A 57671-nucleotide genomic window follows, 5' to 3' on the forward strand; every position below is an offset into this window, starting at 1 on the left:
CCGTCGTCGGGAGGCGGCAGGGACCCGGAGGGCTTCGACGTCCCCGCGGACCTGCGCCGGGTCCGGGACTACTCCCGTGACGGGGTGCGCCGGTCGCTGGAGGAGAGCCTGGGGCGGCTCGGTCTCGACCGGGTCGACATCGTGCTGATCCACGACCCGGACGACCACTGGGAGCAGGCCGTCTCCGAGGCGTACCCGGCCCTGGCCGAGCTGCGCGACCAGGGCGTCGTCGGGGCGATCGGGGCCGGCATGAACCAGTGGGAGATGCTCGCCCGGTTCGTCCGGGAGACGGACATGGACGTGGTGATGCTGGCGGGACGCCACACGCTGCTCGACCGGTCGGGCACGCGCGGGCTGCTCCCGCTCTGCGCGGAGCGCGGGGTCCGCGTGCTCGCGGCGGGGGTGTTCAACAGCGGCCTGCTGGCCACCCACGACGCCTCCGGCACCTACGACTACGCCCCCGCCCCCGGGCCGCTGCTGGCGCGCGCCCGCCGGATCGCCCGGGTCTGCGAACGCCACGGCGTCACCCTGCCCCAGGCGGCGCTGGCCTTCCCGCTCCGCCATCCGGCGGTCGCCTCCGTGGTCGCCGGGGCCCGCTCGGCCGCCGAGGTCGCCCGCAACGCCGCCCTGGCCGCCGCACCCGTCCCCGAGGACCTCTGGACCGACCTCGCCGCCGAGGGCCTCGTCGGCTGAGATGGAAGGCCGGGGCCGCCCCTCTCCTCGGGCCGGGTGAGGCGAGGTCCGGGAGGCGCCGCCGCTCGGTCGGGGCGGATGGGGCGAGGCCCGGAAGCGTCGCCCGCTCGGCCGAGGTCAGGTGAGGGCGTCGCGGAGCCACTCCTCGACGCCGGCGATGTGCACGGTGGCCCAGGCGCGGGCGACCTCCGGCTGGCGGGAGGCGATGGCCTCGCAGATCGCGGCGTGCTGCTCGCGGGTCCTGGCCAGGGCCCCCTCCTGGGTGAGCCCCCGCCAGACGCGGGCCCGGGTGGTCGGGCCGGACAGGCTCTCGATCAGGGAGCAGAGCACCGCGTTCCCCGAGCCCGCCGCGATGCGCCGGTGGAACTCCAGGTCGTTGGCGACGAGCTGCTCGACGCTCGGGTCCCCGGGCAGCGAGGCGAGGATCCCGCGCAGCTCGGCCACCCCGGCGTCGTCCATCCGGGCCGCGGCCATGGCGGTCGCCGCCGGTTCCAGGATCCGCCGGACCTGGAAGAACTGCAGCACGGTGTCGTCCTGGTGGAAGTCCACCACGAAGGACATGGCGTCCAGCAGCAGCCCCGGCTCCAGGCTGGTCACGTAGGTGCCGTCGCCCTGGCGCACGTCCAGCACGTTGATCAGGGCCAGCGCGCGGACCGCCTCGCGCAGGGAGTTGCGGGACAGGCCGAGCCGTTCGGCGAGATCGGCCTCCTTCGGCAGGCGGCTGCCCGGGGTGAGCTCGCCCGAGAGGATCATCTGCTTGATCTTGTCGATCGCGGCGTCGGTGACCGCCACGCTTCACCGTCCCAGACTCGCCCCTGCATCGGATGCCCAGGAGTTTAGGGGCCCGAGCGCGAGGGCGTCCGGAGGCGGCCGCGGTGACCGGGACCCGCCCGTGCGTCGTCCGGAACGCCGTCCGGGTCGCTCTCCGGAGCGTTCCGCGACCCGTTCCGGTCTCAGGCGGAGGGGGCGGCCGGGAAATCGGCGAACAGGCGGACGGCGGCGATCTCGATGCGCCACTGGATCTGGTCGTACGTCCGCCGCCCGCGCAGCATCTCCAGCAGCTCGTGGACCCAGACGCTCGCCAGTGATCCCGCCAGGGCGACCTGCTCCTCGGTCGCGCCGTCCGCGCCGGCTCCCTCTCCCGCCACGCGGACGAGCAGGCCCGCCATGCGCTCCCCGAACGGGGTCTCCACCTCGGTCATGATCAGCGAGCGGATGAGCGCGTCGGCGAGCTCGGGCTCGCGCATGAGGCCGCGGGTGGCCCGCATCAGCACGTCGACCGCACGGCCCGCCGGGGCCGAGGCGCTGGGCGGCCGGCGCTCGATGCTGCTCTCGAGCAGGTCGATCTCCTCGCCCACGACGGCGACGACCAGGTCCATCTTCGAGGGGAAGTAGCGGTAGAGCGTGCCCAGCGCGACACCCGCGCGCTCGGCGACGGTGCGCATCTGCATGGCCTCGACGCCGCCGCGCGAGGCGAGGGCCGCGGCGGCCTGGATGATGCGCTTGCGCCGCTGGTGCTGGCTCCTCGTGCGGACGCCGGTGGACGAGGGTTCGCCGTGCACGCCTGCCCCCTTGCTCGTGACGGATCCGGCGGTGCTCGGGGCGGACGTGCCGGTGAGACGCGGGGTGACCGGCGCCTCGATGGTCGTATGCGGAGTACGCATGAGAACACGTTATCTGATTCCCGTCTCTTCCGATGAGTTACCCGCCAGTCACAAACTCCCTGGCTCATCCATGAGATATGTCTCACGGCGGCATTCTGTGTGATGGTGAAAGTGAGCACTATGGACAGTTATTGGAATCTGTTCTAATTTCTGGTCGAGCGATTCGGGCACCACCGCCGGGAGGCGCCAGTGGACTTCACCCTTGACGAGGCACAGGAAGAGCTGCGCGGGCTGGCGGCGGGGCTGCTCGGGCGGGAGGCGGCCCCGGCCCGGCTCGAGGCGCACGAACGGAGCGGCGAGCCGTACGACGCGGGTCTGTGGCGGGCCCTCGCCCGGGCCGGGCTGCTCGGCGCGGTCCTCCCCGAGGAGGCGGGCGGCGCCGGGCTCGGGCCGGTGGAGCTGGCCGTGATCCTGCGCGAGGTCGGCGCCCACGTCGCCCCCGTCCCCGTCCAGCAGAGCCTGGTCGCCGCGATGACCGTCGCCGGGTACGGCTCGGCCGCGCAGCGCCGGGCGCTGGCCCCGCTGGCCGAGGGCGAACTGGTGCTGAGCGCGGCGCCGCGCGGCGCCGGCGCCGTCACGGCCCGGCGGACCCCGGGAGGCGGCTGGGTGCTCGACGGCCGCACCGGCGCCGTGCCCTACGCCGCCCAGGCGGACCGGGTGCTGGTCCCGGCCGCGGTGGGCGACGGCGGGACCGGGTTGTTCCTGGTCGGGCCCGGGGCGGCGGAGCTGCGGGCCGTACCCCTGCCGTCCGGGGAACCGGGGGCCGTGCTGGTGCTGGACGGCGCCCCCGCCGAGCCGGTCGGCCCGGACGGGGACGGGGAGGCGCCGCGGGGCCTGCGGCGCCTGGCCACCGCGGGGGCCGTGGCCACCGCCTCCGGCGTGCTGGCCGGGGCCCTGGCGCTGACCACCGGCTACATCGGGACGCGCAGGCAGTTCGGCCGGGCGCTGGCCGAGTTCCAGGCGGTGACCGTGCAGATCGCCGACGTCTACATCGCGGGCAGGGCCCTGGACGTGGCCCTCTGGTCGGGGGTCTGGCGGCTGGCGGAGGGGCCGCCCGAGGAGGCCGAGGCCGACCTGGCGGTGGGCGCGTTCACCGCGGCCGACGCCGGGTTGAAGGCCCTCTACACCTGCCAGCACCTGCACGGCGGGATCGGACTGGACGTGACCTACCCGCTGCACCGCTACTTCGCCTGGGCCAGGCACCAGGCCCACCTGCTGGGCGGGGCGGAGGCCCGGCTCGACGAGATCGGAGCGCTCGCCGGATGATGATCGACCTGACCGCGGAGCAGAAGCGGCTCCGCGACGAGCTGCGCGAGTACTTCCAGGGCTGCCTGACCGCCGAGGAGCGAGCGGAGATCGCCGCCGACCCGTTCGGCGAGGCCTACATGGAGCACTGCCGGCGCCTCGGCCGCGACGGCAGGCTCGGCCTGGGCTGGCCGAAGGAGTACGGCGGCGGCGGGTACGGCCCGCTGGAGCAGCAGATCTTCGCCAACGAGATCGCGCGCGCCGAGGTGCCCTACCCGCTCATCACCGTGCAGACCGTCGGCCCGACCCTCATGCAGCACGGCACGCGCGCGCAGAAGGACCTCTTCCTCCCGCGCATCCTGGCCGGGGAGTGCCACTTCGCGATCGGCTACAGCGAGCCCGAGGCGGGCACCGACCTGGCGTCCCTGCGCACCACGGCGGTCCTCGACGGCGACCACTACGTGGTCGACGGGCAGAAGACGTTCACCTCCGGCGCCCACCGCGCGCACCACATCTGGCTGGCCGCCCGGACCGACCCGGCGGCGAAGCGGCACCGCGGCATCACGATGATGGTCGTCGACTGCGCCGACCCCGGCTTCTCCTGGACGCCGATCGTCACCATGGACGGGCGGCACCACACCAACGCCACCTACTACTCGGGGGTGCGCGTGCCGGTGGACATGGTGGTGGGGGAGGTGAACCGGGGCTGGGACCTGATCGTCGACCAGCTCAACCACGAGCGGGTCACGCTCGGCCCGGCCGGCAACCTCGGCCGCCTCCACGACCGGTTCCTGGACTGGGCGCGGGGCGCGGGACTGGACGGCGAGCCCGCGGTGCGCCGCGCGCTCGGCCGCCTCCACGTGCTCTTCCGCACCAACGAGCTGCTCAACTGGCAGGTCGCGGCGGGCATGGACCGCGGCTGGCTGGGCGCCCCGGACGCCTCCGCCACCAAGGTCTACGCCTCGGAGGCGATGCAGGAGGCCGGCCGGCTCCTCGGCGACGTCCTGGCCCGCTTCGGGGACCTGTCGGACCCGGAGACGGCGGAGTTCGCCGAGCGGCTCGACCGCCTGGCCAAGGGCGCGCTCGTGCTGACCTTCGGCGGCGGGGTGAACGAGGTGCAGCGCGAGCTGATCGCCATGCTCGGGCTGGGCCTGCCGAGACCGCCCCGGTGAGCGGGCCGCGCCGGTAGGCCGGCGTGCGGTACATCCTCTTCGAAAAAGCGGACATATAGAATAAACGGCTATTTATGTCCACTGTGGAGAAGAGGACGAGACCATGGCGACAGGCGCGCCCTCAACCTCATCCGAACGGCAGGCGCCCGAGCCGGGCAGGCGACGGCGCAGGGGCGGCTGGACGCTGAGCGGACTGCTCGCGATCGGCTACGTGCTCGCGTTCAGCGCACTCGCGGTCATCGGGATCAGCTCCTACGTCCGCATCGGCACGCTGTCGGCGGAGCGGATGTCGGTCGAGCGCACGCACCAGACCCTCGACCGGATCGCGGATCTCCGCAACCTGATCAAGGACGCGGAGAGGAGCCAGCGCGGTTACGTCATCACCGGGCAGGACCGCTACCTCCTTCCCTACCGGCAGGCGCTCCCCGGCATCGAGGAGGACCTGGCGGCCCTGCGCCGGATGACCGTGAACAACCCCCGCCAGCAGGAGGCGCTCACCAGGCTCCAGCCGCCGGTGCGGGAGAAGCTCGGGGTGCTCGACGAGACGATCCGCCTCCGCCGCGAGGAGAGTTTCGAGGCCGCCCGCGACGTCATCCTGACCGACCGCGGCGTGTGGAGCATGATCGAGATCGAGACGTTGCTGAACCAGATGAGGGCCGAGGAGGAACGCCTGCTGGAGCAGCGGCGGCGCGACAGCGCCGAGAGCGCCGCCGACACCCGGAACGTCATCCTGTGGGGCTCGCTGCTCGCGGCCCTGCTGGTCGCCGTCGCCGCGCGGTGGACGACGCGCAAGGTGACCGGCTCCGTCGACGAGGTGGCGGCCGCGGCCGGACGGGTCGCGGCCGGTGACGTGACCCGGCCCGCCCAGGTGACCGAGCCGGTGGAGCTGGCGCAGATGGCCGCGGCCGTCAACGGCTCGGTGCAGGTCATCACCCGGGCGCGGGACGAGGCGCTCGCCGCGGCGGCGGCCAAGGCCTCGTTCCTGGCCACCATGAGCCACGAGATCCGCACCCCCATGAACGCCGTCATCGGGATGACGGACCTGCTGCTGGAGACCGACCTCGACACCGACCAGCGGGAGCTCGCCGACACCGTGCGCAACAGCGGTGAGGCCCTGCTCTCCGTGATCAACGACATCCTGGACTACTCCAAGATCGAGGCCGGTCAGCTCGACCTCGACGACGAGCCGTTCGACGTGCGGGAGTGCGTGGAGGGGACGCTCTCCCTGATGGCGCTCGCCGCCGAGAGCAAGGGCCTCGAACTGGTCGGGGACGTCGCCCCGGACTGCCCGAGGGTGCTGCGCGGCGACGTGACGCGGCTCCGGCAGGTGATCGTCAACCTGCTCAGCAACGCCGTGAAGTTCACCGACCGGGGGGAGATCGTCGTCACCGCGGACGGGCAGCGGCTCTCGGAGCGGGACGACGGCCCGATCCGGCTCCGGATCGCGGTCAGGGACACCGGGATCGGCATCCCGGCCGAACGCATGGACCGGCTGTTCCGCTCGTTCAGCCAGGTGGACTCCTCGACCACCCGGGTCTACGGGGGCACGGGACTCGGCCTGGCGATCAGCCGGCGGCTCGCCCGGGCCATGGGCGGGGACCTGGGCGTCGAGAGCGAGGTCGGCGTCGGCTCCACCTTCACGCTGACCGCGGTGCTGGCGGGCTGCCCCGAGTGCCCGGCGTCCACGCCCACGCCCGCCGCCGTGGCGCTCACCGGCAAGTCCGCGCTCGTCGTGGACGACAACGCGACGAACCGGCGCGTCCTGCGGCTGCAGCTCGCGGGCTGGGGCATGGAGTGCACCGACGTCGGCACACCGGGCGAGGCGGTGGACCTGGTGACCGGCGGCCACTCCTACGACGTCGCCGTCCTGGACATGCACATGCCGGAGATGAGCGGGGAGCAGCTGGCCGGTGTCCTGCGCGATCTCCCCATCGGGCGGGACCTGCCGCTGGTGCTGCTGACGAGCGTGCACTGGCGGGCCAGGCTCGAACAGAAGGAGCTGTTCGACGCGGTGCTCACCAAGCCCGCCCGCAGCGCCGTACTGCGGGAGAAGATGGCGGGCGCGATAGCCCGCAGGGGGGCCGCGGCCTCCGAGGCGGAGACCGCCGGTGAGCGCAGGGAGGGGACCGAGCCGGGAGGGGCCGCCGGGAAGGGCGTCCTCAACGTGCTCCTCGCCGAGGACAACCCGGTCAACCAGAAGGTCGCCCAGCTCATGCTGGCCAGGCTCGGCCACCGGGTCGACACGGTCGACGACGGCGCGCAGGCGGTGGAGGCGGTACGGCACGCCTCCTACGACGTGATCCTCATGGACATGCACATGCCGAACATGGACGGGCTGGAGGCGACCAGGCGGATCCGCGCCGAGCAGCCGGAGCCCCGGCCGTACATCGTGGCGCTGACGGCCAGCGTGCTCGGCGAGGACCAGGAGGCCTGCCGGAACGCGGGCATGGACGACTACCTGGCCAAACCGGTGCGCGCGCACGAACTGGGCGAGATCCTCGAACCGCTGCGGCCCGCGCAGGCCGGCCCCGACGCGGGGAAGCCCGCCCCGGCCGCGCCTGCCGCTACGGCGGGGCCCGGTACGGCGGGGCCGGGTACGGCGCCGCCTACCGGTGTGGCGCCGCCCGTCCCGGCGCCGGGCACGTTCGGTGGAGGCCCGGCCTCCCCGGAGGATCCCGGCAGGCCCCCGGAGGAGTCCGAGCCGCCTCCGGAGGAGTCCGGCAGGCCTGCGCAGGAGTCCGGCCTGCCCCCGGAGGAGTCGGAGCGGGCGTCGCGCGAGACCTCCATCAGGGAGCGCCTCGACGAGCTGGCCGGACCGGACGCGGGGGAGGACGACTGGGAGATGGTCGACTATCTGGCGACCTCCTTCGTCGCCAAGGCTCCGGGCGCCCTGGAAGAGCTGGAGGAGGCCGTCGCCCGGGGCCACGCCGGGGACGTGGAGAAGCGGGCGCACAGCCTGAAGGGCTCCGCCGTCAACATGGGCGCGACCGCGCTGGCGGAGTTGTGCGCCCGGCTGGAGGCGCAGGGCCGGTCGGGGGGGCTCTCGGCCACCGTGGAGACGCTGCGGCCGCTGCGGGAGGAGCTCGACCTCGTCTGCCGCACGCTCAGGACCCTGCGCCCCGCCGTCGGCGGGGAACAGGAGCCCGCGGCGCACGGCGAGGGACCGCGCCGTGCGGGGTGACGGGACCGGCCGCGACTGGCGGGGTGACGGGACCGGTCACGCCGTGCGGGGTGACGGGACGGGCCGCGGCTGACGGGACGGCGGCGGCCGGTCGCGCCGCAGGGCGACGGGACCGGCCGCGCCCCTACGGCGTGACGATGGTCGGGACGGTGAAGAAGACGAGCATCGCGATCGCGACGCAGATGAGGAAGCCGACCACTTCCCAGACCCAGTCGTGGTGACGCTCGCCGTGCCCGGTCTGCCTGCGCCTGCGGCGGCTCCCGGCCGGCGCGGCCACGGAGCGGGCCCGCCGGCCGGGCTCGCGGGCCTCCGGGGCGTCGGGGGGCCCGGTCCGGTCGTCCGGCCCAGCGGGAGGGGCGGCGGGAGCGGTGAAGGCAGGGGCGGTGAACACGGGGTCGGCGGGACCGCCGTCCGCGCCGTGGCCGGCGCGGGGCGTCCCCAGGGGAGGGGCGAGGCCGCCCAGCTGGTCCGCGGGCAGGGGCCAGCCGGGCAGGGGGCGAGCCGCCTCCCCCCGCACGGCGCGGTCCGGGGGCCTGACCGGAGTCCCGGTGGAAGCCGGGGCGGGGGCCTCGGAGGAGGCCGTCGCCGGGATCTCCGGCGGGGTTCTGAGCGGGGCCGAGGCGACCAGCTTGTCGGTGTAGGCCAGGGCCGCCCGGACCTCCGGGCTGAGGGGGCGGAACAGGTCCTGCCCCGGGGCGGGGCCGTCCGCCGCCGGGGGCGGGTCGAGCACGTCGCCGGGGACCGGGGCGGGCAGCGGCGGCGTCGCCTGCCGCGGCCTCGGGCGTCGCGGCCGGGGACGGGGCGTACGGAGGGGCGGGTCGGAGGCGAGGGGCGGGTCGGAGATGGCGGCCGTGCCGGGGACGAAGGCCGTATCGGAGACGGGGGCCGTGCCGGGGGCGCCGCCGGAGGCCGTGTCGTGGGCCGTGTCGAGGGCTGTCAGGACCGGGCCGCGCAGCCTGGGCATCGGCTCGGTGGTCGCCTCGTGGGCGGAGACGGCCTCCGGGTCCGGCGGGAGGAACAGGCGGGTGCTGGTCAGCGCGTGCGGCTCGGTGAGCGGCAGCGGCCAGGCGGGAGTGGTCGGCCAGAGCCTCTTGACCGGCAGGGGGGAGGCCGGGGCGGCGGGAGCCGTACCCGGTGCGGTGCCGGAGGTCGTGTCGGGCGCGGCGGCCAGCACGGCGGCGCGCAGCCCGGAGGGAGGGGAGGCCCACGGGGCGCGGGCGAGCACGTCGCGGATCTGGGCGGTCCCGAGGAGGGCGAAGACGCCGGCCAGGTGGGCCGGCGGCCGGGCCGAGGGCAGGGCCAGCGCCAGGGACTGGGCGAAGCGGCGGCAGGCGCTCACGGTCAGCTCGTCGGCGGTGTCCGCCGCCACGTCGAGCACCCAGGAGAGCTCCGCGGTGTCCATCCCGCACACGCCGGACAGGTACAGCACCTCGCGCTGGTGCGGCCGGAGGTCCCGCAGGACCCGCCGGACGAAGACGGCCACCGGGTCGGCGCCGGCGGAGGGCGGCGCGTGCACGACGTCGCGCCGCTGGATCTCGCCGCGGGCCATGGCGTACAGCCCGGCGCGCGGGGGCCGCCGCTCGGCGGGCACACCGGACAGGACGGACAGGACGGCGGCGGAGGCGGCGTCGGGATCGCCGAGCTGGTCGTGGCAGTAGGCGAACAGACCGGAGGCGTGGAGATCGTAGAGCTCGCCGATCGAGTCGCTGAGCGATCGCCGGCCGAGGAGCGGTTGGGTCACGGCGGGACCGGTTCCTGAAGGGTGCGGGCGGGGGTGTGGTGGGGGCGGGGCCTGTGGCATGTGTGACGTGGGTGGTCTGAGTGCCCACGATATGGGCAATGATGCCAAGTCATCGAGGTTCTTCGCACTATTGGATACCTATTTGATGTCGAAGACCTGCGGGTCCGCCGAAAGAGCGGGAGGTAGCGGGACAGACCGGAAGGAGGCACCATAGGCTGTTCCGCGAGGGATCATGGGGGCGGTTGCGGCAGGGGGGCCGTGCCCCTGCCGGAGACCAGGGGTTGGACATGATCACATTTGACGGTGTCACCAAGCGGTACGCCGGAGGGACCGTCGCGGTGGACGACCTCAGCCTGGAGGCCCCCACGGGGGAGATCACCGTTTTCGTGGGCCCGTCCGGGTGCGGGAAGACCACGTCGCTCCGCATGATCAACAGGATGGTCGACCCGACCGGCGGGCGGGTCCTGCTCGACGGCGCGGACGTGACGACCATCGACCCGCCGACCCTGCGGCGCGGCATCGGCTACGTCATCCAGCAGGCCGGGCTCTTCCCGCACCGGAAGGTGGTCGACAACGTGGCCACGGTGCCCCGCCTGCTCGGCTGGGACCGGCGCCGGGCCCGGTCGCGGGCCATGGAGCTGCTGGAGCGGGTCGGGCTGGAGGCCGCGCTGGCCGACCGCTACCCGTTCCAGCTCTCCGGCGGCCAGCAGCAGCGCGTCGGGGTGGCCAGGGCGCTGGCGGCGGACCCGCCGGTGCTGCTGATGGACGAGCCGTTCAGCGCCGTGGACCCGGTCGTGCGCACGAGCCTGCAGGACGAGCTGCTGCGCCTGCAGGCCGAGCTGCGCAAGACGATCGTGTTCGTGACCCACGACATCGACGAGGCGATCAAGCTCGGCGACCGGGTGGCCGTGCTCCGCGTCGGCGGGCGGCTGGCCCAGCTCGACGCCCCGGCGCGGCTGCTGGCCGAGCCCGCCGACGACTTCGTCCGCGAGTTCCTCGGCCGCGACCGGGGCATCCGCCGGCTCTCGTTCGTCCCGAGCGGGGACCTGCCGCTCCGCACCGACCTGACCGTCCCGGTCTCGTCCGCCGCGGCCTCTGCGCGTGCCGCGGCCGAGCCCTGGCTGGCCGTGGTGGACGACGGGGGCAGGCCGCTGGGCTGGATCTCCCCGCGGGGCCTGCCGGACTCCGGCGCCCCGGCCGACGTGCGGCCGGAGCCGTACGGGACGTTCGTCCGGGGCCGCGACCCGCTGCGCTCCGTGCTGGACGCGGCGCTGCTGTCCCCCTCGGGTCACGCGATCGCGGTGGACGAGTCCGGCCGGGTCGAAGGGGTGGTGACCCGCGAGGCGCTGGACGCGGCGCTGGCGCGGGCGGCGGGGGACGCCCGTGGGTGAGGAACCGCTGGTCCGCTGGGACTGGATCGGGCGCAACCTGCCCGTGCTCCGGGAGCTGCTGGTGGACAACGCCGTCATGGCGCTGGTCCCGGTGCTCGCCGGGTTGCTCCTGGCGCTCCCGCTCGGGCTGGCGGGCACGCGCTGGCGCCGGCTCTACCAGCCCACGGTCGGCGTGATGAACGTGGTCTACTCGCTGCCCTCGCTGGCGGTCTTCATCGTGCTGATCCCGATCACGGGTCTGGCCACCCGGCTGACCGTCATGGTCCCGCTCACCTTCTACGCGATGGCGGTGCTGGTCCCGGCCGTGGTGGACGGGCTGGCCGCGGTCCCCGACCACGTCCGCCAGTCGGCGGTGGCGATGGGCTTCACCCCGCTGCGGCGGCTGCTCACGGTGGAGCTGCCGATCGCGGTGCCGGTCGTGCTCGCCGGGCTGCGGGTGGCGACGGTCTCCAGCGTCAGCCTGGTGAGCGTGGGCGCGCTGGTCGGCAGGGGCGGGCTCGGCTACCTGTTCATCGACGGCTGGCAGCGGCAGTTCCCCACCCCGATCATCGTGGGCATCGTGCTGGTCGTGCTCCTGGCCGGGACCGCCGACCTGCTGCTGGTCGGCGCGCAGCGCCTGCTGACGCCGTGGGCCGGGTCCCGGACGAGGGGGCGGGCGTGAACTGGCTGATCGACTTCCTCGGGAACCCCGCCAACTGGACCGGCGCGGACGGCATCCCGGCCCGGTTGCTGGAGCACCTGGAGTTCGCCGGGCTCTCGCTGCTGCTGGCCACGGCCGTCGCGGTGCCGCTGGGGCTGTGGATCGGCCACACCGGCCGGGGCGCGCTGCTGGTGGTGCTGAGCGCCAACGCGGCCCGGGCCCTGCCGACGCTGGGCCTGCTCGTGCTGATCGTGCTCCTGATGGGGGTCGGCACGATCGTCCCGGTGCTGATCCCGCTGGTGGCGCTGGCCGTCCCGCCCATCCTGGTCAACGCCTACGAGGGCGTGCGGGGGGTGGACCCCGAGCTGCGCGACGCCGCCTACGGCATGGGCCTGCGCGGCCGCCAGGTGCTGGCCGGGGTGCTGGTGCCGGTGGCGCTCCCGCTGATCCTGCTCGGCCTGCGCACGGCCGCCATCCAGGTGGTGGCGACCGCGACGGTCGCCGCCTACGTGGGCCTGGGCGGTCTCGGCCGCTACGTCATCGACGGCCTGGCGACCCAGGACTACCCGCGCGCCGTCGGCGGGGCCGTCCTCGTGGCGGGCCTCGCGCTGGCGGTCCAGGGGCTGTTCGCGATCCTGTCCCGGGTCTCGGTGTCACCGGGGGTGAGCCGCCGGCCGGGCATCCGATAATCTCCTTTTTTCCTCCCGCTTCAGAAGGGAATTTCGATGAAGCGCCTGATCCGTACCGCGGTCGTCGTCCTGTCCGCGGCGTTCACGCTCAGCGCGTGCGGGGGCGGCGACCCGCTCACCAGCGCGTCGCCCGGTCCGGCGGACCCCGGGTCCGCCTCCGCCCCCGCCCCCGCCCCGGGAGGGAAGGTCGTCGTCGGCTCGGCCAACTTCCCGGAGAACGTCCTGCTGGCCGAGATCTACGCCCAGGCCCTGGAGGCCAAGGGCGTGCAGGTCGAGAAGAAGCTCAACATCGGCAGCCGCGAGGTCCTCTACGACCAGGTCAAGGGCGGCGGCCTGACCGTCCTGCCGGAGTACGTCGGCTCGCTGCTGGCCTACGTCGACAAGACCAGCACCGCCAGGACCAAGGACGACGTCGTCGCCGCGCTCAAGGAGAAGCTCCCCGCCGAGCTGGAGATCCTCTCACCGGCCGCGGCCGAGGACAACAACTCGCTGACCGTCACCAGGGCCACCGCGGAGAAGGAGGGCCTGGCCACGATCGAGGACCTGGCGAAGGTCGCCAAGGGTTACGCGGTGGGCGGCCCGCCGGAGTTCCAGTCGCGCCAGGAGCAGAACTTCAAGGACGTCTACGGCCTGGAGTTCAAGGAGTGGAAGAAGACCGGCGCCGCCACCGCCGACGCCATCAAGGACGGCACCGTCCAGGTCGGCAACGTCTTCACCACCGACCCCAAGATCGTCCTCAACGACCTGGTCTCGCTCAAGGACACCAAGAGCGCCTTCGCCGCCGAGAACATCACGCCGCTGGTCAACAAGGCGGGCGTGGACGACACGGTGCGCACGGCGCTGGACGCGGTCTCCGCCAAGCTCGACACCGCCGGCCTGGTCGCGCTGATGAAGCGCGTCGCGGTCGACAAGGACGACGCCGCCGTCGTGGCCAAGGACTGGCTGATGCAGAACGGCCTGGTCTGACCCTTAGGGTGGTCGGCGTGAGGTGGTGGTGATGGGCGAGTTCACCGAGGCGATGGCGCAGGTCGCCGGGGCGGTGTCCGTGGTGACCGTCCGGGACGGGCGCGACGACGTGGGCACGACCGTGACCACCCTCACCTCGATCTCGCTCGACCCGCCGCTGGTCATGGTCAGCCTGGCGAGTGCCGGCTACCTCAACGAGCTGCTGCTCCGCCGCGACCGCTGGGCCGCCAGCGTGCTCTCGGCGGAGCAGAAGGCCGTCGCCAGCAGGTTCGCCGCCGCCGGCCGCCCCGGCGCCCGGCTCCTGCTCGCGGGCACCCCGCACCACCGGGGCCCGCTGAGCGAGGCGCTCGTCGTGGAGAAGGGCGTGACCGCCCTGGAGGCCGAGACGACCCAGGTCGTCCCCGCCGGCGACCACACCCTCTACATCGCCCGGGTCCTGGGCGTCGACTACGTCGACCCGGCCGCCGCCCCGCTCGTACGGCTCCGCGGCCGCTACCGCGCCCTGGGCTGAAATCCGCCCGCCCGGATGACGCCGGTTCCCCGAGACGGATCTCAGGCCTGGTTCTGCACGGCGTAGGTGGTCTGGACGAAGCCGGCGCCGGGGACCGTGGTCGACCGGTGGACGAGCGCGATGTCTCCGTCGAGGGCGCCGAAGAGGCGCAGGCCGCTGCCGAGCAGCACGGGGGCCGTGGTGATGGTCAGCTCGTGCACCAGTCCGGCGCGCAGGAACGACTGCACGACCTGGCCCCCGTCGGCGTAGACGCTCTTGGTGCCGCGCTCGGCGAGGGCCCGCGTCAACCGGCCGAGGTCGCGGTGGACGGTGATACGGGGATCGGCGCCGTCGTCCAGGCGGGTGCTCAGGACCGCCACGTGCCTGCCGTCGTACGGCCACTGCTCGGCGCCGAAGGTGAGGGCCTTCTCGTAGGTGGCGCGGCCCATCACGACGGTGTCGATCCCGGCGATGAACTCCTGGTAGCCCATGTCGCCGGCCTGCTCCCCCCGGCTGGTGAGCCAGTCGATGTCGCCGTCGGGGCGGGCGATGAACCCGTCCAGGCTGGTGGCGATGAACACCGACACGGTGAACGGCTGCTGGGACGTCATGTCGTAGGTCTCCTCGGGGTCGTCAGGGCTGGTGGGGCTGGAGCAGGTGGTCGATTCGGGCCGTCAGGGCCGGTGGGGCCGGTGGGGCTGGAGCAGGTGGTCGATGTCGGCGCGCAGGGCGTCGGCGAGGTCCTCCCCGCCGGTCACGGCCCACAGGATGAGCGCGCCGTTGTAGGCGACCTGGACCGCGCGGGCCAGCCGTACGGGGTCGGTGTCCTCGGCCAGCAGGCGGGCGGCCACGGCGTCGGCGAGCAGGCCGGTGATCTCCTCCCGTACCCGGCGGGCCTGGTCGGCGGCGTGCTCGCGGAACTCCGGATCGGTCAGGTCGAGCTGCAGGAAGGCCAGGCCGTTGGCCACCTCCTCGGGGGTGCGCAGGCCCGAGGCCAGCTCGGTCAGGGCGCCGTGCAGGGCTTCCAGGGGGGAGTCGTGCCGTTGACGTGCCCGCCGGAAGACCTCCCCGGCGCCGGCGGCGGCCCATGCGGCGAAGGCCAGCAGCAGGCCGCGCTTGGACCCGAACCGCTGCACGAGCGCGGCGGGGGACAGCCCCGCCTCGGCGGCGACGGCGGCCAGCGTCAGGCCTGCCGGCCCGTGGGCGGTGATCGCCCGTCCGGCCGCTCGCATGATCGACTCGTCGCTGGTCGTGCGGGGTCGCGCCATGTCCGTCCTCCCTTCTCCGGCCCCGTCCGTCGGCGGACGCGCGGCCGGTGATCTCCGCTCGGGAAGGCTACCGCTCCGCGCCCGATTTGTAAATGAACGTTCATTTACAAATGAGGGCGCCGCACCGCGTCGAGGCCGTACGGCTCCGGCGCCACGCGAGGAAGGTGATCGGCGCCTGCTGCGGGTGCCACGGACGGTCGCGGGATCCGGCCGCGGACACGGGGACGCCCCGCCGTACGGCTCGCGCCGGGACGGGGCGTCGACGGAGAGGATCCGGAGCCCGGGACGGGCTCCTAGCGGATCGTCCAGGAGCCGGGGAGCGTGAGCGGGCCGTACGACGGCAGGCCGAGCTCGGAGGCGACGGCCGCCAGCGGGCCCCAGGCCTCCAGCCGGACCCGGGCGAGCGCGGCGGCCCTGTCCTCGCTGGACTCCGGCGGGCGCAGGCGCTCCAGCGGGTTCAGCCGGGGATAGGGGCGCACCGGGGCGTCGGCCGCGAGCCCGGCCTTCTTCCGGGCCAGGGCCAGGGCGTCCTCCAGCCCGCCGAGCTCGTCCACCAGCCCGCTCGCGTGGGCGTCGGCGCCGGTCCAGACGCGCCCCCTGGCCAGCTCGTGGGCGCGCTCGCGGGTCAGGCCGCGGCCCTCGGCCACCTTGCCCACGAAGTCGTCGTAGATCCGGTCCAGCCAGGCGTTGACCCGGTCCCACTGGGCGTCGGAGAAGCCGTGCGAGGGGGAGAACATCGCCGCGTTGGCGCCCTCGCGCACGGTCTCGGAGGTCACGCCGATCTTCCCGAGCAGCTCGCCGATGACGGGCTTGCCGCCGAACACGCCGATGGAGCCGGTGAGCGTGCCGGGCTGGGCCATGATCACGTCGGCGGCCATGGCGACGAAGTAGCCGCCGGAGGCCGCGACGTCCCCCATCGAGACGATGACGGGCTTGCCCGCCTTCCGGGTGAGCACGACCTCGCGCCAGACGGCGTCGGAGGCGACGTAGGAGCCGCCGGGGCTGTCCACCCGGAACACGACCGCCCGCACGTGGTCGTCGCGGCGGGCCGCGCGCAGGGCGGCGCAGACCGTGTCGGAGCCCATCGCGCCGCCGCCCACGGGACCGCGCCCGCTCCGGCCGAGCTTGATCGGCCCGCTGCCCTGCACCAGCGCCACGGTCTGCTCACCGGGGCGCGGCAGCTTCCTGGCGAGCGCGCCCTTGTGGTAACGGGAGACGTACAGGAGCAGGGCGTCCGCGCCCGCCTCCCGTCTGATCTCGTCGTAGACCTCGTCGCGGTAGGCGAGCCCGTCCACCAGGCCGGCCTCGACCGCCTCGGCGCCGATGAACGGCCCGGCGTCGACGAGCTCGCGGACCTTGGCCGGATCGAGCCGGCGCCCCTCGGCGATGCCCGCGACGACCTGCTCGGTGACCGACTCGGCGATCCGGGCGACCGACTCGCGGTGCGGCTCGGTCATGCCCTCCCGGGTGAACATGTCGGCCGCGGTCTTGTACTCGTGGCGCTGGCCGAGCTGGTATTCGACGCCGAGCTTCTCCAGTGCGCCGCGCACGAAGCGCTGCTCCAGCGCGATGCCGGTCAGCCCGACGTCGCCCGAGGGCTGCAGGTAGACCCGGTCGAAGGCGCTGGCCAGGTAGTAGGGGACGGTGCCCGCGCCGAACTCGCCGAACGACTCGGCGAACACCACCGCCCGCTTGCCCGCCGCCCGGAACCGGAGCACCGCCTGGCGCAGCTCCTGCACCATGGCCAGGCCCAGGTGGTGCGTGCCGATCTTGACGACCAGCCCCTTGACCCGGTCGTCCGTCCTGGCCCGTTTCAGCCCGGACAGCACGTCGGCCAGGCGCGCCCTGCGCATGGACAGGACCGCGCTCAGCGGGTCGGCCGGGGGCCGGTCGATGAGGCCCTCGCTGAGGTCGAGCTCCAGGATCAGCGGAGCGGTCCGCCGCTGCCGGATCTTGTCGACGGTGTCGATGATCGCCTTCGTCGCGTCCATGAACTCACCCTAAGCGACGCTTTCGCGGCTCATGCGGTACGGCGTGCGTTCGCATACTTTCGTAGGGCGGAGGCGGATCCGCCCGGAGACGCCCCCGCCAGGCGGCGCTTCTCGGCCGTCGCGAGCACGCCCTTGACCGTGCCCGTCCCGCCGGCCCTGGCGCCGAGGTCGACCGCGCCGTGCGCCCAGTTCAGCCAGGCGGCCAGCAGCTCGCTGTCCAGCACGGCGCGCTTCGTCCGCTTGGCGGGCTTGAGCACCCGGTAGGCGGTGCCCAGCGTGGAGGCGCGGGCCGCCTCGGAGAAGACCGCGCTGGCCTTGCCCACCAGGCGCAGGTAGCAGCCGAGCGTCCCGTCCGGCAGGTCCCCCCTGCCCCGGGTGAGCTCGGCGGCCCACTGCGCGGCGGTCAGGGTCCGCTTCGCCGTGCCCCGCGTGCACACCGCCCGTGCGGCGGCGGGCGCGGGGGCCGGCGTGGCGGTCACGGTCACGGTGACGGTCACGGTGGGCAGCGGGACCGGCGCCGGATCGGCGGGGGAGGGGCCCTCCGGGCCGGGGACCGGCTGCGGGCCCGCGCTCGGGTCGGGGACCGGCTCCTCGGCCGGATCGTCCGGAGCGGCGCCCTCCTCCGGGCCCGGAGGAGTGATCCCGGGTGCGGGGGTCCCGCCGTCGACCGCGACGGCCAGGTCGATCCGGGGCGTGCTCACCCCGGCGTAGGAGACCGGGCGGCCCGCGGCCCTGAGCCTGCCCAGAAGGGCGTCGGGGGCGTCGTCGGCGTCCTTCTGGGCCAGCAGCGCGAACGCGCCGGCCACATGCGGGGTCGCCATGGAGGTCCCGCTGTAGACCTGGGAGCCGCCGCCGGGCACCGCGGAGTCGATCTCGACGCCGGGGGCGAACAGGTCGAGCACGGCGCCGTGGTTGGACCAGTACGGGACGTGGTCGTCGTCGGCGGTCGCGCCCACGGTCACCGCGCCGGAGAAGCACCCGGGCGCCCCGGCCCCGGCGAAGCCCTCGTTCCCGGCCGCCGCGACGACCGCCACGCCCTTGGCCCGCAGGGTCTCCACCCGCTCCCGCATGGCCTGCAGCTCCGGTACGGCGTCGCACGCCCCGTCGAACATCCCGCCGCCCAGGCTGAGGTTGACCGCGACGAGGCCGGGGACGGTGTCCTTCAGCGCGGCGACGTGGTCGAGGGCGAGCAGGAGCGAGGACTCGTAGGCGGTCAGGCAGGCGGTCTCGCCCTCCCAGCAGTCGGTGGTCCGGCTGAAGACCTGGACGGCGACGAGGTCGGCGGCGGGGGCGACCGCGTGGGCGATGCCCGCGACGTGGGTGCCGTGGTCGCACAGGTTGGCGCCCTCGTGCACGCACGCGGCCGTCTCGGCGTCGGCGGAGGCGTCCTCGGCCTGCCCGTTGGGGCACAGGGACCGCGCGCCGCCGTCCGTGGCGGAGAAGCACGCCTGCCGTACGACCCTGCCGCCCAGGGCGGGGTGGTCGGCGTCGACGCCGGTGTCGACGATCGCGATGGTCTGGCCCTGGCCGGTCACCCCGGCGGCGTGCGCCCTGTCGGCCCCGATCACCTGCAGTCCCGAGGCCAGGGAGACGGGGGAGTAGGTGCGGTCCCGCCGTACCGAGACCACCCGGGGGTCGGCGGCCAGCGCGGCCAGGGAGTCACCGGTGGCCTCGACCACGATGAACGAGGTGTCCGGCGGCCGGAGCAGGACCTCCGACTCCGGCAGCGCCTCGGCCGCGCCCGCCACCGGGGCGGCCTCGGCGGGGGCGGTCACCTCGACGATGACGCGGGTCCCGTCCTCGTCGGCGGCGAGGCCGTCCTCCAGCTTCGGCGCCTCCGGCACCGGGGTCCCGTCCGGGGCGGGCGTCCCGTCCTGGGCCGGGGGAGCGTCGGCGGGGGCGCCCGGAGGCGGGGCCGGTGTCCCATCGGTCGCCGACGGCTCACCGGCGGCCGGGGTCTCGCCGGTCGCCGGGGGCGGTACGGCGGGGCTCCCGGTGGCCGCCGGGGCCGGTACGGCGGGGGCCTCGGCGACCGCGGGCACGGCAGGGGTGATGGTGAGCACGATCGCCAGGGCCACGGCAGCTCGAAGTCGCACACGTCCTCCGGGGGATGAAGCGGGCGATTCGGAGTCTAGGCAGCGGTTCGCGCCCGGAGAATACCCTTGTCCCGGATTCGTGGATCTTCGCAGCGGTTCTTCAGGCCCTCCGGCCGCCGGCCCCTGGTCGAGGGCCCTCCGGCCGCGGGTCCCGGAAGTCCCGTCCGGGACCCCCGGTCGCGTGTCCCGGCCGGGACTCCAGGGACCCCGGTCGCGGATCCCGGACGGGCTCTCCGGGGCCGGACGCGGCTCGACCCCCCGCGGCGTTGCGCACGCGGAGGGTCGAGTGCCCGAAATATTACTTCAGTCCGTTGGCGATCGCGGTGATGAGCTCGCCGTTGGCCGTGTCGCCGCTGGTCTCCCAGAAGAAGGCGCCGCCCAGGCCCTGGTTCTTGGCGTAGGTCATCTTGCCCGCGATGGTGCTCGGGGTGTCGTAGCTCCACCACTCGCCGTTGCAGAAGCCGTAGGCGGTGCCGCCGACGGTGCCGGTGGCCGGGCACTTGGTCTTGAGGACCTTGTAGTCCTCGATGCCCGCCTCGTAGGTGCCCTGCGCCGCGCCGGTGGCGGTGCCGCCCGGAGCCGCCTGGGTCACGCCGCTCCAGCCGCGGCCGTAGAAGCCGATGCCCAGCAGGAGCTTGCTCGCCGGGACGCCCTTGGCCTTGAACTTCTTGATCGCGGAGTCGGAGTCGAACCCGGCCTGCGGGATGCCCGCGTAGGAGGTCAGCGGCGAGTGCGGGGCCGTCGGGCCCTTGGGCGCGAACGCGCCGAAGTAGTCGTAGGTCATCGGCATGAGCCAGTTGAGGTCGCCGATGGCGCCGGCGTAGTCGGCGGCGTCGATCTTGCCGCCGTTGGAGCCGTCGGCGGTGGTCGCCGCGGTGATCAGGGCGCTGGAACCGAACTCGGCGCGCAGGGCCCGGACCACCTTCTTGAAGGCGTCCGGCCCGCTGGTGTCACAGGACAGGCCGCAGGCGTTGGGGTACTCCCAGTCGACGTCGATGCCGTCGAACACGTCGGCCCAGCGCGGGTCCTCGACCAGGTCGTGGCAGGACTTGGCGAACGCGGCCGGGTTGGCCGCGGCCTGGGTGAAGCCGCCGGACCAGGTCCAGCCGCCGAAGGACCAGATCACCTTGATGTGCGGGTAGGCCTTCTTGAGCTTGCGGAGCTGGTTGAAGTTGCCGCGCAGCGGCTGGTCCCAGGTGTCGGCGACGCCGTCGACGCTCTGGTCGGCGGTGTAGGCCCTGTCGTAGTCGGCGTAGGAGTCGCCGATCGTGCACTTTCCGCCGGTGGTGTTGCCGAAGGCGTACAGGATGTGGGTCAGCTTCGCCGCCGAGCCGCTGGTGACCAGGTTCTTCACGTGGTAGTTGCGCCCGTAGACGCCCCAGTTGGTGAAGTAGCCGACGATCTTCTTGCCCGACGGGTCGGGGTCGACGGTCGGGGTGACCGTCGGGGTCACCGTCGGCGTCGCGGTGGGCGTGGCCGTGGGGGTGACGGTCGGCGTGACCGTCGGGGTGGCGGTCGGAGTGGGTTCGGTGGTGCCGCCGCCGCAGGAGGCGCCGTTGAGCTTGCAGTTCGACAGGGCCTTCACCCCGCCGGGCGCGCCGACGAAGCCGAAGCTCAGCGAGGCCCCCGCCGGCAGGGACCTGTTCCACGACTTGCCGGTGAAGGCGTAGTGGCTGCCGCTCTTGCTCATCTCCGCGTCCCAGGCCGAGGAGATCGAGGTGCCGGAGGGGAGGTCGAACTCGACCTTCCAGTCGTTGAGGGCGGTGCTGCCCGCCTTGACGGTGACCTTGCCCTCGAAGCCGGTGCCCCAGTCGGAGGTGGTCACATAGGTGGCGGTGGCCGAGGCGGCGGCGCTCGCCGTGCTCATGGTTCCGATTCCCATGGGGACCAGCAGCGCTGCTGCCGTAACCAGAGAGCCGATGGTGATTCTTCGCAAGGATCGCTCCAGGTCAGAGAGTGCTTAGCCCCCGTACTCATAGGAAAGTTTCCTATTGATTCTGGAGCGTAAGTCCATGCTCCCGCGATGGTCAACGTTTCGGCGGCCTCATAAGTCGGACATAAGTCAGATTTAAGGTGCGGTGGGTGGCGCGATTGCCGAATCGGGTGGCGTCCCTCCGGGCGAGCGCGAGATCATCTTCGGCGATGGACCTGATCATGCCTCGACTGCGGCTGTGCGAGTCCAGGTTCGCCCGGCACGGTCGACGGCCGTCGGCTTTGTCCGGCGGTCACCTCGGCCATCCAATCCCCGAAATCGGAATATCGTGACGAGTCGCAACAAATTAGATCAATGGTCATATTTAGAGCAGAGGGGTCTTGCGGAGAGGTTCGAGTGCTCGTGGGTCGAGGCACCCGACTACCGCGCGGTGGTCACCGCGCTGCGAGTGGAGGAGACACTCGCCTGTGACCTGAACCAAGCGCGGCGATGGCATCTCCCCTATGCGGAAGAGAACGTCGTGTGGGTGGCCGAGCAGAGCCCCGGCTGGGTCAAGACGTTCACCGTATCCGGGACGTTCCCATGGCGGGCCCTCGAATCGCTCCCGCAGCCGGGCAGCCGGGCCTACCATCTGTCCTGCGACGAGGTGCTCAGCGAAGTCAGCGAACCGATCTATTTCAACGGGGACGAGTGGGAGGACACCATCCCCGACGATCACTGCGACCGCCCCAGACAGGAGGGCGCGGGTCTCGTCGGATCCTCCGGCCTCGCCCAGGAGATGAACTTCTACCTCGCCGCGATGGCGTACACGACCGGCAGGTTCGTCGACGACACCTGGTTCACCACGCCGGGGCTGCTCTGCCGCATCCCGGAGGGGGCCTGGCCCCGTGGCTGACCAGTGGGAGCTCCTGCGCGGCGCGGGACTGAGCCGCGGATTCACCGGCACCTGGGTGGGGTCGGGCGACGCCGAGGCCGTGGCCGCCCTGCTCGGCGCGGATCCCGCCTCCCGCCAGGACTGCGACCTGGCCACCGCCATGGCCTGCTACCGGCCGATGGCCTTCACCGAACGCATCTGGACCGGCCCGCACGCCGACGGCTGGACCCACGCCCTCACGATCAGCGGCCCGCCCCCGGTGACCACGGGCCTGACGGAAGCGGGCCTGCGCTTCCTGCAGATCCGCACCATGGACTCCTACGTCTACGACCTCCTCTACGGCGACGGCGTCACGACCGCCTGGTTGACCCAGCGGTGGTACGGCGAGGTCGTCGTCGAGCCCGGCTCCATGGTCGAGCCCTACCTCCGGGAGATCGACCGGCCCATGATGCCGGAGGCCGTGCACTCCGGATCCGGAACCACCGAACCCGAGGACCACAACCTGGTCTGTCTGGAGATCTATCTCCTCCTCACCGCGCGCATGAGCGGCCGGTTCGTCGACCGCGCATGGCTGGGGGAGAAAAGAGCCCTCTACACCGTCCCGGTGCCACCGCCGACGTGACGGAACACGTCGCTCTCGGTGACATCGGCGAGAGTCGGCGCCTCCACCGGCTCCGGTGGAGGCGGATGGAGTCTCCGCGGGGAGCGCGGTCAGGCGATCTCTCCGCTGGGAGCCACCTCGACGCCCTCCCCGGCCGTCTCGCCGGCCTCCTGCGGGGCGTCGTGCCGGAGCCAGAGGGCGCCGAGCGGCGGGACGCGCAGGCGGACGGAGTACGGCAGGCCGTGCCGGGGCTCGGCGACGGCCTCCACCGCGCCGAGGTTGCCGATGCCGCTGCCCGCGTAGGCGTAGGCGTCGGTGTTGACGGCCTCCGTCCAGGCGCCGCCGTACGGCAGGCCGAGGTGGTAGTCCTCGTGCGGCCCGCCGGAGAAGTTGGCCACGCAGGCCACGGCAGAGCCGTCGGGGGCCTGCCGGAGGAAGGAGAACACGTTGCCCGGCGCGTCGTCGGCGTCGATCCAGCGGAACCCCTCGGGCGAGGTGTCCAGGCGCCACATGGCCGGGGTCTCCCGGTAGACCCGGTTGAGGTCGCGCACCAGTTGCTGGACGCCCTTGTGCCCGTCGAACTGCAGCATCCACCAGTCGAGCCCGCGCTCCTCCGACCACTCGGCCCCCTGGCCGAACTCGCCGCCCATGAACAGCAGCTGCTTTCCGGGGTGGGCCCACATGAACGCCAGCAGCGCGCGCAGGTTGGCGAAGCGCTGCCACTCGTCACCGGGCATCTTGCCCAGCAGCGAGCCCTTGCCGTGCACCACCTCGTCGTGCGAGAGCGGCAGCACGAAGTTCTCCGAGTAGGCGTACATCAGGGAGAACGTCATCTGGTGGTGGTGGTACTGCCGGAAGACCGGCTCGTGCTTCAGGTAGGCCAGCGTGTCGTGCATCCAGCCCATGTTCCACTTGAACCCGAAGCCCAGACCGCCGAGGTAGGCGGGGCGGGAGACGCCCGGCCAGGCGGTCGACTCCTCGGCGATCGTGACGATCCCCGGGGCCTCGCGGTAGCAGACCGCGTTCATCTCCTTGAGGAACTCCACCGCGTCCAGGTTCTCGCGCCCGCCGTACTGGTTGGGGGTCCACTCGCCCTCGCGCCGCGAGTAGTCGAGGTAGAGCATCGAGGCGACCGCATCCACCCGCAGGCCGTCGATGTGGAACTCCTTCAGCCAGTACAGCGCGTTGGCGACCAGGAAGTTGCGCACCTCCTTGCGGCCGAAGTCGAAGATGTAGGTCCCCCACTCGGGGTGCTCGCCGCGCGCCGGATCGGAGTGCTCGTACAGGGGCGTGCCGTCGAAGCGGGCCAGCGCCCAGGCGTCCTTGGGGAAGTGCGCCGGCACCCAGTCGAGGATGACCCCGATCCCGGCCTGGTGCAGCCGGTCGACCAGGTGCCGGAACTCGTCGGGCGAGCCGAACCGGGAGGTCGGCGCGTAGTAGGAGGTCACCTGGTAGCCCCAGGAGCCGCCGAACGGGTGCTCGGCCACCGGCAGGAGCTCCACGTGCGTGAACCCCATGTCCCGGACGTAGTCGACCAGCTCGTCGGCGAGCTGCAGGTAGGACAGGCCGGGCCGCCACGAGGCCAGGTGCACCTCGTAGACGCTCATCGGCTCCTCCAGCGCCCGGCGGTCCGGGCGCGCCCGCATCCACTCGTCGTCCTGCCAGCCGTACTCCGACCGGTCGACCACCGACGCGGTCGCGGGCGGCACCTCGGTACGGCGAGCCATCGGGTCGGCCTTCTCCCGCCAGACGCTGTCGGCGCCCAGGACCGCGAACTTGTAGCGCGCGCCCTCGCCGACCCCGGGGACGAACAGCTCCCACACCCCGGAGCCGCCCAGGGAGCGCATGGGGTGGCCGGAGCCGTTCCAGTGGTTGAAGTCGCCGATCACCCGGACTCCGCGCGCGTTCGGCGCCCAGACGGCGAAGGCCGTGCCGTCCACGTCCTGGTGCCGCATGAGCCGCGCGCCGAGCACCTCCCAGAGCCGCTCGTGCCGCCCCTCGCCGATCAGGTGCAGGTCCACCTCGCCCAGCGTGGGCCAGAACCGGTAGGGGTCGGCCGCCTCGTACGGCTCGGCCCCCGCGTAGGACACCCGGAGCCGGTAGTCGGGGACCTTGTCCAGCCCCGGGACGGTCACCTCGAACACTCCGAAGTCGAGGTGCTCCATGTCGTGGACGTCGCCGTCGACGAGCACCTGGACCTTCTCCGCCAACGGCCGCAGCGCCCTGATCGTGACGCCGCCCGGCCCCGGATGCGCGCCGAGGATCGAGTGCGGGTCGTGGTGCGCTCCGCCTGCCAGCCGGTTCAGGTCCAGGTCCGCGTTCATGGATCAACTCCCGTTGGTCGATATTCCCTAACCCTGCCCGCCTGTCGGCGTTCAACCCACTATGTGGGCGGCATGCCAGGAAAGATCTTCTCGCGGCCGCCGCCTCCCCGGGAGAGGGGGCGGCGGCGGCCGCACCCGGCGGGTACGGCCGGGTGCGGTTCGGTGCGGACCGGTGCGGCTCAGTGCGGACGGCCGCGGCTCAGCGCGGACCGGTGCGGCTCAGTGCGGATTCTTCGCGGTCACGTCGCGCGGGGTGATCCGGAAGCCCTGCCAGTGGGTGGGCATGGGGTCGGCGTCCTCGTCCCGGGCGACGTGGTGGAAGCCCACGTTGACCCAGACGACGGGGTCGGTGAGCCGTTCCTCGTCGTCGACGTAGCGGTCGACGCTCTTGCCGCAGCCGGGCGTGGGGTTGGTGCTCGCCAGGCGCTCGCACGCCCGGTAGTCGGTCACGTAGAGGTCGGCGCGGGTGAAGGCCTCGTCGGCGGGTCCCCGGTACTCCGCGCTGGCGAGGTTGTTGATCTCCCAGGAGACCGGGTGCCGGTCGGCGTTGCGCACGCCGGAGTCGACCACCCGCCACCACCGCATCCGGCCGTTGACGGCCTTGGTCTCCTCGTCGAAGACGGTCCTGGAGAGCTTCCGCTTCGACGTGCCGGACCCGGTGAAGTCGTACTGCTCGACGACGTCGCCGCGCGAGCCCTCGATGTCGAAGTCGAGCCGCCAGAAGACGTTGTGGTTGTGGCTCTCCTCGAACTTCGTCGAGCCCACCCCGACCGGCCAGCCGTGCTCGGGCGTGGTGGTGAAGCCGGAGAGCGAGCCGGTCGCCCCGATGCGCGGGGTGATCGCCCCGTCGTCGCCGAAGGCCCATTCGACCAGGTAGGTGTACCAGCCCAGCTGGAAGGCGGAGAACACCACCAGGTCGGTCCCCTGCACGGACTTGGTCACCCCCTCGCCGTCCGACTTCAGGTAGCCGTGGCCGCGCGCCCGGGTGGTGACGCAGACGAACTGGTTGCGGCGCTCGCCGCCGGGGCAGTCGGCGGACTTCAGCGCGATGGCGTCGTCGCCGATGGTCCCGATGTCGTGGAAGCGCGGCTCGCCGCTGTCGTAGGGGACGTGGATCTGCGCCAGCGCGGTGCTGCGCAGCACGCCGATCGTCTCGCCGCCCTTGGGGGTGTAGGTGACGTCGGTGAGGGTCAGGCCCTCGATGGTGCGCATCTCCCAGCAGAGCCGCCAGCGCGCGCCGTTCGGCAGCGTCTTGTCGATCCGGTACGGCGAGCTGCACGACGGCTGGGAGCCCGGCGCGGCCTGCGCGGCCTGCGCGGCCTGCGCGGTCCGGGCGGCGCTCGCGGTCCCGGCGGTCCCCGCGCTCGCGGCGGCTCCGGTGAGCCCGGTGAGGAGCATGGCGCAGGAGAGGGTCAGGCGGAGGAACACGGTCACCACTCCAGGGTGAGGATCTTCTTGGCGGACAGGTCGACGACGATCCGGCTGGTGTCCAGCCAGCTGCCGTCGGGCAGCCGGACGAACAGCCGGACGCACCGGTGGACCTCGCAGGCCCCGGCGACCTTGTCCCCGGGGCGCGGGGTGAAGGTCAGCGCCCGCAGTCCCAGGTCGGCGGCGGAGACCAGCGGCCTGCCGCCCGCCTTGAGGTGCGCCGCGCGCACCCGCTCGCCGTACTTCGGGTCGGCCAGCAGCAGCTCGGCCGCCGCGGTCTCCTCGCCCCGGGACGGCGGCGGCTGCACGCCGCGGCCGGTCCGCTCCTCCACGACCTCGCCCTTGGCCAGGTCCACGGTCCGCACGACGAGCCGGTCGGTGCGGTAGTCGTAGATGTAGGCGTCGGCCCGGCGCCGGTCCCCGGCCGCCTTGTCGTCGTCGCGCTCGACGTAGAGCAGCTCGGCCCGCCCGGTCGTCATGTGGCTGCGCCAGGTCGCCGAGGCGATCTGGCCCGCCCGGGTGATCTCGTCACCGGTCAGCGGGTCTCCGGGCGAGGGCGGGCGGGCGACGGACTGGGCCGCCTGCGATCCCTGCTCCCCCGGCACCAGGGACAGCACCCCCACGACGGCCGTCGCCCCGGCGACGGCGAACGCCATCATGATCCGTGCCCGTCTCATCTAATACCTACTCTCCGCGGGTTTTCGTATGCGCAGAGTAGTGAATCCGGGGCGGCCGGTCAGCGGGAATGGGGAACCGTTGGCTCAGGAGCCGAACGCGGCCAGGGGCACCGGCAGCCAGGAGGGGCGGTTGCGCGCCTCGTAGACGACCTCGTAGACGGCCTTGGACAGCTCCAGTGCGCGCAGCAGGACGGCGTCCTCCCCCAGCAGGCGCCCGCCGCCCGCCGAGTAGCCGGCCAGGAACGACGAGCGGTTGAGCTCGGCCCACTCGGCGGCCTGCGGGAGCAGGTCGGCGGCCTCCGGGTGGTCGGCCAGCAGGTGCCGCGCGGCGTAGTCGAAGGAGCGGAGCATCCCGGCCACGTCGCGCAGCGGGGAGGACAGCGCCCGGCGCTCGGCCAGCGGCTGGCCGGGCTCACCCTCGAAGTCGAGGACGATCCAGTCCGTCGGGGTGCGCATCACCTGGCCCAGGTGGTAGTCGCCGTGCACCCGCTGGACGGGGACGGCGTGCGCCACGTCCATGACCCGCTGGTAGGCCTCCTCGGCGACCGGGGCGTACTCGGCCAGCCGGGGCACCTCCGCGACGGCGCGGAGCAGGCGGCGGTGCTGGTCCTCCATCAGGTGCTTGATCTCGGCCGCCTCCATCACGCCGGTCGGGAAGGCGGCGGCCAGCTCCTGGTGGACCTCGGCGGTGGCGGTGCCGAGCCGGAAGGACTCGGCGCTGAAGTCGCCGCCCGCGTCCGAGGCCGACTGCTCCGGGGAGCCGTACAGGTCGCGGACGCTCGCCAGCGCCAGCGCCCAGCCGTCGTTGGCGTTGGGCAGGAACTCCTGGGTCATCGCGAGCGTGGTCGGCTCGCCGTCGAGGTCGGTCTCGATCCAGCCGTACGGCTGCGCGATGTGGGCCGCCTTGCGCAGGGCGAGCGCGTTGACGATCTCCAGCTCCGGGTTGACGCCCGGGATCAGCCGGCGGAACAGCTTGCAGATGTAGGCGTCGCCGTACACCAGGGAGGTGTTGGACTGCTCGGCGCCGAGCACCAGGCTGCGCTGCGAGGTGTCGAGCTCGGTGCCCTCCAGGTGGCGGAAGCGCAGCGGGCCGAGGTCGCGCCCGGCGGCCATGGCCTCCAGCAGGGTGCCGGTGAGGTCGGCGTCGTGGGCCGCGTCGTAGAGGCCCCGGCCGTCGTCGTGGCCGATCAGCACGTGGGCGAGCCGGTCGGGGACGTCGTCGCGGGCGCCCAGCAGGAGCTGGTAGCGGTCGTGCTCGTCCCCCTGGCGCACGGAGACGATCAGGTGACGGAGTCCCGGGACGAGTTCGAGGTCGGAGTCGACCGTCAGCTCGTCGATGGGGCGCCCCTTACCGGCGAACCATCGCTGATGCGCTATCCAACCGGCAAGGAGCTCCGTCAACACGGTCTACGCCTCCTGGGTCGCGGGTGGCAGGGTGAACCAGTAGAAACCATGCCCAGGAAGCGTCAGAAGATACGGAAGTTCGCCAATTGGTGGGAACGGGACGCCGCCCATGGTCTCCACCGGGACCGAGCCCTCGAACCGGCGCAGGTCCAGCTCGACCGGCTGCGGGAACCTGGAGAGGTTGTTGACGCAGAGCATCCGGTCGTCGCCCAGCTCGCGCACGTAGGCCAGGACGCTGGGGTTGGAGGCGTTCAGCTCGGTGAACGCGCCCAGGCCGAAGACCGGGTGGCGCTTGCGGATCTCGATCATGCGCTTGGTCCAGTGCAGCAGCGAGCCGCTGCTCTTCTGCTGGGCCTCGACGTTGATCGCCTGGTAGCCGTAGATCGGGTCCATGATCACCGGCAGGTAGAGCCGGCCCGGGTCGCAGTCGGAGAACCCGGCGTTGCGGTCGGGGCTCCACTGCATCGGGGTCCGGACGCCGTCGCGGTCGCCCAGCCAGATGTTGTCGCCCATGCCGATCTCGTCGCCGTAGTAGAGCACGGGGGAGCCGGGCAGCGAGAGCAGCAGCGCGGTGAACAGCTCGATCTGGTTGCGGTCGTTCTCCAGCAGCGGCGCCAGCCGCCGCCGGATGCCGACGTTGGCGCGCATGCGCGGGTCCTTGGCGTACTCCGAGTACATGTAGTCGCGCTCGTCGTCGGTCACCATCTCGAGCGTGAGCTCGTCGTGGTTGCGCAGGAAGATGCCCCACTGGCAGTTCTCGGGGATCTTCGGCGTCTGGGCCAGGATCTCCGAGATCGGGTAGCGGGACTCCCGGCGCACGGCCATGAAGATGCGCGGCATCAGCGGGAAGTGGAAGGCCATGTGGCACTCGTCGCCGCCGGTGGCCGGGTCGCCGAAGTACTCGACCACGTCGGCCGGCCACTGGTTGGCCTCGGCCAGCAGCACCCGGTCGGGGAAGAGCCGGTCCACCTCCGCCCGGACCCGCTTGAGGTACTCGTGGGTCCGGGGGAGGTTCTCGCAGTTGGTGCCGTCGGCCTCGAACAGGTAGGGAATGGCGTCCATCCGGAACCCGTCGATGCCCAGGTCCAGCCAGAAGCGCAGCACCTCCAGCATCGCGTCCTGCACGTCCGGGTTCTCGTAGTTGAGGTCCGGCTGGTGGGAGAAGAAGCGGTGCCAGTAGTACTGCTGCCGCACCGGGTCGTAGGTCCAGTTGGACGACTCGGTGTCGACGAAGATGATCCGGGCGTCCTTGTAGAGCTCGTCGGTGTCGGACCAGACGTAGAAGTCGCCGAACGGGCCCTCGGGGTCGTGCCGGGAGGCCTGGAACCAGGGGTGGGCGTCGCTGGTGTGGTTCATCACCAGGTCGGCGATGACGCGCATGCCGCGCTTGTGCGCCTCGTCCACCAGCTTCACGAAGTCCCCGAGGTCGCCGAAGTCGGGGAGGATCTTCATGAAGTCGGCGATGTCGTAGCCGCCGTCGCGGAGCGGCGACTCGTACAGGGGCAGCAGCCACAGGCAGTCGACGCCCAGCCACTGGAGGTAGTCCAGCTTCTGGATGAGGCCGCGGATGTCCCCGGTGCCGTCCCCGTTGGAGTCGGCGAATCCCCGGATCAGGACCTCGTAGAAGACCGCGCGCTTGAACCAGTAGGGATCGCGCGGCTCCTCCTCGTCGAAGGTGTTCGGAATGGGTTCGGACAAATGGCTCATGGCTCCCCGCTGTTCTGCCGGATCGCGCACCCGGCCGGCTTACCTTGGGTTCGCCGCCGTGCGCAGGGTGAAGACGTGCGCTGGTTGGATGTGGGGATCAAGGCGCACGTAGTTCGACTGCCGCCAGCGGTACGACTCGCCGGACAGCTCGTCGTCGACGACGAACTCGTCCTGCCAGTCGAGACCGAGGGCGGGCATGTCCAGGGACACCGTCGCCTCATGGGTGTGATGGGGATCCAGGTTGACGACGGCCAGGACGACGTCACCCGCGCCGTGCCGTCGTGTGGCCGTGTCGCGGGCCCCCGGGAGCCGCTTGGACAAGCAGATCAGGTCCGGGTGGTCGACGCTGTGGAACCGTAGATTACGCAATTCCTGAAGGGCCGGGTGCGCTCTTCGCAACAAATTCAGACGCGTGATGAAAGGCGCCAGACTCCGCCCCTCTTGCTCTGCTTTGGCCCAGTCGCGAGGTCTGTACTGGTATTTCTCGCTATCCAGGTATTCTTCGCTGCCCGGTCGGACCGGGACGTTCTCTCCCAGCTCGTACCCGGAGTACACCCCCCAGGTCGGCGCGCCCAGGGCCGCGATGACGGCCCTGATCTTGAACGCGGGGATCCCGCCGTGCTGGAGGTACTCGTGGAGGATGTCCGGGGTGTTGACGAAGAGGTTCGGCCGCATGAAATGCGACGTCTCGTAGGCCAGTTCGTTCAGATAGTCCTCGATCTCCTGGCGGGAATTGCGCCAGGTGAAGTAGGTGTACGACTGGTGGTAGCCGACCTTGGCCAGAGCCCGCATCATCGGCGGGCGGGTGAACGCCTCGGCCAGGAACAGCACGTCGGGATCGGTGGTGTGGATGTCGGCCAGCAGCCGCTCCCAGAAGGCGACCGGCTTGGTGTGCGGGTTGTCCACCCGGAAGATCCGCACGCCGTGGTCCATCCAGAGCCGGACCACCCGCTTGACCTCGGCGTAGATCCCCTCGGGGTCCTTGTCGAAGTTGACGGGGTAGATGTCCTGGTACTTCTTCGGCGGGTTCTCGGCGTAGGCGATCGAGCCGTCGGCGCGCACGTTGAACCACTCCGGGTGCTCCTTGACCCAGGGGTGGTCGGGCGAGCACTGCAGCGCCAGGTCGAGGGCGATCTCCATGCCGAGCCGCCGGGCCTTGGCGACGAACGCGTCGAAGTCGTCGAAGGTGCCGAGGTCGGGGTGGATCGCGTCGTGCCCGCCGGCCTCGGAGCCGATCGCCCACGGCGAGCCGGGGTCGTGCTCCTCGGGGGTCAGCGTGTTGTTGCGCCCCTTGCGGAAGGCGTGCCCGATCGGGTGGATCGGCGGCAGGTAGACGACGTCGAAGCCCATCTGCGCGACCGCGGGGAGCCGCTCGGCCGCGGTCTGGAAGGTGCCCGACTTGGGCGCGGACCCCGGCTCGACGACCGCGCCCTCGGAACGCGGGAAGAACTCGTACCAGGAGCCGAACAGCGCCCGGCGCCGGTGGACCAGGACCGTGTGCCTGGCCGACCGCGTCACCAGGTCCCGCAGCGGGTGCGCGCGCAGCATCGCGGCCGTCTCCGGGAGCCGGACCGCGGCGAACCGGGCCCGGGGGTCGCGGCTCTCGTCGCGCAGCGCGGCGGCGATCGCCGACAGCGCCGCCCGGTGCCCGCAGGCCGCGTGACCGTTCCTGCCGTTGCCGTTGCCGTTGCCGTTGCCGTTGCCGTTGCCGTGCGCCGCGCCGTTCCCGGCGGTGCCGCCCTGCGCGTCCTCGGCCCCGTCGCCTTCGGCGTCCTCGGGGGGCAGGCCCCTCCCGGAGCAGTCCGCGGGCCGTACGGCCCGCGCCGCGCGCTCGAAGAGCCGGGCGCCCTCCTCGCACATCAGGTCGGCGTCCATGCCGCGCGGGATCTTGATGCCCGCGTCGTGCAGCCAGGTGGCGATGGGGTCGCTCCACGCCTCGACGCGGAAGTGCCACGTGCCCTCGGCGGGCAGCGTCACGTCCACGCCCCAGCGGTCGGTCCCCGGCGCCAGCTCGCGCATGCGCAGCAGCGGTCCGCGTGTGCCGTCCGGGCCGGTCAGCACGACTCCGGCGGCGACCGCGTCGTGTCCCTCCCGGAACACGACGGCGGAGATCTCGAAGGTCTCGCCCGCGGCGGCCTTGGCGGGATAGCGCCCGCAGTCGACCACGGGGTGGATGTCCTGAATAGGGATTCGTCCGATCATCGCGTCTCACGGTAGCGGCGGCACGCCCGGTGCCGCCGGGATGGTCCGGCCAAGAAAGACCCTTCGCTTCTCAAGCATCCCCTGACCGGCCGCGGGGCAGGACGAGGCACCGCCTCCCGCGTGGACGGCCGGATCCCGGAGGCGGAGCCGCTGGCTCATATGTGGGTTGCCCCGATAGTGGCGCTTCATACCTGACGGAGCGAAGATCCGGAGAGGTTCCTTCATGAGGATTTCTCCTTCCCGTCGCCGGGCCATCATCCCCCTGGTCGCCGGGCCATCGTTCTCCCCGCCGCCGGGCCATCAACCGACCGGGACGCGTTTGGGGCCGGGTGATTGCGGTGAGGGGGAGACGCGTGAGCAATTTGGTCGCCCCTGTGGCGTTGAGTAACTAGGGTCTGACAGCGTGAGAGCTATCCGCAGGTTCACCGTCCGCACCGTCCTGCCTCCGGAGCTGGCCGCCCTCGGCGAGCTCGTGCACAACCTCCGCTGGTCCTGGCATCCCGAGACACTCGACCTGTTCGCCGAGGTGGATCCGGACACCTGGGAACGGGTGGGCCACGACCCCGTGGCGCTGCTGGGCGCAGTCGAGCCCGAGCGCCTGCGCGAGATGGCCGCCGACCGCCGCTTCCTGCGGCGGCTCGCCGACGCGGCCGACGACCTCCGCGAGTACATGACCGCCCCGCGGTGGTACCAGTCGCTACCGGACGCCGCCCGGGCCATCGCCTATTTCTCCCCCGAGTACGGCATCGCCGCCGCCCTGCCGCAGTACTCCGGCGGCCTGGGCATCCTGGCCGGAGACCACCTGAAGGCGGCCAGCGACCTCGGGGTGCCGATCCTCGCGGTCGGCCTGCTGTACCGGCACGGCTACTTCACCCAGTCCCTCTCGCCCGAGGGCTGGCAGCTGGAGCACTACCCGTCGCTCGACCCGGGCGGGCTGCCGCTGACCCTCCTGAAGGAGGCCGACGGCTCCCCGGTCCGGATCCGAATCGGCCTGCCCGAGCACCGCACGCTCCACGCCCAGGTCTGGGTGGCCCAGGTGGGCCGGGTCCCGCTGCTGCTGCTCGACTCCGACGTGGCCGAGAACGACAACGCCGAGCGCGACGTGACCGACCGCCTGTACGGCGGGGGCACCGACCACCGGCTGAAGCAGGAGCTGCTGCTCGGCATCGGCGGCGTCCGCGCCATCCGCGCCTACTGCCGGATCGGCGGCCACCCCGAGCCGGAGGTCTTCCACACCAACGAGGGCCACGCCGGCTTCCTGGGCCTGGAGCGCATCCGCGAGCTCACCGAGGCCCGGCTCTCCTTCGACGAGGCCCTGGAGGCGGTCCGGGCCGGGACCGTCTTCACCACGCACACCCCCGTGCCCGCGGGCATCGACCGCTTCCCGACCGACCTGATCGGCCGGCAGTTCGGCGGCGACAACGCCTGGCCCACCGTCCCGGTGGACCGCATCCTCGCGCTCGGCGCCGAGGAGGAGCCCGGCAAGTTCAACATGGCGGCGATGGGCATGCGCCTGGCCCAGCGGGTCAACGGCGTCTCGCAGCTGCACGGCGAGGTCAGCCGGGAGATGTTCCAGGGGCTGTGGCCGGGCTTCGACATCGAGGAGGTGCCGATCGGGTCGATCACCAACGGCGTGCACGCGCCGACCTGGGTCGGCCGGGAGATCATGGAACTGGCCGGGCGGGAGCTGCCCTCGCTGGTCGACCGCGCCCAGGGCTGGGAGGGCGTGAACAAGATCTCCGACGAGGACGTCTGGAGCATCCGGGGGCGGATGCGCGAGCGCCTGGTCGAGGCGGCCCGCGTCCGGCTCCGCCGCTCCTGGCTCGACCGCGGCGCCTCCCCGGCCGAGCTCGGCTGGATCGACGAGGCCCTCGACCCCGAGGTGCTGACCATCGGCTTCGCCCGCCGCGTGCCCTCCTACAAGCGGCTCACGCTGATGCTCTCCGACCCGGCGCGCCTGCGCGAGCTGCTGCTCCACCCCGAGCGGCCGATCCAGATCGTGATCGCGGGCAAGGCGCACCCGGCCGACGAGGGCGGCAAGAAGCTCATCCAGCAGATCGTGAAGTTCGCCGACTCGGAGGACGTCCGCCACCGCATCGTCTTCCTGCCCGACTACGACATGGCCCTCGGCCAGCTGCTGGTCCAGGGCTGCGACGTGTGGATGAACAACCCGCTCCGCCCCCTGGAGGCCTGCGGGACCAGCGGCATGAAGGCGGCGCTGAACGGCGGGCTCAACCTGTCGATCCGCGACGGCTGGTGGGACGAGTGGTACGACGGCACGAACGGCTGGGCCATCCCCACCGCCGACGGCGTCACCGACCCCGACCGCCGTGACGAGCTGGAGGCCGGGGCGCTGTACGACCTGATCGAGCACGAGGTGGCCGACCGGTTCTACGACCGCCCCGTCGACGGGCTGCCCCGCCGCTGGCTGGAGATGGTCCGCCACACGCTGACCTCCCTCGGCCCGAAGGTCCTGGCCGGGCGCATGCTCCGCGACTACGTCGTCGACCTCTACACCCCGGCGGCGCAGGCCGCGCGCGCGCTGTCGGCCGGCGGGCACGACCAGGCCAGGGACTTCGCCTCCTGGAAGCTGCGGGTCGGCCGGGCCTGGCCCGGCGTGCGGGTCGAGCACGTCGAGGCGTCCGGTCTGGGCGACACCCCCGAGGTGGGCGCCTCCCTGGAGCTGCGGGCCACGATCGCCCTCGGCGAGCTCGGCCCCGGCGACATCGAGGTCCAGGTCGCCTACGGCCGGGTGGGGCTCCACGACGAGCTGGTGGACCCCGAGTACGCGTCGCTGACCGCCGACTCCCGGGGCGACGACGGCAGGGCCGTGTTCAACGGCGCGATCCCGCTGCAGCGCACCGGGGCGTTCGGCTACACCATCCGGGTCGTCCCGTCCCACCCGCTGATGGCGGCCCCCGCCGAGCTCGGCCTGGTCGCCGTCCCGCAGGAGCCCGAGGGCATGACCAACGGCACCCTGCGCTGACCCCACCGGCCGGGAGGGCACCCCTCTCCCGGCCGGCACCGCTCTCGTCAGGCCTTCGGTGGCACCGGCCCGAAGTCGCCCTCGGCCTCACGGGTGACCAGCGCGAGCAGCGCCGGATCGGCGTGGACTTCGGCGGTGTGGCGCCACTGGGTCAGCAGCACCGCGATGGGGGCGAGGTTGTCGAGCGAAGTCGCTCCGCGGGCCACTTCCACCAACTCGTGAGGAACGTCTCGGCGTCGTCGTCGGGCAGGAACGACACCCAGGGCAGCGCTTCGCGCAGTGCCGCCCTCGACAGGGCCGGATCACTCACGCGAACCAGGGCGGCCAGCAGGCCGGCGGTGAAGTAGACCACCGCACCATCATGCTCCCACTGGTCGATTCGCATCGGTGCGAGATCTTCAGTCGTTCTCGGGTCCGGCCGGCCGGTCGCGGCGGGAGTCCCGGACCGTGCGGCCCTCCCGTTCGATCTCCCGGTTGAGGAAGAAGTTCAGTGCGGTCCGGATGGCGGCGATCGCCGCGAGCTGCCCGATCTGAGTGAAGCTCGGCGCGATGGCCGTGCGCAGCACGTCCCCGGCCAGCTGGAACTCCAGGCCCAGCGCGAGGAACCGTCCCAGGAACAGGCGGACGGCGACGAAGTCGTCGTGGCCGCGGCGCCGTACGGTGACCACCAGGAAGCGCACGAAGGCCACCGCCGCACCGACGAAGATGACGATCGCGCCCGCGGCCTCGACGAGGCGGACGAGCAGGTCGACGGCCTCGCGGAGGAACGTCTCGGGGAAGAGCTCCGGCATGCCCCCGCCGGTACCCGGGCACGGCGGCGTCACGCCAGAGGGACGCGGTGTCGTCTCTCGACGGTGTCTCCATGGAGCCTCCGCCCGAAGGCGGTACCGCCAGATCGCTCTGTGATGACATGTCAACGGAGGGTAATCTCGCGATGTAGGCTTACGGGCATCTTGATGCTTGAGGGTTTGCATCTCGGATGCCACACTCGAAAGGTGAGGACCACGGTGCGTCTCGAAGAAGATGTCGTCGCCGCCGTCGAGCAACTGCGGCGCGAAAGGCACATAGGGCTGAGTGAAGCGCTCAACGAGCTGGTCAGGGCGGGGATGCGGGCCCGGCCTCAGCGGCAGGTGTTCCAGCAGCGCACCCGGGCGCTGCGGATGCGTGTCGACGTCTCCAACGTGGCGGAGGCACTGGACCTGCTCGATGATCTGGAACACGACTGATGATCGTCGATGCGAACGTTCTCCTCTACGCCGTCGACAGCGGCAGCTCGTTCCACGAGGCGTCGAAGAGCTGGCTGGAGCGGGCACTCAACGGGTCGTCGCGGGTGGGTCTCCCCTGGAACTCCCTGTGCGCGTTCGTGAGGATCTCGACCCACCCCCGGGCCTCGGCTGATCCTCTCGGCGTGGAGGAGGCGTGGGGCTTCGTTCAGGACTGGCTGGACGCGGAGGCCGTGTGGATCCCCGGTCCCACGGCACGGCACGCCGAGGTGCTGCGGGATCTGCTGGTCGAGGGGGACCTGCGGGGGAACCTGGTCACGGACGCGCATCTCGCCGCGCTCGCCATCGAGCACGGCGTCGGCGTCTGCTCGTTCGACTCCGACTTCGCCCGCTTCCCGAAGCTCGAATGGGTCAATCCCCTGTCGAGCAGGTAGGAGAATTCCCCTCAGAGCCGGTCGGAAGCGGGCCGGCCGAGAAGAAGGCGGCTACTGCGTGACTGAAGCGGCGGAGGAGCGGGGGGACGTGCTCGATCCGGTGACGAAGGCCGGCTACGTGCTGGAGTTCGAGGACCTCTTCGAGGGGGACCGGCTCGACGAGGACCGGTGGGTGCCGTACTACCTGCCGCAGTGGAACGGCCGCGCCGCCTCCGCGGCCCGGTACGAGGTCGGCGGGGGCCGCCTGGACCTGCTGATCGAGGAGGACCAGCCGCCCTGGTACCCCGAGCGGGAAGGGGGGCTGCGCGTCTCCTCCCTGCAGACCGGCGTCTTCGCCGGACCGCTCGGGAGCACGGTCGGGCAGCACGGGCGCGGCTCCGACATGGCGGTCCGCGAGGAGCAGCCCGCCGTCCGGCTCTACACCCCGCAGTACGGCCTGGTCGAGCTGCGGGCCAGGGCGATCGACGACCCGCGCTCCATGGTCGCGCTCTGGATGATCGGCTACGAGGACGAGCCCGAGCGGTCGGCGGAGATCTGCGTCTGCGAGATCTTCGGCCGCGACGTCGGGCCGGACACCGTGAGGGTCGGGATGGGCCTGCACCCCTTCGGCGATCCGGCGATCACCGACGACTTCACGGTGGAGACCCTGCCCGTCGACGCGCGGGAGTTCCACGTCTACGCCGCCGAGTGGACCCCCGAGCGGGTCTCCTTCCTCGTCGACGGCCGGCACATCAGGACCGTCCGCCAGTCGCCGCGCTACCCGATGCAGCTCATGCTCAACATCTACGAGTTCCCGGAGGCGCCGGAGCGGGACACGCCGGCGGCGCCGGAGCACCCGTACCCCAAGCGGTTCACCGTCGACTACGTCCGGGGCTACCGTCCGACGGCCCGAGCGGGGAGCCACGTCCGGAGCGACCTCCCGGCGGCCGGGGCGGAGGGGGCCAAGGCGGAGAGGGCCGGGGCAGACGGGTCCGGGGCGGAGGGAGCCGGGGGCGACTGAGACGCCTGAAGGGCCGTGCCGTACCGGTCGTAACGCCGTGAAGTGCGCTTTCGTTGTTCCTTTCGGGATGAAGGGGGAATGGCTCAGGAGCCGGCAACCTTCCACATCGCGGAGACAACAGTGAACGCATGGACGTTCGAGGGCCAGCCGGGGGCGCTGGGCGGCACCACGGTGACCCTGGTCGAGGGCGGCTCCTTCTGCGTGTCCACCTGCAACGGCGACATCACCCCGGGCGGCGCCCAGGGGCTGTACCACGCCGACACCCGCCTGGTGTCGCGCCTGGAGCTGAAGGTGGACGAGGCGCCGATCGAGTCGCTCCGGACGATCAACCCCGAGCCGTATCACGCGATCTTCCTCGGCCGCACCGGGCCCCGGCCGGGCCAGGCGGAGAGCACCATGCTGGTGATCAGGGACCGCTACGTCGGCGGGGGCCTGCGCGAGGACCTGACCCTGCGCAACATGTCCGACGAGGCGGCCGGGTGCACGATCGCCCTGCACATCGGCTCCGACCTGGCCGACCTGTTCGAGGTGAAGGGCGGGCGGGTCATGCACGTGGCGGACGTGGAGATGACGTCCGACATCTCGGGCCTGCTGGTCGTCTCCGCCACCAGGGGACGCGGAGCCAGGATCATGAGCAACCCCATGCCGACCGCCACGATGGGCCTGCTCTCCTTCCGGGTCGTCGTCCCCGCGCGCGGCGACTGGACCGTCGCCCTGCAGGTCAACCCGATCGTGGACGGGGAGGAGACGCCCGCCTGGTTCTCCACCCACCATCCGGTGGAGCACGCCGAGCCGGCCCGGCGGCGCGCCGACTGGGAACGGCTCGCGCCGGTCGTCACGACCTCCAACCGGACCGTCGCGCAGGTCCTGGCCAAGTCGAAGGAGGACCTCGGCTCGCTCCGGCTCTTCGAGGAGGACAAGCCCGGCGAGCCGCCGTCGGTCGCCGCGGGCGCCCCGTGGTTCATGACGCTGTTCGGCCGAGACTCGCTGCTGACCTCGTGGATGGCGCTCCCGATGGACCAGTCCCTGGCCCTGGGCACGCTGCGCCGGCTGGCCCGGGTGCAGGGCCGGGCGGAGGAGCCGCTCTCGGAGGAGGAGCCGGGCAAGATCATGCACGAGCTGCGCTTCGGGGTGCAGGACGGCGTCTCCGCCCACGACGGGCACGTCTACTTCGGCTCGGTCGACTCCACCCCGCTGTTCGTCATGCTCCTGGGCGAGCTGCGCCGGTGGGGCCTGTACGACGAGGCGGTCGAGGAGCTGCTGCCGCACGCCGACGCGGCCCTCGACTGGATCACCAGGTCGGCCGACCCGTTCCTGTACTACCGGCGCAAGACCGACCACGGCCTGCTCAACCAGGGCTGGAAGGACTCCGTGGACGGCGTCAACTTCGCCGACGGCACGCTGGCCCGCCCGCCCATCGCCCTGGCCGAGGTGCAGGGCTACGTCTACGCCGCCTACATCGCGCGGTCGCACTTCGCCCGGGAGGCCGGCGACCCGGTGCTCCAGGAGCAGTGGATCGAGCGCGCGATGCGGCTGCGGGACGCGTTCGACGAGATGTTCTGGCTGCCGGACCGGGGTTACTACGCCATGGGCCTGGACCGGGCGGGCCGCCCCATCGACGGCCTCGGCTCCAACATGGGGCACTGCCTGTGGACCGGCATCGTGAACGAGGAGCGGGCCGCCTCCGTCGCCGAGCACCTGCTCTCGCCGGAGATGTTCACCGGGTTCGGCATCCGGACCCTGGCCTCCAGCATGGGCGCCTACAACCCGATGAGCTACCACAACGGCTCGGTCTGGCCGCACGACAGCGCGCTGGTCACCGCGGGACTGATGCGGTACGGCTTCGAGGAGGAGGCCAGGCAGGTCGCGTTCGGCCTGCTGGACGCGGCCAAGGCCTTCAACTGGCGGCTGCCGGAGCTGTTCTGCGGGTTCGGCCGGGACGAGTTCCCGGAGCCGGTGCCGTTCCCCACCTCCTGCGCTCCGCAGGCCTGGGCCTCGGCGGCTCCCATCCAGCTGATGCGCAGCCTGCTCCGCCTCGACCCGTGCGTGCCGCAGAACAAGGTGTGGATGTCCCCCGTCGGGCTGACCAGCATGAAGATCGCCGGCCTCCAGCTCGCCGGCACCAGGGTCACGGTCGACGTCGACGGCGGCGAGGTCGCGGTCACCGGGCTCCCGGAGCACGTCACCGTGGTCGGCGCGCCGCGGCCGCCGCTGACCGCCGTCCTGGAGGAGATCCACTGACCCTCCCGGGCGGACGCCCTTTCGATCTCCCCCCGATCAGTGGTCCGGATGTCCTTCAGAAGGCCGGTCGGCCGTAGGCGAGGTTGAGATGGTTTCCGCAACGGGTCTTTCGGGACGGCGCGGCGCGCTGCGCATCGTGATGGTCGCGCCGCCCTGGTACGAGGTGCCGCCCCGCGGCTACGGGGGGATCGAGTCGGTGCTGGCCGAGCTGATCGCCGGGCTGTCCCGGCGCGGGCACGAGGTCACGCTGGTGGCGGCGGGCAGGCCGGGCACCTCCGCGCGCTTCCTGCGCACCTACGCCGATCCCCCCTCCGGGCGGATCGGCCAGGCGTTACCCGAAGTGCTGCACGCGGCCCGGGCGCACGACCTGCTCGCGGGGATCGACGCCGACGTCGTCCACGACCACTCGCTGGCCGGGCCGCTGACCGCCGCCGCGCGCACCGCCCCGACCGTGGTCACCTGCCACCACGAGGTGGACGGCGAGTTCGGCGAGTACTACCGGGCACTCGGCCGCGAGGTCTCCATGGTCGGCATCTCCGCCGCCCAGCAACGGCTGGCCCCCGACCTGAACTGGACGGGAGTGGTGCACAACGCCGTCGAGACGGGCTCGTTCCCCTTCCGTGAACACAAAGAGGACTGGGTGCTGTGGCTGGGCCGGTTCAACGAGGACAAGGGGGCGCATCTGGCCGTCGACGCGGCCCGCGCGGCCGGGCGGCGGATCCTGCTCGCCGGGCGGATCACCGAGCCGGGGGAGCGGGAGTACTTCGACCGGGAGGTCGCCCCCCGCCTGGGGTCCGACGCGGTGTACGTCGGCGAGGCCGACGCCGTCCGCAAGCGCGAGCTGCTGGCGGGCGCCCGCTGCCTGCTCTTCCCGATCCTCTGGGAGGAGCCGTTCGGAATGGTGATGATCGAGGCCATGGCCTGCGGCACCCCGGTGGTCGCCCTCCGCCGGGGAGCGGTGCCGGAGGTGGTCGCCGACGGCCTCACCGGGTTCGTCCGGAGCCGGCCGGAGGAACTCGCCGAGGCGGTCGAGGCGGCCGGCGGACTCGATCCGCGGGCCTGCCGCTCCCGGGTCAGGCGCCGCTTCGACGTCGCGGTGATGGCCGAGGGGTACGAGAGGGTCTACCGGGCGGCGGCGGCCGGCCCCGAAGGTCCCGCCGGCGTCACCGGCGGGACGGGCGAGGCGGTGTTACCCCTCCGCTGATGGGAGCCACCGGGCCGGCTGATCGGGCGGACTCGGTGCCCGACGCCTCCCGCGGCCCGCGCGCTCCCGCCGTACGGCGTCCGCAGGCCCTGTCCCCTCCCGCCGTACGGCACCCGCCGGATCCGGGGCGGACGGCTCCCGCTCTATGGTGGGACGACATACGGGACGACGGCGTTTCCAGTGGAGGACAGCGATGGGTGAGTTCGTACGGGTCGAGTCCGCCGACGGGGTCGCGACGATCAGGCTCGACCGGCCGAAGATGAACGCGCTCAACACGCAGGTCCAGCGGGAGATCGCGGACTGCGCCCGGCAGGTGGACGCCGACCCCGGCGTGTACGCGGTGGTCCTCTACGGCGGTGAGCGGGTCTTCGCGGCGGGCGCCGACGTCAAGGAGATGGCGGACATGCCGTACGCGGAGATGTCGGCGCACTCCTCGGTGCTCCAGGACTGCTTCACCGCGGTGGCGGAGATCGGCAAGCCCGTCATCGCGGCGATCACCGGTTACGCGCTCGGCGGCGGCTGCGAGCTCGCCCTGTGCGCGGACGTCCGCATCGCGGGCGAGTCCGCCAGGCTGGGCCAGCCGGAGATCCTGCTGGGCATCATCCCGGGTGCGGGCGGCACCCAGCGGCTGCCGCGGCTGATCGGTCCGGCGAAGGCCAAGGACCTCATCTTCACCGGCCGCCAGGTGACCGCCGCCGAGGCGCTGGAGATCGGCCTGGTCGACCGGGTCGTCCCCGACGCCGACGTGCACACCGAGGCCCTCGCCTACGCGGCCCGGTTCGCCGGCGGCCCGGCGGCGGCCCTGCGCGCCGCCAAGCGGGCGATCGACCACGGCCTGGAGGCCGACCTCGACACGGGCCTGGAGATCGAGCGGCTGGCGTTCTCCGGGCTGTTCGCCACCGACGACGCCCGGATCGGCATGCGCGCGTTCGCCGGGAAGACCCGGGCGGAGTTCACCGGGCGCTGATCGCCGCCGTCCGCCGGATGCCGATCCGCGTTCACGGGGCGCCGATCCGGCAGGATGAGATCAAGGTGATATTGATTCACCCGGTTAGATCACTCTTTGCGGGTAATCTCCCGGACTATGGCGCGGTTGGTGAAGCACGTTCTGATACCCGCACGCCTGCGGCGGGTGGTCCGCAACTGGTTCGACTCCCGCTACATCTCGCGGGCCGATCACCGGCGGGACATCAGGGACGCCCTGTGGGAGGTCCAGACGCTGGGACGTGAGGTCACCGCGCTGCGCGCGGAGGCCGACGGGCTGCGCCGGGAGATCGGCCGCCTCCGGGCCCGGCCGGCCGGGACGGACATCGACGCGGAGCGGGCCGCCCGGTGGGACGACGCCCACCGGCTGGCGCAGGAGACGGCGGCCGCGCTGGAGCGGGTGCTCCAGAACGAGGTCCTGCTCTGGCAGGCGGTGGACCGCGTCTCCGAGGGCCGGGCGGCCGGGGAGGGGAGCGCACCGGCCGGCAGGACGGCGTGAGGGTCGCCTGGACGGCCGGGGACGGGCTCCGGCACCTCGTCTTCCGGCTGGACGCCGAGGACGGCATCACCGGCCCGTGCACCGACGGCCAGCCCCTGAGGATGGCCACGAACTCCTGCCGGGTCGAGCTGCCGTACGAGCCGGGGGAGATCCACCCCGACCTGCTCGCGCTGGCCGCGTGGACGGTCGTCGCGCCGTGGACGCGGCGGCGGGTCGTCTTCGACCGGCCGGTCTCGCCGGAGTTCGCCGCGGCGATCGGGGAGGGCTGGGGGATCGAGGCGGGGCCGGTGGGCGGATCGCCCCGGTCCGGGCACGGGCTGGCGATCTCCTACAGCGGCGGGGCGGACTCGGCGGCCGTCGCCGCGATGCTGCCCGACGTCCCGTTCGTGCACTTCCAGCGGGTCCCGCACCCCCGGGTGCCCAACCGCTGGGCCCACTACCGGTCGGACGCCCTGGCCCGGCTGGTCGGCAGGACCGGACGCGAGTCGGTGACCGTCCGCTCCGACCTCGAGTTCGTCCTGGCCGAACCGCGCCCCGGCTACCCCGAGCACCACGCGGTGGCCGCAGGGGCGCTGCTGCTGGCCGACGAGCTCGACCTGGGCGGGATCGCCTTCGGCTACGAGCTGGGCTCGCGCTGGCTGGGCGGCGGCCGCTACCTGCACAGGTACACCCCCGACAACCCGATGTGGGCCCCGCACGGCGCCTGGGGGCGGGCGTTCGCCGCGGCGGGGGTGCGCATCGTGCTCCCGGTCGGGGGGGTCAGCGAGGCGGTCACCATGCGGCTCGCCCTGGGCTCGCCCCTGCGCGAGCACGTCCGCTGGTGCCTGCGCGGGACCGGCGGACCCTGCGGGACGTGCGGCAAGTGCCTGTACAAGGAGCTCATCCGGGCCGCGATCGAGCGCCGTCCGCTGCGCACCCCGATCACCGCGGACCGCGGGGTCGCCCGCAAGTGGCAGCGGCCCCCGCCGTACGGCGGGCAGGAGATGATCGAGTACGGCTGCGCCCGGGTGCCCGGCATCGAGGGCACGGCCTTCGCGAAGGCCGCGGCGTTCCTGGGCGCCACCGAGGAGTCGACCGCCTGGCTGGACCGCTGCTACCCGCCCGCGGTCGAGGAGGTCCCCGAGCCGTGGCGCGAGCGGGTCCGCGCCTTCATGGCCGCCGAGGTCGGCTTCATGAGCGAGGATGAGGCGCGCCGGGTCGAGACGTGGGGACTGAGGGGGCCGTCGTGAAGGTTTACGTGTCGGTGGACATGGAGGGCGTCACCGGGCTGACCGACCCGGAGGAGATGCGGGCGGGCGGACGCGGCTACGAGCGCGGCTGCGAGCTGATGACCGGCGACGCCAACGCGGTGGTGCAGGGCGCCTTCGACGCGGGGGCGCGGGCCGTACGCGTCAACGACGCCCACGGGTCGACCAAGAACCTCAGGATCGACCTGCTCGACCCGCGGGCCACGCTCGTGCGGGGGCCGGGCAAGCCGCTGCGGATGGGCCAGGGCCTCGACGGGACCTACGCGGCGGCCTGCTTCGCGGGCTACCACGCGCGGGCCGGGGTGCGGCACGGCGTGCTCAACCACACCTGGATGGGCAAGGAGATCCAGAACGTCCGCCTCAACGGGGAGGTCTGCGGGGAGACGCGCCTGGTCGCGGCCTTCGCCGGCTCGCTCGGCGTGCCGGTGGCCCTGGTGACCGGGGACGAGGCCGTCTGCGAGGAGGCGCGCGAGCTGCTCGGGGACGTCGAGACGGCCGAGGTGAAGAAGGGCGTCGACCGGTTCTCCGCCGAGCTCCTGCCGCCGGTCGTCGCGCAGGCCCGCATCCGGGAGGCCGCCGCCCGCGCGCTCGGCCGCCTGGGCGACTTCCGCCCGTACGTCGTCGAGCCGCCCTACACGCTGGGCGTGGAGTGGAACTCCACCGCGATCGCGGCCGGCTGCGCGGTCATCCCCGGAGTGCGGGCGACGGGCCCCCGCGAGACCGAGTTCACCACCGACGACTTCGGGCAGATCATGTCCCTGTTCGGCGTCTTCGCCATGATCGGCGGCCAGGTCGCCTGCGGAAGCGGGATCTATGGCTGAGCCGGACGGACCCGCGGGGAGCGGGCGGGCCGGGGCGGCGCCCGGGACGGGGGCTCCCGTGCCGGCCGGCCGGTCCGGGGCGGGCATGCGGGGCACGCCGGGCGCACCGGGCACGCCGGGCGCCCTGACACGTCGGGCGCTGCTCGTCGGCGTCGGGGCGGCGGGGGGCGCGGGGGCGATGTACGCCGCGATGGGCGCGCTCGGGCTGGCCCCCGACTCCCAGGACCGGGCGTTCACCCCGCCGCAGCGCTCCGACTTCTCCCTCACCGGCCGGGGCGCGGCGAAGGTCGTGGTGCTCGGAGCCGGGATCGCCGGCCTGACCTGCGCCTACGAGCTCGGCAAGGCCGGATACGACTGCACCGTCCTGGAGGCCGCCGACCGGGTGGGCGGCAGGAACCTCACGGTCCGGGGCGGCGACCGGCTGACGGAGCTCGGCGGGGAGACGCAGACGGCGGAGTTCGGGCCGGACGTCTACTTCAACGCCGGTCCCGGCCGGATCGCGCAGTGGATGGTCACCATGGACTACTGCCGCGAGCTGGGCGTGCCCCTGGAGGTCTTCGTCAACGGCAACGCCTCGGCGTACGTGCGCACCCACGCGATGGACGCCCCGGTCCGGGTCCGCACGGCCCGCGCGGACATGTACGGCTACATCGCCGAGCTGCTGGCCAAGGCCGCCGACGCGGGCGCGCTGGACCGGCGGCTGACGGGGGAGGACCGCGAGCGGCTGACGGAGTTCCTGCGCCGCTTCGGGGACCTCGGCCCGGACCTGTCCTACCGGGGCTCCCCGCGCCGGGGTTTCACCGTCCACCCGGGGCACGGGAGCGGCGAGCCCCTGGCCGGGCCGCCCCCGCTGGGCGAGGTGCTCGCCGCGGGGACCGGGCGGGCCCTGACCGCGGACTTCGGCTTCGAGCAGGCCATGCCGATGTTCCAGCCGGTCGGCGGGATGGACGCGATCGTACGGGCCCTGGCGCGCGAGGTCGGCGAGGAGCGGATCCTGACCGGCGCCCCGGTCACCGGCGTACGGGACCTGCCGGACGGCGTCGAGGTGACGTACTCCGGGGGCCCCGGCGGCTCCGGCGGGGCGGTCCGCGCCGACTACTGCGTGGCCACCCTCCCGCCCCACCTGCTCGCGCGCGTCCCGCACAACCTGGGCGCCCGGGTCACCGCCGCCCTGCGGACCCCCACGCCGATCGCCGCGGGCAAGCTGGGGCTGGAGTACGGCAGGCGCTGGTGGGAGACCGACGACCGCATCTACGGCGGCATCACCGAGACCGACCTGGACATCACCCACATCTGGTACCCCTCGCACGGCTACCACGGCAGGACCGGCCTGCTCGTCGGCTACTACAACACCGGCGCGGAGGCCGAGCTGTACGGCAGCCTGCCGCACCCTGAGCGCCGGGCCCGCGCGCTCACCCAGGGCAAGAAGATCCACGGCGAGAAGTACCGCGCCGAGCTGCGCTCCAGCGTCTCGGTCGCCTGGCACCGCCGCCCGTACGTCGAGGGCGGGTGGGCCGTGTGGCCCTCCTACGGCGGGGCCTTCACCGTCCTGCAGCAGCCCGCCGGCCGGGTCCACTTCGCCGGGGACTGGCTCACGCACCTGGTCGCCTGGCAGGCCGGTGCCATGGAGTCGGCGCGCAAGGCCGTGACCGCCCTGCACCAGCGGGTCCTGGCGGCCTCCTGAGAGGCGGCGGTCCCGGTCGCCGGGGCCGCCGGACGGGCCAGGCCGCGGCGGCCGGTCCCGGCGGATCGCGGCGCCCGGGCGCCGGGAGGGGCCGGCACCTGGCAAACTGACGCCGAAATGAGATTGCGCGTTACCTCCGCTTGGGAAACCGTTGAGGCGTGCCAGACGTTGTTCGAACGGGGAATGTGGCCTGATGGTTCATCTCGTAGGCGGGGTTTAAGCCGGTATGGTGCTTCATGCCATGAATCAGGACGATCGACTGGGCCCGTACCGACTGCTGCGGCGGCTCGGTGAGGGCGGCATGGGCGTGGTGCACCTCGCCGTCGACCCGCAGGGGCGGCAGGTCGCGGTGAAGGTCCTGCGCTCGGAGGTGGCGGGCGACGACGTCGCGCGCCGCCGCCTCTCGCGCGAGGTCGAGACCATGCGGCGGGTGCGCAGCGAGTACATCGCGGAGGTGCTCGACGCCGACGTGACCGGCCACCGCCCCTACATCGTCACCAGATACGTCGCCGGCGACCCGCTGGACGAGGTCGTCAAGCAGGAGGGTCCCTTCGATCTCCCCGCGCTGCTCCAGGTCGCCCACGGGGTCGCCTCGGCGCTGGCCTCCGTGCACTCCGTCGGGGTGATCCACCGCGACCTCAAGCCCGGCAACGTGCTCATCCTGGACGGCAGGCCCGTCCTCATCGACTTCGGCATCGCCCAGGCGGTGGACGCCACCCGGCTCACCCAGACGGGCATGTTCATCGGCACGCCCGGCTACCTGGCCCCCGAGATCATCGAGGGGCACGAGGCCGGACCGGAGGTGGACGTGCACGCCTGGGCGGGCACGCTCGTCTTCGCCGCCACCGGCCAGCCGCCCTTCGGCAAGGGCACGCTGGAGATGATCTTCTACAACATCACCGCGGGCCGGGCGAACGTGGACGGCGCCCCGCCGGAGCTCCAGCCGGTGCTGCGCGCCGCGCTCCAGCGCGACCCGTCCAAGCGGCCCCCGGCCGCGGAGCTGGCCGCCGAGACGGCGCGCCTGCTGGCCAGGACGGGCGGGGGCCGCCCCCGCGTCCCCGACGAGATCACCACCGTCCCGAGCTTCGACGACCCGGTCCCGGGCGGCCGCGGAGGCACCGGCGGCCACGCGGGCCCGGGAGGGCGCGGAGGCGCCGGCGGGCGGGGCGCGGGCGGCCACGGCGCGCCGACCGGTGCCGGGACCGGCGCCGGGGATTTCGCCACGGGCTCGCTCCTGCCCGCCGACCCGGGGGACGTGCCGACGCCGGTGTCCTCGCGGCCGGCGGGCCCCGCGCCGTCCACACCGTGGCCCCCGGCCGCCCGGCCGGGCGAATACTCCTCGCTGCTCGACTCCGACCAGCCCGACCCGTGGCCGACCCGCAGGGTGACGTCCGAGGAGCTGCGCCAGGCGGCGGCCCCCTCCCCGCCCGCGCGGCCCTCGCACGACCTGCCCACCGGGCTGCTCGGCCAGGAGGACGTCCCCACGACCAGGGCCCCCGGCCGCGACCGGACGGGGCAGGCGGGGCAGGCCGGGCCGGGCCTGGCGGGACGGAGCGGACCGGACCACGGCGGACCGGGACGGCCGGCGGGAGCGCACGGGTCCGGCGCGGCCGGCCTGCTCGGCCCCACGGCGCCGGTGCCCGACGGGGACATCCCGACCCAGCGGGTCCGCCCCCAGGACCTGCCGGAGCACATGCGCGGCCCCGGCCCGTCCGCACGGCCGCACCGGCAGCCGCAGCAGCCGCCCCCGCACTCCTACCAGCAGCCGCAGCAGCCGTACCCGCCGCACGCCTCGTTCGAGCAGCCGCCCGCCTCGTTCGAGCGGACGCCGCATGTCCGCCCGGCCGCGACGCCCCAGTACCCCTACCCTCCGGCGGACCGGCACGGCCAGGCCGCCCCCGGTCCGTTCCACCCGGACGGGCGGCAGGTCCAGGGCCCGGGGCATCACGAGCGGCAAGGACAGCCGGAGCGGCAGGGGCGGGGCCACGCGGTGCAGCCCTCCGGGGTCCACGGCGTGGCGAGCGTGCTGCTGCTGGTGGTCATGGCGGTCGCGGCGGTCGTGCTTCCGGTCCTCGTCTGGCTCGCGGTGATCCCGGTCGTCATCCTGCTGCGCGCCGCCGACATCGCCCAGCCGAGGCTCAACGCGCGCCGCCCGGCCGGCGAGGCCGCGGCCGACGTGCTCCGGGTGCTCGCCATGCCGGGCGCGCTGCTGAAGTCGGCCGGTGTCACGGTCGCGCTCGTGCCGTACGGGCTCATCCTCGGCCTGCCGGTGACGCTGCTGCTCGCCGTGCTGGTCCCGCGGATGCCCGCGGTCAACGCGCTCGGCTGGGGGGCGGCGATCGCCCTGGCGACGGTCTGCGCCGGTCCCGGAGTCGAGGGCCCCGGACGGCAGATGCGACGTACGCTGGCATCACTGGTGCCGTCGCGGAACGGGGCCGTGGCCGTGGCCGCCGCGCTGGGCGTGGTGGCCGCGCTGATGGTCTATCTCGCGGGCGACACCGTGGGGACCGGTGCGAGGAAGGCGGAGTGGCGGCCCGCGGACGTCGGGGCGGTGGTGAAGGAACTGGACGGGTTACGGAGGAAGGCGCGATGACGGGGGACACGCAGGCGCCCGAACGGCTGGGGCCGTACCGGTTGCTGAGAAAGATCGGCGAGGGCGGCATGGGGGCCGTCCACCTGGGGCTCGACGAGGACGGGCGCGAGGTGGCCGTCAAGGTCCTGCACCCGCACGTGGCCGCCGACCTCAAGGCGCGCGACCGGCTCACCCGCGAGGTGGAGACCATGCGGCGGGTGCGCAGCCCGCACGTCGCGGAGGTGCTGGACGCCCGGCTGACCGGTGCGCAGCCGTACATCGTGACCCGTTTCGCCCCCGGCCGGACGCTGGAGGAGACGGTCCTGGCGGACGGCCCGCTCCTCGACGACCAGGTGATCCGGCTGGCGCGGGGGCTGTGCGCCGCGCTGGTGGCCATCCACGCCGCCGACGTGGTCCACCGCGACCTCAAGCCGGCCAACGTGATGCTCGTCGACGGCGACCCGCTGGTCATCGACTTCGGCATCGCGCACCTGGTCAACGCGACCCGGCTGACCCAGACCGGGATGTTCGTCGGCACGCCCGGCTACCTCGCCCCGGAGATCATCCGTGACTCCGAGATCACCCAGGCGGCCGACGTGCACGCGCTGGCCTCCACGGTCTTCTTCGCCGCGACCGGCAAGCCGCCGTTCGGCACGGGCAGCTTCGAGGTCGTCTGCTTCAACATCATGGAGGGCCGGGCCAACCTCGACCTGGCCCCCGCCTGGCTGCGCGGCTGGCTCCGGCGGGCGCTGGACGTCGACGCCGCGGCCCGGCCGGGCGCGCAGGAGCTCTACCGGACGGCGCGCTCCCTCGACCCCGCGGTGACGGCGTTCCACTCCGAGTCCCACACCGGGTCCCGTGCGGAGCCGCCGCCCCGCACCGCCGTGCTCGGCGGCGGCACCCGGGTGCTGCCCGGGGAGGCCCCGCCGCCGGACGGCACGAAGATCATCGATCAGGTCCCGCCGGACGGGACCGAGGTGATCGGCCGGATGCCGTCCGACGGCACCAGGGTGATCGATCCGGTCCCGCCGGACGGCACGAAGATCATCGACCCGGTCCCGCCCGCGCCCGCGAACGGCGCCCGGGCCCTGGCGCAGGACGAGACGTTCTCCGACCTGCTCCCCCCGGTGGAGTACGCCAAGCCCGAACGGCGCGACCGCAGGGCCCGCGACCCCCGTGACGACCGGGGCCGCTCCGCCGCCGCGGCCCCGCCGCCCTACGTCCCGGCCACCCCGCCGCCGCCGTACGTCCCGGCCCCGCCCGCCGCGCGGCGGGCCGCCCCGCCGCCCTATCCCGACCAGCGGGTCGCCGGCTACCCGGCGCCGCAGCCGACGGGCCCGGCGCAGCCGTACCCTCCCCCGGCCACCCAGCCCCGGGGCTACGCCCCGCCCGCCCCGCGCCACACCCCGCCCGCCCCGGAGCGGCAGGCGCGTCCTCCGTACCGCACCGGTCACCCGCTGGCCGCGGTGCTGCTGCTGGTGATCGCGGTCGGGCTGGCCTGCGTGCTGCCCGTCGCGGTGAGCGCGATCGCGCTGGTGGCGGTGCTCTGCCTCCGGGTGGGCGAGAACCTCTTCGGCGACCTGGCCGAGCGCCGCTCGGTGCGGGGCAGCAGCGCCTCCGACCCGCTGCTCGTGCTGGTCGGCACTCCCTGGGCGCTGCTCAAGGCCGCGGCGGCGACGCTGCTCACCGGCCCGCTGGCCGCGATGTTCGGCATGTGCGTCTGGGGGGCGCTGGTCTACATCGGCAAGATGGGCACCGACCAGGCCGCCGCCTACGCGGCGGGCGCCTTCGTGGCGGGGTTGTTCGTGCTGCCCGGCGGGGGCAAGCCCCGCAAGGCCGTCTCCCGCGCGCTGACCGGGGTGATCCGCAGCCCGGGCGCCGCCATGGTGACCACGATCATCCTGGGCACGCTGGCCTTCTTCACGGTGATGGCGGCGCTGGGGATGAACCCGTCCTTCGATCCGTGGCGGCCGCCGTCCGTCGCGGTCCGCGAGCTGACCGAGAACTGGAAGGCCCAGGCGAACGAGAGCGCGATGGGCGTGATGGATCTCATCGGGGGCCTGGTGGACGACCTGCTCAACAGCGTGGGCCTCGGGTTCCTGTCCTTCTGGAAGTGACCGCCTCCCCCGTCCGGCGGCGGAGGTCGCCGCGCCCGCGGGGTTCGATGACCGTCCCCTGCGCCGGGCGCGGCGGGCGGGGTCCGATGACCGTCCCTTGTGCGGGGCGCGGCGGGCGGGTGCCGTTCGGCCCGGGTTCGGTGTCCGGAGATGGGGGGTTTCTTGCCCGCGCCCCGTGCGATCCCGCGATCCCTGGGGGACGATGAAGGGGAGCCGCCGGAGGGAGTCGCATGGGAGCGCCGGACGACGGGCACTGCGGGCCGTACCGACTGCTCTCGCCGCTGGGGGCGGGAGGCTTCGGGGAGGTCCACCTCGCGCTGGACCCCGGGGGGCGCACGGTGGCGGTCAAGGTCCTGCACCCGCACGTGGCGGCCGACGGCACGGCCCTGACCCGGCTGGCCCGCGAGGTGGAGGCCATGCGCCGGGTGCGCAGCCCGCACGTCGCCGAGATCCTCGACGCCTCACTGGACGGCGACCGCCCCTACCTGGCCACCCGCTACGTCCAGGGCCGCCCGCTCGACGCGGCGGTCGCCGCCGGCGGCCCGGTCGCCGGGGACGATCTCGTACGGCTGGCGCACGGCCTGGCCGAGGCGCTCGCCGCGATCCACGCCTCGGGGGTGGTCCACCGCGACCTGAAGCCGGCCAACGTCATCTGCGAGGGCGGCGAGCCGGTCGTGATCGACTTCGGCATCGCGTGCCTGCTCGACTCCGCCGGGGTCACCGCCTCCGGGGCGGTCCTCGGCACGCCGGGCTACCTCGCGCCGGAGGTCCTGGAGGGCGGCGGAGCGGGGCCGGAGGCCGACGTCTTCTCGTTCGCGGCCACGCTGGCCTACGCGGCGACCGGCCGTCACCCGTACGGCACCGGTCCGGCCTCGGCGGTCGGCTACCGGGTCGTGCACCACGATCCCGACCTCGACGACGTGCCGTCCTGGCTGGAGCCGCTGCTGCGGGAGTGCCTGGCCCGCGACCCGTCCGACCGGCCGCCGGCGAGCCTGCTGCCGCTCCGCCTGGCGGCTCCGGAGCCCGGTGCCCGCCCGTCGGCGGCCCCGGCGCCGAGCGCCCGCCCGCTGGTGGCCGCCGTCGGCGCGCCGGAGGCGGCGGTCCGCGGGGCCCCCGCCACCGGGGTGCAGGGCCTGAGCACGCGGGAGTGGCGTCCGGGCCGCCGCATCCGGTCCGCGGCCTTCCCGCCGGAGGCCCGGGAGCGCCGCCGGGCCGTGCTCCACCGGCGCTGGGCCGTCGGAACCGGTCTGTTCACGGCGCTGGCGGCGGCCACGGCCAAGAGCCCGCTGCCCGAGGTCTCGCTGCTGCTGCTGACGGTCTACGGCTCGGTGATGCTCGTCGACGGGGGAGTGGCCCTGTTCGCCCGGCGGAACCGCGGCCGCGCGGTCCTCGACCTGTCCTGCGCCGCCGGGGTCGTCCTGCTCTGGGCCGTCCTGGCGGCGTTCTTCAGCCCGCTCAGCCTGGGGCTGGCGCTGGGCACCGTGGTCCTCGTGCTGGTCGTCATCCTGCTGAGCAGCTGACCTCCGCCCGCCCGCCGCTCCGGAACATAGTTCGGTATGGTGGAGGGGGTGACTCGCCGGGTAGGAGCCCCCCGGGCGGCGAAAGCCGTACGGGGTGGCGGTTTGCGCCTAAGCTACCGATGGGTAACATGAGGGCGGGGGACCAGGATCGGGCACGTCCCGGCCGGGCCACCCGCTGTCACGACGCCCTCGGGCACCTGGCAGTCTTGGCATCCGCGTGCACGTGCCCCGCGTGCGCGTACCGAGCATCCGGCGTCAGCCGCGGCGACGCGGCGGCGCACGCGAACACGGGAGGTCGGCCACCGGCCATGAACATCGTCGTCTGCGTGAAGCAGGTCCCCGACACGGCGACCGAGCGCAAGCTGAGGTCCGATGACAAGACGCTCGACCGCGACGCCGCCGACGGCGTCATCAACGAGCTCGACGAATACGCGGTCGAGGAGGCGCTGCTGCTGAAGGAGGCCCACGGCGGTGAGGTGACCGTCCTCACCATGGGTCCCGACAAGGCCAGCGACACCATCCGCAAGGCTCTGGCCATGGGCGCCGACAAGGCCGTCCACCTGGTCGACGACGCCCTGCACGGCTCGGACGCGCTGGGCACCTCCCACGCGCTGGCCCAGGCACTGAAGAAGATCGGGTTCGACCTGGTCGTCCTCGGCTCGGAGTCCACCGACGCCCGCACCGGCGTGCTCGCCGCCATGCTGGCCGAGCGCCTGGGCGTGCCGCAGCTCACCTTCGCCAAGAAGGTCGAGGTGGGCAAGGGGACGATCACCGTCCAGCGCGTCACCGACTACGGCTACGACAAGGTCGAGGCCTCGCTGCCCGCGGTGATCTCCGTGGTCGAGAAGATCAACGAGCCGCGCTACCCGTCCTTCAAGGGCATCATGGCGGCCAAGAAGAAGCCGGTGGAGAAGCTCGGTGTCGCCGACGCCGGGATCGACGGCTCCCAGGTCGGCCTGGCCAACTCCTGGAGCGAGGTCGTCGACTTCGCCGCGGCCCCGCCGCGCGCGGCCGGCACGATCGTCAAGGACGAGGGCGACGGCGGCGTGAAGGCCGCCGACTTCCTCGCGTCGAAGAAGTTCGTCTGAGGACGGGGGAATAGCTGACATGTCCGAAGTTCTCGTTCTCGTCGAGCACGTCGACGGCCAGATCAAGAAGGTCACGCTCGAGCTGCTGACGCTCGCCCGCAGGCTGGGCGCCCCGTCGGCCGTCTGGACCGGGCCGGGCTACTCCGCCGAAGCCAAGGCCAGGCTGGCCGAGCACGGCGCCGAGAAGATCTACGTCGCCGACTCCGCGGACATCACCGACTACGTGGTCGCGCCCAAGGTGGACCTGCTGGCCCAGCTCGTCTCCTCGGTCTCGCCGGCCGCGGTGCTGGTGGCCGCCACGGCCGAGGCGAAGGAGATCGCCGGCCGGCTCGCCGTACGGACCGACTCCGGCGTGCTGACCGACGTCGTCGGCATCGAGGAGGGCCTGGTCGCCGACCAGTCCATCTTCGGCGGCGGCGTCAACGTCCGCGCGCGCGTCACCAAGGGCCTGCCGATCATCGCGGTTCGCCCGAACGCGAGCCCGGTCGAGGCCGCCGCGGGCGCGGGCGCCGAGGAGCAGGTCAGCGTGGCCGTCTCCGACGCGTCCAAGACCGCCAGGGTCGTGGAGCGGGTCAAGGAGGAGAAGGGCGCCCGTCCGGAGCTCACCGAGGCCGCGATCGTGGTCTCCGGCGGCCGGGGCGTGGGCTCGGCCGAGAACTTCTCGCTCATCGAGAAGCTGGCCGACTCGCTCGGCGCGGCCGTCGGCGCCTCCCGCGCCGCCACCGACGCGGGCTGGTACCCGCACCAGTTCCAGGTCGGCCAGACCGGCAAGACCGTCTCGCCGCAGCTCTACATCGCGGCGGGCATCTCCGGGGCCATCCAGCACCGGGCCGGCATGCAGACCGCCAAGACGATCGTCGCCGTCAACAAGGACCCCGAGGCGCCGATCTTCGAGCTCGCCGACTTCGGTGTCGTGGGCGACCTCAACCAGGTCGTGCCGCAGCTGACCGAAGAGATCGCCAAGCGCAAGTAGGCGATCGCACGCGGACGGAAGCGAGGGGCGGGGAGCACGTGCTCCCCGCCCCTCCTGCTTCGTGTCCCCGCCGTCAGCCGGCCATGGTGAGCTCGGGTTCGGGGGAGCGGGCCGGGGCGGCGGAGGCCGTACCCGTGCCGGCCCGGGGCAGGAACCGGGCGGCCACGGCGATCAGGACGCCGAGCGCGACGGCGCCGCCGAGCGCGGTCCGCAGCGACGACAGATCCGACAGGAATCCGATGGCCACCGGGCCGAGCAGCAGGCCGGCGTAGCCCATCGCGCCCGTCTGGGCGATGGCGGGGCCCGGGTTGCGGGTCGCCTCGCCGGCCATGGACATGGCCACCGGGGAGACCGTCGCCACCGCGAGGCCCACGAGGAACATGGCCGCGACGGCGACCGGCGCCGAGGGGACCGTGATGACCACGGCGAAGGTGGCGGCGGTGGCCAGCCCGGAGAGGACGATCATGTTCCGGGCGCCGAACCTGGCCCGGACGCGGTCGCCGGCGAGACGGGCCAGCAGCATGCCGACCTCGAAGACCGGGTAGCCGAGGGCGGCGACGGCCTCCGGGGCGCCCAGCGTGTCACGCAGGTACAGGCCGTTCCAGTCGGCGATCGTGCCCTCGACCATGAAGGCGCAGAACGCGATCACGCCGAGCAGGTAGACCACCGGGGGCATGCGGTGCCGGGCCCCGTTACGGGCGGCCGGTTCCGGGGCGGGGTCGGGCAGATAGGAGCGGCTGACGGCGACCAGCACGGGCAGCGCGGCCAGCGCGACGAGGGCCAGGTGGGCGGTGACCGACAGGCCCGCCGCGATGGCCGCGGTGCCGGCCACGCCGGCGGCGATCGCGCCGACGCACCAGCCGGCGTGCATGCCGTTCATCAGCGGGCGGCCGTGGGCGCGCTCGACGGTCGAGCCCTGCGCGTTCATCGCGACGTCCACCGCGCCGAACGCCAGGCCGAACAGCCCGGCGGCGGCCAGCAGCAGCGGGAAGGTCGGCGCGAACGCCAGCAGGACCAGGGCCGCGGCGCAGAGGGGGGCGCCGACCCGCAGGACGCTCCGGCTGCCGACGCGCGTCATCACGCCGCGCATCGACTGCATGGTCACCAGCGCGCCCAGGCCCCACACGAGCAGGGTGACGCCGATCGACGTCTCGGACAGGCCGAGCTTGTCGGACAGCGCGGGCAGGCGCACGGTCATCGATCCACACAGCAGGCCGCCGAGGACGAAAGTGAGGATTGCCCCGTTACGGGCCCTCCTCAGGTCGCGGGTCATGACTCGATCCCTTCATAAGAGGTTTGCAGGTGACGGCTATCGGGCAGACACAAGCCGGTCGCTTCCGCCGCGTGCGGGAGCGACCACCAGTCCGTGTGTGCGGGCGGGGTCGTCCCGGAGCGGTCCGGGGGCCGGGCGGACACGAGCCCGCCGGGGCCGGAGCGGGCCGGCGGCCGGGCGCGGTCAGCCGCCGAGCAGGTCCAGCAGCCGCCGTTCCAGCTCGGCGTAGTGCCGCTGGTCGTAGAGCCCGGGGTCGTGGCTGGCCACGTCCCACACGCCCTCGCAGGCGAGGCGCACGATCCGCGCGGCCACCGGGTCGGGCTCGGTCTCCAGCCCCTCGCGGTGCCAGCGGGCCATCGCCTCGCGCAGCGGGGTGAGGAGATAGAGGTTGCCGGAGGCCCCGGTGACCACCGCCCAGCGGCGCAGCCTGCCGCTCTGGACGGCGGCGAACGTGGCGGCCAGATAGTTCTTGGTGTAGGTGTCGTGGCCCTGGGCGGCGACGAGCTCGTCGAACTCCCCGATCAGTCGCTCGACCATGCCCTTGATCAGGGCTTCCTTGGTGGCGAAGTGGTAGAGCAGGCCGCCCTTGCTGCAGCCGGCGCGCTCGGCGACGGCCGCCAGGGTGAGCGCCGAGGAGCCCTGGTCGGACAGCAGGCCCTCGGCCGCGTCCAGCAGCTCCTCACGTCTCATGCCGAGCACTGTACCGTCCGGACGGTACAGCAGCAAGCTCGGGGGAACCGTCCCTCACGGTCGCGGATACGCTTGGAGGGCTGAAAAAGAGTTGCGGAGGGGAGTGCGGCTGTGGAGTCCGCCTATCTCGACCATGCGGCGACCACGCCGATGCTTCCCGAGGCGATCGAGGCGATGACCGCTCACCTCGGCAGGGTCGGCAACGCCTCCTCGCTGCACGCGGCGGGCCGCCGCGTCCGCCGGGTGGTGGAGGAGGCGCGCGAGTCCATCGCGGACGCCCTCGGCGCCCGGCCCAGCGAGGTCGTCTTCACCGCGGGGGGCACCGAGGCCGACAACCTGGCGATCAAGGGCCTCTACTGGTCGCGGCGGGCCGCCGGGGCGACCCGCATCCTGGTCAGCGCGGTCGAGCACCACGCCGCGCTCGACCCCGCGCACTGGCTGGCCGACCACCAGGGCGCCACCGTCGAGCTGCTCGACGTCGACGAGTTCGGCCGGGTCCACCCGCAGACGCTCCGCGAGGCCATCGAGCGAGGCCCGGACGACGTCGCCCTGGTGAGTGTGATGTGGGCCAACAACGAGGTCGGCACCGTCCAGCCCGTCCGGGTGCTCGCCGCGATCGCCCGGGACCACGGCATCCCGTTCCACACGGACGCGGTCCAGGCCCTCGGCCAGCTCCCGGTGGTCTTCGCGGACTCCGGGGTGGACGCGCTGACGCTCTCGGGGCACAAGATCGGCGGC

The 57671-nt window shown here is 73.2% G+C and carries 46 protein-coding genes (2 of these 46 only partly in view); 28 read left to right on the forward strand and 18 right to left on the reverse strand.

What is annotated here, in order from left to right; all coding sequences use genetic code 11:
• Positions 1 to 693, forward strand: the 3' portion of a protein-coding gene (locus IEZ06_RS19830; RefSeq protein WP_229798413.1) for an aldo/keto reductase. It extends 246 nt beyond the left edge of the window; the window shows 693 of its 939 coding nt (coding positions 247-939); its start codon lies beyond the left edge, outside the window; its stop codon occupies positions 691 to 693.
• A gap of 117 nt (positions 694 to 810) precedes the next feature.
• Here IEZ06_RS19830 and IEZ06_RS19835 read toward each other — a convergent pair whose 3' ends face one another.
• Both IEZ06_RS19835 and IEZ06_RS19840 read right to left on the reverse strand, forming a co-directional pair.
• Positions 811 to 1485 carry a FadR/GntR family transcriptional regulator gene (locus IEZ06_RS19835; protein WP_189238194.1) on the reverse strand — a complete coding sequence of 225 codons (675 nt, stop codon included), beginning with the start codon at positions 1483 to 1485 and terminating at the stop codon, positions 811 to 813.
• 161 nt (positions 1486 to 1646) lie between these two features.
• Positions 1647 to 2357: a TetR family transcriptional regulator gene (locus IEZ06_RS19840; protein ID WP_189238195.1), complete on the reverse strand. Its 711-nt coding sequence runs from the start codon at positions 2355 to 2357 to the stop codon at positions 1647 to 1649.
• Positions 2358 to 2546: 189 nt separating this feature from the next.
• Between IEZ06_RS19840 and IEZ06_RS19845 the strand changes: the two genes are divergently transcribed.
• From IEZ06_RS19845 to IEZ06_RS19855, 3 genes are all read left to right on the forward strand, one after another.
• Entirely contained in the window at positions 2547 to 3623 is a 1077-nt protein-coding gene (locus tag IEZ06_RS19845; RefSeq protein ID WP_189238196.1) for an acyl-CoA dehydrogenase family protein, read from the forward strand.
• Positions 3620 to 4774 carry an acyl-CoA dehydrogenase family protein gene (locus IEZ06_RS19850; RefSeq protein ID WP_189238197.1) on the forward strand — a complete coding sequence of 385 codons (1155 nt, stop codon included), beginning with the start codon at positions 3620 to 3622 and terminating at the stop codon, positions 4772 to 4774. The genes IEZ06_RS19845 and IEZ06_RS19850 overlap by 4 nt, the downstream gene beginning before the upstream one ends.
• A 103-nt stretch (positions 4775 to 4877) precedes the next feature.
• Positions 4878 to 7955 carry a hybrid sensor histidine kinase/response regulator gene (locus tag IEZ06_RS19855; protein ID WP_189238198.1) on the forward strand — a complete coding sequence of 1026 codons (3078 nt, stop codon included), beginning with the start codon at positions 4878 to 4880 and terminating at the stop codon, positions 7953 to 7955.
• Between the two features lie 124 nt (positions 7956 to 8079).
• Here IEZ06_RS19855 and IEZ06_RS19860 read toward each other — a convergent pair whose 3' ends face one another.
• A complete protein-coding gene (locus IEZ06_RS19860; protein ID WP_189238199.1) occupies positions 8080 to 9696 on the reverse strand; it encodes an RNA polymerase sigma factor in 1617 nt (538 codons plus the stop codon).
• A gap of 287 nt (positions 9697 to 9983) precedes the next feature.
• Here IEZ06_RS19860 and IEZ06_RS19865 point away from each other — a divergent pair, with 287 nt between their 5' ends.
• Genes IEZ06_RS19865 through IEZ06_RS19885 form a run of 5 tightly spaced genes read left to right on the forward strand, consistent with a single transcriptional unit; the run spans position 9984 to position 13893 of the window.
• Complete coding sequence (locus IEZ06_RS19865) at positions 9984 to 11087, forward strand: ABC transporter ATP-binding protein (RefSeq protein ID WP_189238200.1); 1104 nt, start codon at positions 9984 to 9986, stop codon at positions 11085 to 11087.
• On the forward strand, positions 11080 to 11748 hold the full coding sequence (locus IEZ06_RS19870) for an ABC transporter permease (protein ID WP_189238201.1): 669 nt from the start codon (positions 11080 to 11082) through the stop codon (positions 11746 to 11748). Before IEZ06_RS19865 ends, IEZ06_RS19870 begins: the two co-directional genes overlap by 8 nt.
• On the forward strand, positions 11745 to 12416 hold the full coding sequence (locus IEZ06_RS19875) for an ABC transporter permease (RefSeq protein ID WP_189238202.1): 672 nt from the start codon (positions 11745 to 11747) through the stop codon (positions 12414 to 12416). Before IEZ06_RS19870 ends, IEZ06_RS19875 begins: the two co-directional genes overlap by 4 nt.
• Before the next feature lie 36 nt (positions 12417 to 12452).
• On the forward strand, positions 12453 to 13382 hold the full coding sequence (locus IEZ06_RS19880) for an ABC transporter substrate-binding protein (RefSeq protein ID WP_189238203.1): 930 nt from the start codon (positions 12453 to 12455) through the stop codon (positions 13380 to 13382).
• A gap of 31 nt (positions 13383 to 13413) precedes the next feature.
• A complete protein-coding gene (locus IEZ06_RS19885; protein ID WP_189238204.1) occupies positions 13414 to 13893 on the forward strand; it encodes a flavin reductase family protein in 480 nt (159 codons plus the stop codon).
• A 41-nt stretch (positions 13894 to 13934) separates the two neighbouring features.
• Here the strand turns inward: IEZ06_RS19885 and IEZ06_RS19890 are convergent, their stop codons facing one another.
• The 5 genes from IEZ06_RS19890 to IEZ06_RS19910 form a co-directional block, all read right to left on the reverse strand.
• On the reverse strand, positions 13935 to 14483 hold the full coding sequence (locus tag IEZ06_RS19890; RefSeq protein WP_189238205.1) for a dihydrofolate reductase family protein: 549 nt from the start codon (positions 14481 to 14483) through the stop codon (positions 13935 to 13937).
• A gap of 63 nt (positions 14484 to 14546) precedes the next feature.
• A complete protein-coding gene (locus IEZ06_RS19895; protein WP_189238206.1) occupies positions 14547 to 15140 on the reverse strand; it encodes a TetR family transcriptional regulator in 594 nt (197 codons plus the stop codon).
• A 293-nt stretch (positions 15141 to 15433) separates the two neighbouring features.
• Complete coding sequence (sppA, locus tag IEZ06_RS19900) at positions 15434 to 17131, reverse strand: signal peptide peptidase SppA (RefSeq protein WP_189238207.1); 1698 nt, start codon at positions 17129 to 17131, stop codon at positions 15434 to 15436.
• Between the two features lie 29 nt (positions 17132 to 17160).
• Positions 17161 to 19227 carry a S8 family peptidase gene (locus IEZ06_RS19905; RefSeq protein ID WP_189238208.1) on the reverse strand — a complete coding sequence of 689 codons (2067 nt, stop codon included), beginning with the start codon at positions 19225 to 19227 and terminating at the stop codon, positions 17161 to 17163.
• 298 nt (positions 19228 to 19525) lie between these two features.
• Positions 19526 to 21094: a glycosyl hydrolase family 18 protein gene (locus tag IEZ06_RS19910; protein WP_229798415.1), complete on the reverse strand. Its 1569-nt coding sequence runs from the start codon at positions 21092 to 21094 to the stop codon at positions 19526 to 19528.
• A 592-nt stretch (positions 21095 to 21686) separates the two neighbouring features.
• On the opposite strand from IEZ06_RS19910, the gene IEZ06_RS19915 reads away from it, so the two are divergent.
• Entirely contained in the window at positions 21687 to 22055 is a 369-nt protein-coding gene (locus IEZ06_RS19915; protein ID WP_189238209.1) for a hypothetical protein, read from the forward strand.
• Positions 22048 to 22656, forward strand: a complete 609-nt coding sequence (locus tag IEZ06_RS19920) for a hypothetical protein (RefSeq protein ID WP_189238210.1) — start codon at positions 22048 to 22050, stop codon at positions 22654 to 22656. Before IEZ06_RS19915 ends, IEZ06_RS19920 begins: the two co-directional genes overlap by 8 nt.
• Before the next feature lie 89 nt (positions 22657 to 22745).
• Here IEZ06_RS19920 and glgB read toward each other — a convergent pair whose 3' ends face one another.
• From glgB to IEZ06_RS19950, 6 genes are all read right to left on the reverse strand, one after another.
• Positions 22746 to 24959 (reverse strand): 1,4-alpha-glucan branching protein GlgB, encoded by a 2214-nt coding sequence (glgB, locus tag IEZ06_RS19925; protein WP_189238211.1) that lies wholly within the window; start codon positions 24957 to 24959, stop codon positions 22746 to 22748.
• Between the two features lie 219 nt (positions 24960 to 25178).
• Complete coding sequence (locus tag IEZ06_RS19930; RefSeq protein WP_229798417.1) at positions 25179 to 26393, reverse strand: copper amine oxidase; 1215 nt, start codon at positions 26391 to 26393, stop codon at positions 25179 to 25181.
• Positions 26390 to 27064, reverse strand: a complete 675-nt coding sequence (locus IEZ06_RS19935) for a Tat pathway signal sequence domain protein (protein WP_189238212.1) — start codon at positions 27062 to 27064, stop codon at positions 26390 to 26392. The genes IEZ06_RS19930 and IEZ06_RS19935 overlap by 4 nt, the downstream gene beginning before the upstream one ends.
• 84 nt (positions 27065 to 27148) lie before the next feature.
• Positions 27149 to 28468, reverse strand: coding sequence for a maltokinase N-terminal cap-like domain-containing protein (locus IEZ06_RS19940; protein ID WP_189238213.1), 1320 nt, complete (start codon positions 28466 to 28468; stop codon positions 27149 to 27151).
• A gap of 3 nt (positions 28469 to 28471) precedes the next feature.
• Complete coding sequence (gene treS, locus IEZ06_RS19945) at positions 28472 to 30175, reverse strand: maltose alpha-D-glucosyltransferase (RefSeq protein ID WP_189238214.1); 1704 nt, start codon at positions 30173 to 30175, stop codon at positions 28472 to 28474.
• Positions 30176 to 30214: 39 nt separating this feature from the next.
• Positions 30215 to 32377, reverse strand: coding sequence for an alpha-1,4-glucan--maltose-1-phosphate maltosyltransferase (locus tag IEZ06_RS19950; protein ID WP_189238215.1), 2163 nt, complete (start codon positions 32375 to 32377; stop codon positions 30215 to 30217).
• 403 nt (positions 32378 to 32780) lie between these two features.
• Between IEZ06_RS19950 and glgP the strand changes: the two genes are divergently transcribed.
• Positions 32781 to 35363, forward strand: coding sequence for an alpha-glucan family phosphorylase (gene glgP, locus IEZ06_RS19955; RefSeq protein WP_189238216.1), 2583 nt, complete (start codon positions 32781 to 32783; stop codon positions 35361 to 35363).
• Positions 35364 to 35410: 47 nt separating this feature from the next.
• On the opposite strand, the gene IEZ06_RS36475 is transcribed toward glgP, so the two are convergent.
• Both IEZ06_RS36475 and IEZ06_RS19965 read right to left on the reverse strand, forming a co-directional pair.
• Positions 35411 to 35575, reverse strand: coding sequence for a hypothetical protein (locus IEZ06_RS36475; RefSeq protein WP_229798419.1), 165 nt, complete (start codon positions 35573 to 35575; stop codon positions 35411 to 35413).
• Between the two features lie 186 nt (positions 35576 to 35761).
• Complete coding sequence (locus tag IEZ06_RS19965) at positions 35762 to 36154, reverse strand: DUF1622 domain-containing protein (protein ID WP_189238217.1); 393 nt, start codon at positions 36152 to 36154, stop codon at positions 35762 to 35764.
• 204 nt (positions 36155 to 36358) lie between these two features.
• Here IEZ06_RS19965 and IEZ06_RS19970 point away from each other — a divergent pair, with 204 nt between their 5' ends.
• From IEZ06_RS19970 to IEZ06_RS20040, 15 genes are all read left to right on the forward strand, one after another.
• On the forward strand, positions 36359 to 36589 hold the full coding sequence (locus IEZ06_RS19970; RefSeq protein WP_189238218.1) for a ribbon-helix-helix protein, CopG family: 231 nt from the start codon (positions 36359 to 36361) through the stop codon (positions 36587 to 36589).
• The gene (locus tag IEZ06_RS19975; protein WP_189238219.1) at positions 36589 to 37020 is read left to right on the forward strand and encodes a type II toxin-antitoxin system VapC family toxin; all 432 of its coding nucleotides are present in this window, start codon (positions 36589 to 36591) and stop codon (positions 37018 to 37020) included. The genes IEZ06_RS19970 and IEZ06_RS19975 overlap by 1 nt, the downstream gene beginning before the upstream one ends.
• Positions 37021 to 37078: 58 nt before the next feature.
• The gene (locus IEZ06_RS19980; protein WP_229798422.1) at positions 37079 to 38020 is read left to right on the forward strand and encodes a glycoside hydrolase family 16 protein; all 942 of its coding nucleotides are present in this window, start codon (positions 37079 to 37081) and stop codon (positions 38018 to 38020) included.
• 120 nt (positions 38021 to 38140) lie between these two features.
• Positions 38141 to 40261, forward strand: coding sequence for an amylo-alpha-1,6-glucosidase (locus IEZ06_RS19985; protein WP_203872034.1), 2121 nt, complete (start codon positions 38141 to 38143; stop codon positions 40259 to 40261).
• 88 nt (positions 40262 to 40349) lie between these two features.
• Positions 40350 to 41465 carry a glycosyltransferase family 4 protein gene (locus tag IEZ06_RS19990; protein ID WP_189238221.1) on the forward strand — a complete coding sequence of 372 codons (1116 nt, stop codon included), beginning with the start codon at positions 40350 to 40352 and terminating at the stop codon, positions 41463 to 41465.
• A 193-nt stretch (positions 41466 to 41658) separates the two neighbouring features.
• Positions 41659 to 42432: an enoyl-CoA hydratase/isomerase family protein gene (locus IEZ06_RS19995; RefSeq protein WP_189238222.1), complete on the forward strand. Its 774-nt coding sequence runs from the start codon at positions 41659 to 41661 to the stop codon at positions 42430 to 42432.
• Positions 42433 to 42561: 129 nt separating this feature from the next.
• Entirely contained in the window at positions 42562 to 42948 is a 387-nt protein-coding gene (locus tag IEZ06_RS20000; RefSeq protein WP_229798424.1) for a hypothetical protein, read from the forward strand.
• Positions 42945 to 44177 (forward strand): DUF6395 domain-containing protein, encoded by a 1233-nt coding sequence (locus tag IEZ06_RS20005; protein WP_189238223.1) that lies wholly within the window; start codon positions 42945 to 42947, stop codon positions 44175 to 44177. The genes IEZ06_RS20000 and IEZ06_RS20005 overlap by 4 nt, the downstream gene beginning before the upstream one ends.
• Entirely contained in the window at positions 44174 to 45016 is an 843-nt protein-coding gene (locus IEZ06_RS20010; protein WP_189238224.1) for a M55 family metallopeptidase, read from the forward strand. The genes IEZ06_RS20005 and IEZ06_RS20010 overlap by 4 nt, the downstream gene beginning before the upstream one ends.
• Before the next feature lie 85 nt (positions 45017 to 45101).
• Complete coding sequence (locus tag IEZ06_RS20015; protein ID WP_189238225.1) at positions 45102 to 46700, forward strand: flavin monoamine oxidase family protein; 1599 nt, start codon at positions 45102 to 45104, stop codon at positions 46698 to 46700.
• 241 nt (positions 46701 to 46941) lie between these two features.
• Positions 46942 to 49293 (forward strand): serine/threonine-protein kinase, encoded by a 2352-nt coding sequence (locus IEZ06_RS20020; RefSeq protein WP_189238226.1) that lies wholly within the window; start codon positions 46942 to 46944, stop codon positions 49291 to 49293.
• Positions 49290 to 51389 carry a serine/threonine-protein kinase gene (locus IEZ06_RS20025; protein WP_189238227.1) on the forward strand — a complete coding sequence of 700 codons (2100 nt, stop codon included), beginning with the start codon at positions 49290 to 49292 and terminating at the stop codon, positions 51387 to 51389. Before IEZ06_RS20020 ends, IEZ06_RS20025 begins: the two co-directional genes overlap by 4 nt.
• A gap of 230 nt (positions 51390 to 51619) precedes the next feature.
• Positions 51620 to 52909, forward strand: coding sequence for a serine/threonine-protein kinase (locus tag IEZ06_RS20030; RefSeq protein ID WP_189238228.1), 1290 nt, complete (start codon positions 51620 to 51622; stop codon positions 52907 to 52909).
• Positions 52910 to 53217: 308 nt separating this feature from the next.
• Entirely contained in the window at positions 53218 to 53997 is a 780-nt protein-coding gene (locus IEZ06_RS20035) for an electron transfer flavoprotein subunit beta/FixA family protein (protein WP_189238229.1), read from the forward strand.
• A gap of 19 nt (positions 53998 to 54016) precedes the next feature.
• Entirely contained in the window at positions 54017 to 54970 is a 954-nt protein-coding gene (locus IEZ06_RS20040) for an electron transfer flavoprotein subunit alpha/FixB family protein (protein ID WP_189238230.1), read from the forward strand.
• 73 nt (positions 54971 to 55043) lie between these two features.
• Here the strand turns inward: IEZ06_RS20040 and IEZ06_RS20045 are convergent, their stop codons facing one another.
• Both IEZ06_RS20045 and IEZ06_RS20050 read right to left on the reverse strand, forming a co-directional pair.
• The gene (locus IEZ06_RS20045; protein WP_189238231.1) at positions 55044 to 56243 is read right to left on the reverse strand and encodes an MFS transporter; all 1200 of its coding nucleotides are present in this window, start codon (positions 56241 to 56243) and stop codon (positions 55044 to 55046) included.
• Positions 56244 to 56426: 183 nt separating this feature from the next.
• Positions 56427 to 56933 carry a TetR/AcrR family transcriptional regulator gene (locus IEZ06_RS20050; RefSeq protein WP_189238232.1) on the reverse strand — a complete coding sequence of 169 codons (507 nt, stop codon included), beginning with the start codon at positions 56931 to 56933 and terminating at the stop codon, positions 56427 to 56429.
• A gap of 111 nt (positions 56934 to 57044) precedes the next feature.
• Between IEZ06_RS20050 and IEZ06_RS20055 the strand changes: the two genes are divergently transcribed.
• Positions 57045 to 57671, forward strand: partial view of a cysteine desulfurase family protein gene (locus IEZ06_RS20055; RefSeq protein ID WP_189238233.1) — the 5' portion only. The gene runs 537 nt beyond the window's last position; the window shows 627 of its 1164 coding nt (coding positions 1-627); its start codon is at positions 57045 to 57047; the stop codon falls past the right edge of the window.

This window comes from Planomonospora antibiotica (assembly GCF_014647955.1).
In the GTDB taxonomy this organism is placed as follows: Bacteria; Actinomycetota; Actinomycetes; order Streptosporangiales; family Streptosporangiaceae; genus Planomonospora; species Planomonospora parontospora.

Excerpts from the sequence above, each read along its gene's own strand:
- IEZ06_RS19840 (WP_189238195.1), bottom strand. The coding sequence starts at position 2,357 with ATGCGTACTCCGCATACGACCATCGAGGCGCCGGTCACCCCGCGTCTC.
- IEZ06_RS19850 (WP_189238197.1), top strand. The coding sequence starts at position 3,620 with ATGATGATCGACCTGACCGCGGAGCAGAAGCGGCTCCGCGACGAGCTG.
- IEZ06_RS19855 (WP_189238198.1), top strand. The coding sequence starts at position 4,878 with ATGGCGACAGGCGCGCCCTCAACCTCATCCGAACGGCAGGCGCCCGAG.
- IEZ06_RS19865 (WP_189238200.1), top strand. The coding sequence starts at position 9,984 with ATGATCACATTTGACGGTGTCACCAAGCGGTACGCCGGAGGGACCGTC.
- IEZ06_RS19880 (WP_189238203.1), top strand. The coding sequence starts at position 12,453 with ATGAAGCGCCTGATCCGTACCGCGGTCGTCGTCCTGTCCGCGGCGTTC.
- IEZ06_RS19885 (WP_189238204.1), top strand. The coding sequence starts at position 13,414 with ATGGGCGAGTTCACCGAGGCGATGGCGCAGGTCGCCGGGGCGGTGTCC.
- IEZ06_RS19890 (WP_189238205.1), bottom strand. The coding sequence starts at position 14,483 with ATGACGTCCCAGCAGCCGTTCACCGTGTCGGTGTTCATCGCCACCAGC.
- IEZ06_RS19895 (WP_189238206.1), bottom strand. The coding sequence starts at position 15,140 with ATGGCGCGACCCCGCACGACCAGCGACGAGTCGATCATGCGAGCGGCC.
- sppA (WP_189238207.1), bottom strand. The coding sequence starts at position 17,131 with ATGGACGCGACGAAGGCGATCATCGACACCGTCGACAAGATCCGGCAG.
- IEZ06_RS19910 (WP_229798415.1), bottom strand. The coding sequence starts at position 21,094 with ATGAGCACGGCGAGCGCCGCCGCCTCGGCCACCGCCACCTATGTGACC.
- glgB (WP_189238211.1), bottom strand. The coding sequence starts at position 24,959 with ATGAACGCGGACCTGGACCTGAACCGGCTGGCAGGCGGAGCGCACCAC.
- IEZ06_RS19935 (WP_189238212.1), bottom strand. The coding sequence starts at position 27,064 with ATGAGACGGGCACGGATCATGATGGCGTTCGCCGTCGCCGGGGCGACG.
- treS (WP_189238214.1), bottom strand. The coding sequence starts at position 30,175 with ATGAGCCATTTGTCCGAACCCATTCCGAACACCTTCGACGAGGAGGAG.
- IEZ06_RS19950 (WP_189238215.1), bottom strand. The coding sequence starts at position 32,377 with ATGATCGGACGAATCCCTATTCAGGACATCCACCCCGTGGTCGACTGC.
- IEZ06_RS19965 (WP_189238217.1), bottom strand. The coding sequence starts at position 36,154 with ATGCCGGAGCTCTTCCCCGAGACGTTCCTCCGCGAGGCCGTCGACCTG.
- IEZ06_RS19975 (WP_189238219.1), top strand. The coding sequence starts at position 36,589 with ATGATCGTCGATGCGAACGTTCTCCTCTACGCCGTCGACAGCGGCAGC.
- IEZ06_RS19990 (WP_189238221.1), top strand. The coding sequence starts at position 40,350 with ATGGTTTCCGCAACGGGTCTTTCGGGACGGCGCGGCGCGCTGCGCATC.
- IEZ06_RS19995 (WP_189238222.1), top strand. The coding sequence starts at position 41,659 with ATGGGTGAGTTCGTACGGGTCGAGTCCGCCGACGGGGTCGCGACGATC.
- IEZ06_RS20015 (WP_189238225.1), top strand. The coding sequence starts at position 45,102 with ATGCGGGGCACGCCGGGCGCACCGGGCACGCCGGGCGCCCTGACACGT.
- IEZ06_RS20020 (WP_189238226.1), top strand. The coding sequence starts at position 46,942 with ATGAATCAGGACGATCGACTGGGCCCGTACCGACTGCTGCGGCGGCTC.
- IEZ06_RS20025 (WP_189238227.1), top strand. The coding sequence starts at position 49,290 with ATGACGGGGGACACGCAGGCGCCCGAACGGCTGGGGCCGTACCGGTTG.
- IEZ06_RS20030 (WP_189238228.1), top strand. The coding sequence starts at position 51,620 with ATGGGAGCGCCGGACGACGGGCACTGCGGGCCGTACCGACTGCTCTCG.
- IEZ06_RS20035 (WP_189238229.1), top strand. The coding sequence starts at position 53,218 with ATGAACATCGTCGTCTGCGTGAAGCAGGTCCCCGACACGGCGACCGAG.
- IEZ06_RS20040 (WP_189238230.1), top strand. The coding sequence starts at position 54,017 with ATGTCCGAAGTTCTCGTTCTCGTCGAGCACGTCGACGGCCAGATCAAG.
- IEZ06_RS20045 (WP_189238231.1), bottom strand. The coding sequence starts at position 56,243 with ATGACCCGCGACCTGAGGAGGGCCCGTAACGGGGCAATCCTCACTTTC.
- IEZ06_RS20050 (WP_189238232.1), bottom strand. The coding sequence starts at position 56,933 with ATGAGACGTGAGGAGCTGCTGGACGCGGCCGAGGGCCTGCTGTCCGAC.